This window comes from Paraglaciecola sp. 20A4 (genome assembly GCF_011378905.1).
GTDB lineage: Bacteria > Pseudomonadota > Gammaproteobacteria > Enterobacterales > Alteromonadaceae > Paraglaciecola.
Genome location: NZ_WTPY01000004.1, coordinates 1 through 57,671, shown reverse-complemented (window position 1 = coordinate 57,671; position 57,671 = coordinate 1). Strand labels below are relative to the sequence as shown.

Sequence of the window (57,671 nt, the reverse complement as noted above, 5' to 3'; positions counted from 1 at the left end):
GTGTCGCATTGATTGGTTTTGTTTGGTACATAGTTAATCGAGTACGTCTAGTATTTCTCAAGAAGTCTAATTAATGAATCCAGAAATGTTACTTAAGTCGATGACCCCTGAGGTCTATCAAAAATTATTGCAGGCAGTGGAAACCGGAAAGTGGTTAGACGGCAACCCTTTAACGGATAGTCAAAAAGATACTACCATGCAAGTCGTGATGCTGTATCAAGCCAAAGTACTCAAATCAGATCAGCATATGACGATTGGGGAAGGTGGCGAAATCGTGCAAAAGAGTCGTCAGCAATTCAAGCAAGAGCTTAATGAAAAAAACACAATAGCGCGGTTCACTGAAAATGATATTTAAAAAACTGTTTCGACCTAAGTACCAAGATCCTAAGCCTCAGGTTAGAATTTCAGCAATAGCCTCTCTGTCTGCTGATATCCCTGAGCAAAAATCAATTTTACACGAACTCGCTTTTAACGATGAAGACGTAAATGTAAGTCTCGCTGCGTTAAATAAGCTTAATAGTTTTGTACTGTGGTACAAAATGGCTGAAATTGCTAAAAATGAACGTATCGCCAAGCGTGCTCAGCAGGTCGTTGAGAATACATTGTTTAGTGACGATGAAAGTATTATGGCGCTAGACGAAAAGCGTGCGTTCGTTTTTGAGTGTAAAAATAATAAGTTATTGGAACGGTTATTAAAACAAACATGGGTACAAAAAGAGCCTGAATTAGTACTTCATATTTTAGCTATTTTAAACAAACCTCAATTGGCATTACCTATTCTGCTTTCCAGTAATGATGATACGCTACAAAGTGCATTATTAGTTTATGCTGATAATGAGAGTAGCTTGCTGAAAGTCATTAAAAAAACAAGTTCTCAGACGATAAAAAAACAAGCTCAAGACAAGCTCGCGAAAATTCAGTTTAGTAAAACACAACATATTGAAGTTGAAAAAGGCACTCGTTTAGTGCTTTCGCGTTTAATGGCCCTAAAAGACCAGCGGGATTATCGCAAGTTAGTCGATATTCGGGCAGAACTTGACGAAAAATTCAGTCAATTTTCAGCCCAGTTTGACTGTTTGTCTAGCGATAAGCGCGACGAATTTAATACTAAGTATACGGATCTAAGTAGCAAGCTAGCTATTTTGGATGCCGAGCTTGCCCCCTTACATCATGCTGAACAGCATAAACGTGAATTAATGATTAGCGTTACGCAAGTTACGGCGGATACGCAGGCGTTGTTGGTCTGGCTATCAGATATGCTCTCTGGTGATATTTCGGCGGTGACGTTAGCGCAAACAGAACAGGCGCAAACAGAGATACAAAATCGCACTGTACGTATTGAGGCCTTGTTACAAGAAACTAAAGATGTAGGACTATTCAGTGCACAAAAAGAACTGGAAGCGCTACGTGACGCTTTATTAAAGCGTCAACATACCTACAATCATCTTCCAGCGTTTCAAGATGCACTAAAGCAAGCTAGCGCCCTCATTGTTGATTTTACTGCACACGCTTTGCCGGTACAGGTATCTGATATTGAAAGTGCTAAACCGCTGTTGCACCAGATGAAAGGACAGTGGCGCGCACTGCGAGAGCCTTATCAAGACAGTTGGCCCAAGGCCCTTGATATTCAATTTTCAACATTGCAACGAACGTGGCAGGATACATTAAAAACCCTTTCTTCTGGTGTGGCACAAGACATCAATAGATTCCGCAGCAAAGCGAAAGCAGTTGATGCATTGATTGAGCAAGGTAAATATAAAGCAGCGATGGGCTTGTTTACTAAAGTCAGCAAATGGTTTTATGCGCTACCAGAGGTCGAGCAAAGTCGAAATGCTCGCGTATTCGCGCAATCTAGCGATAAAATTGAAGAAATAAAATCATTGCAAGCCTATATCGCTTTGCCTCGTAAGCCTGCTCTACTGGATGAAGTTAACGCGTTAATCACAGCTAATATATCTGTTTCCCTGCGTTCATCTCAGGTAAAGGACATGCGCAGTCGCTGGAGCAGCCTCGGTGTACTGAATACGCCAGAAGATGATGCGATTAATGCACAATTTGATGTGCTTATCGAGCAGGCATTTGCACCATGTCGAGAGCATTTTGAAAAGCAGCAACAAAAACGAGTTGATAATTTAGCGCAAAAACAGACGTTGTTGAATGATATTTCTACTTTGGCTGAGCAAGATATAGCCGATGATGCCGTTGTGAAAAAAGTGCAACAAATTCAACAAAAGTGGCAGGCCATAGGGGACATTGATTTCACCCTTAAAACTGAATTGAATAATGAGTACCGTGACGCGTTAGCGCCATTTAAAAAACGAATTGAAAATTATTTTAATGACAATGCTGCGCTAAAACTTGGGTTAATTAAACAAGCACATGACTTATCGTACACCGACGATATTCTCAATGCCGTCGAGCAGGCGAAAACCTTGCAAGAAAAATGGAAGCAGATAGGACCGGTTCAACGTAAACAAGAAAACCCGTTATGGAACCAGTTCCGCGAAGCCAACGACTTAGTTTTTGCTAAGCGAAAAGAACATAATCAACAGCAGAAGTCTGTTCATACTGAACAGGCAAATGTTGCACATGCGTTATTTTCGGATATGCAGCAGTCAGTAAAATCAGCTAAAACAGTCAGTGAGCTTGATGATGCTATAGCCAAGCAGGGCGAGTTTGATAGCTTACTTACGTCCTTACCTAACGTACAAAGTGCTAGCCTAAGAAAGCAGTTGCTTGCGCTACTTGACGAACGGGAAGCTAAACTTGAGGCACTAAAGTACCGCGCTAAGCAGCAAAGTTTCGACGAATTATTTTCCATATTGAAACGCTGGGAGACGCCGGAGATACCACAAGATATTGAGGCGTTGCCTAATCACTGGCAACAATCGTTTAAAGGACAAAATGAAAGTGGAATGCCCCGTCATAAACTGACCCTGATGCTTGAATTGCTTTGTGATGTGCCATCGCCTGAATCAGATGAAACCCTGCGTAAGGAAGTTCAATTGCAGCTAATGGCTGATAAACTACAACAAGGTGTTGAGTATGATAAATCTGTTCTGCTTAAACAGTGGATCCAGCATGGTCCAGTGGCTCAGCGAGAGCAGATATTGTTGCAGCGCACTCAGCGATGTTTTATACAATAGGTTTATTTTTCAACTGACATTAGACGACGATAGTTCCTAACATTAGTGAGCGCGTAATTTTATGCACGGGGCGGTTTCCCGTGCCATTTCATACAGACTGAGTAGCAATTAATTTGAATACATCTAATTCTGCCGTATCCAGTATTCGTTTAAATAAATTTATCAGTGATTCTGGCTTTTGCTCACGTCGAGAGGCAGACAAATTAATCGAAAGTGATCGGGTTTCCATAAACGGTGTTGTACCAGAGCTTGGTACTAAAGTGTTGCCCGGCGATGAAGTGCGTGTTGATGGCCAACTGATTAAAGCTAGCGCTAAGAATAAATCTGACAGGGTTTATTTGGCTTATCATAAACCGGTAGGGATCACGTGCACCACTGAACGGCATATTAAAGGCAATATTATAGATGCGATCGGCCACAGTGAACGCATTTTCCCTATCGGTCGTTTAGATAAACCATCAGAAGGGCTAATATTTCTGACCAGTGATGGGGATATCGTTAATAAAATTTTGCGCGCTGAGAATGCTCACGACAAAGAATATATTGTAACGGTCGATAGACCCCTGACAGAGCGCTTTATTCACGCTATGGGAGCGGGTGTGCCGATACTCGACACAATTACCAAGCCTTGCACGGTCATTATGCAAAGTAAGTTTGTATTTCGTATCATTTTGACCCAAGGCTTGAATCGACAAATTCGGCGAATGTGTGAATATTTGGGATACAAGGTTACAAAGTTAAAACGCAGCCGGATTATGTCTATCCGCTTGGCTGGACTAAAAGTAGGGCAGTGGCGGGACTTAACGCCTGACGAAATGAATGAGATAAATAGCGCGGTGGCCGATTCTAAAAAGACTGCTTTACCTGAACCATTAGAAAAGTCGACTGAAAAACGGTTGCCTAAACGGAGCTCGTCAAGAGGAGTTAAATCTCGGGCATCGCTTAATAAGGGTTGAGTGACTAAGTTTAAGTGAATTGAATTATTACGTAGAGGACGAATGTGCTGCCACACTCGTCCTTTTTTTTGGCAGAAAATCGGGACGCTATTATTAATCTCTACCCAAGCTTATGAGTAGCCAACCTTTAGATCATTAAAGTTGATAACTATATTTAAGTAGCGTTAACACAATACTTGAATAGCAAATGGATATGGGTAATCCAAACTTCACAAAATGCTTAAACTTATAGTTACTTGCACTGAATACCAGCAAGTTAGTTTGGTATCCATAAGGTGAAATAAAGCTCGCACTAGCAGCAAAAGCGACAGCTAATGCGAATGGCATCAGCGGTACGCCTAACGTTTCTACTAGCCCATATGCAAAAGGAAACATTAATGCAGCTGCCGCGTTATTTGTCACTACTTCCGTTAATAGCAAGGTTGCTAAGTAAACGACGACCAATGCCATAAATGGGCTTGAGCTTGCCATAGTAGGCTCTAGATAATGTGTTAGCGTACTTATTACCCCTGCACTTTCAAGGGCGCTAGCAAGGCTTAGGGCTCCGACTATGACAATAATCAACTCAAGAGGAAGATGGCGCTTAATCTCATTGGTTGACGTTACACCTGTAGCAACCAGTATAGCCAAAAAGAATACTAAGCCTGTCGCCAAAGAGATAACTGATGTGGCCGCTAAGCCGATTGTAATGGCAAACCCACCTAACGTTATCCATTCTTGTTTATCAAGTAATTTAGTGGCGACTTTTTTCTCAGACAAGATAAAAAAGTTTTTCGTTAAATTTTGCCGTTTAACGAAATCTGGACCTGTGGCGAGCAGTAAAAAATCACCTGATTGCAGCTTAATTTCGCCTAATTTACCCGATAAAGTTTCACCATCTCGGCGAATAGCCACTACAGCGGCATCAAACAGGGCTCGAAAACCGACGCTCTTAAGCGTTTTACCGATGATTTGTGCGCGATTGGAAATAATAACTTCGGTGAGATTTTCTCTAAGTAAACCATTAGATTCAGCAAATAATTTTAATCCTTTGATATGGCTTAGATTATCTACTTTATGTATGTCACCAGAGAAAATCAATTTGTCATTCTCTTGGATCACTAACTCTGGGTTGACTGGGCTAATAAGTTTACCATTTCTGACAACCTCAACTAAGAATAGCTCAGGAAGGTTTCGTAAGTGATTTTTTTCAACACTTTTGCCAACTAGTTCGGAACCTGATTCCACTTTAGCTTCAATAAAATAGCTGTTGTATTGACGATTCTTATTTTCAATCACTGGTAAAATTGGGGTTAGAAGGAACATGAGTAATCCGCAACTTAGTCCTGCTACCAATCCATATAAGGTGAAATCCCAAAAATTGAACCCCGGATGTCCATGCTCACGCATAAAGCTATCAACGATAAGGTTTGTTGACGTACCGATAAGGGTGACGGTTCCTCCTAATATCGCCGCGTAAGACAGAGGAATAAGTAAACGTGAAGCGGGATGATACTGATTTTGTTTAGTTGGGCCAATTAAACTCGCCACGACTGCGGTGTTGTTTAACAAGGCCGATGACGCAAATGCCAAGCCGAACAAGCGCCAAAAACTGCGCTTAAAACTGGCGACAATCAATGTGCGCCCTAAGCGCTTTACCAGTGAGGTTTTATCTACCGCAGTGCTGACGATAAGCAACAGTATTAACGTGATCAAACCTTGATTGGTAAAGTTGTTAACAACATTAGCGACGGTTAATTGCTGGCACAGAATAAGTGCCAATAATGAGCCTGCAAAAATAGAAGAAGGGCGCTTATTCGTAAGAATAAGCGCCATTAATGTGCCGGCAAATATTGCTATTACCAGTAACTGGTTTATGTCCATATAGTATCGACGATGCGCCTAGAGTTTTGTAATATCTGTGGCATTCCAATGAGGGAAATGCTTTCTAACCAGCGTGTTAAATTCAAGTTCGAACTCTGAAAACTCAGTTTTCGCAGCAGAATCTTGAATCGCGTCAATGACCATGCCTGCACCAACCGTACCATTGGATAGGCGATCAATTATGATGAACGCACCGGTTTCACGGTTTTTAGTATAGGGATCACAGGCAACTGATTGAGTTAACTTGATTTTCCCCACACCAATTTCATTTAAGTTAAGACGCACGGCATCTTTGTGTTCCATGGTATTAACGTCAATTTGATATTCAATATCAGTCACGCTACCGGGCACGAATTTGGTGGCAAATTTGAACCCATATTGTTTATTTGGCATTAACGGCGTTTCATCCATCCACACTAAATTAACTTCGTAAGCGTTGCTTTGCAGCGGCAAGTTATCTGATTTTACAATCATATCACCACGTGAAATATCAATTTCATCTTCCAGGGTGATAGTGGTCGTCAGCGGCGTGTAAGCCACGTCTTGCTCACCTTCGAAACCAACGATAGAGCGAACTGTAGATTGCTTACCTGACGGTAGGGCAGTAATTTTATCGCCTTTTTTGATTTGCCCAGAAACCACTGTGCCGGCAAACCCGCGAAAGTTTAGATTCGGGCGGTTAACATACTGAACAGGAAAGCGGAAGTCATCAATATTGGCATCATTAGCAATTTCGATATTTTCCAACATTTTCATCAATGTCGTGCCTTCAAACCAAGGGGTATTTTCACTCTTGTTAACAACGTTATCGCCGTCTAATGCTGAAATCGGGATAAATTGGATATCTGGGATTTCTAGCTGTTCAGAAAAAGTTAAATAGTCTTTCTTAATGTTCTCAAATACATCTTCACTGAAGCCCATTAAATCCATTTTATTGATCGCTACAATGACGTGCTTAATGCCCAGTAATGAAACTAAGAATGAGTGACGGCGAGTTTGGGTTTTAACACCTGCACGGGCATCCACCAGTATAATGGCTAAATCACAGGTTGATGCTCCCGTAACCATGTTACGCGTATATTGCTCGTGCCCTGGCGTATCAGCGATAATGAATTTGCGTTTGTCGGTTGAAAAGTAACGATAAGCCACGTCAATGGTAATGCCTTGTTCACGTTCTGAGGCTAAACCATCTACTAATAGGGCTAAATCAACTTTATCACCTGTGGTTCCAGACTTTTTACTGTCTTTCGTAATAGCGGCAAGCTGATCCTCATAGATCATTTTTGAGTCGTGAAGTAAACGACCAATAAGGGTGCTTTTTCCATCATCTACACTACCGCAAGTCAAAAAACGCAACATGTCTTTTTGTTCATGTTGCTCTAAGTAAGCAAGGATATCGGATTGTAATAAGGCGTTTTCGCTATTCATGATCAGCAACTCACAAGAAAATAAGGGTTTAAAACGGATTCTTTTTGATTATAACTAAGAGGCTTGGCGTTTTCGTCAAACATATCGGCAACACTTTCGACAACAGTAACCTTGCCGCCAGCAGCTCTAACAACTGCGTCGGCTGCCCCAGTGTCCCACTCAGAAGTTGGACCTAGACGAGGGTATAAGTGCGCAGCTCCCTCAGCAACCAAACATAATTTCAATGAACTTCCCATGGCGACAAGTTCAGGTTTACCACCCAGTTTAGTGAGTAATGCTTGAATGTCAGGGCTTTGATGCGAACGACTACCTACAACGCGCCATTCTTCGCTATCAGTTTTTGCTTTTGGAGTTATCGCAATGCGATGCCCATCACCTTCGAGCTTATAAGCGCCTTCACCCACAATTCCCACATAGGTTTGTTTTAAGACTGGTGCATAGACAACACCAAACACGGGCTGACCATTATCGATAAGAGCAATATTAACAGTGAATTCGCCATTCTTTTTAATGAACTCTTTTGTGCCATCTAGGGGATCAACTAGCCAGTATTGCGTCCACGTTTGGCGTTCTGACCAAGGAATATCTGCGGATTCTTCTGATAAAATCGGTAAGTCAGAAACGGCTTTCAAACCATCTACAATGCAATTGTGAGCGGCTAAATCTGCTTCTGTTAACGGACTTTTATCTGACTTTTCATAGATGGCAAAATCACGCTGGTATATGCTCATAATAGCATCACCCGCTTTATGAGCGATGACCGTGATGCTCTCTACTAATTTTCTATCTAGCATTAGTCAATTAGTCCTTTTTGTTTCAATTGAGTGAACAACTGCTCAGCTGATTCTTGCGCACTTTGACCAGTGAAATCGAGAGATATTTCTGCAGACTCCGGCGCCTCGTAAGGCGAACTGATTCCAGTGAAGTCACTAATTTCTCCCGCTCGCGCTTTTTGGTACAAGCCTTTTGGATCGCGTTTTTCACACTCTTCCAGAGGTGTGTTTACAAACACCTCTACGAACTCATTGTCTTGCAATAACTTACGACAATAATCGCGCTCACCTTTAAACGGTGAAATAAAAGCGGTTATCACAATCAAACCTGAATCAACAAAAAGCTTAGCTAGCTCACTGATACGACGAATATTTTCTACCCGGTCCTTATCACTGAACGTTAAATCGCCATTCAGACCGTGACGAACATTATCACCGTCAAGTAAGTAAGTATGTTTACCGCTATCCGCTAATTTTTTTTCTAGTAAATTAGCAATTGTGGACTTCCCTGAGCCACTTAACCCGGTCAGCCAAATTACACATGGCTTTTGCCCTTTGGCCTCTGCACGGCGAGCTTTGTTGACTTCATGTTGATGCCAAACAATATTGTTTTTCATTAGAAATAACCTTCCATCTTTTTCTTCTCCATAGAGCCAGAAGAGTCATTATCGATCATTCGTCCTTGGCGTTCAGATGTTTTCGTTAGCAACATCTCTTGGATAACTTCAGGTAGATTATTCGCCGTTGATTCAACCGCTCCCGTTAGGGGGTAACAACCGAGTGTTCTGAAACGTACAGAACGCATTTCAGGTACTTCACCTTCTCTCATTGGCATGCGATCATCGTCTACCATGATCAGCAATCCGTCGCGTTCAACAACTGGGCGAGGTTTGGCTAAATATAATGAAGGTATTTCGATGCCTTCCATATAAATATACTGCCAGATATCCAACTCAGTCCAATTCGACATAGGGAACACACGGATGCTTTCGCCTTTATTGATTTGTGAGTTATAGATGTTCCATAATTCGGGACGTTGATTTTTTGGATCCCAGCGATGATTTTCATCCCGAAAAGAATAAACCCGTTCTTTTGCGCGAGACTTTTCTTCATCACGACGGGCACCACCGAAAGCCGCATCAAATTTATATTTATTTAATGCCTGCTTCAAACCAACGGTTTTCATAATATCGGTGTGTTTGGCGCTACCATGAACAAATGGGCTAATATCCATGTCTACACCGTCTTGATTGATATGTACGAGTAAATCTAAATCGTGCTTTTTGGCCATTTTATCGCGAAACTCAATCATTTCCTGGAATTTCCACGTGGTATCCACATGTAATAATGGAAATGGAATTTTGCCAGGAGCAAATGCCTTGCGGGCTAAATGCAGCAGTACCGATGAATCTTTACCTACCGAGTAAAGCATAACGGGGTTGTCAAACTCGGCAGCCACTTCACGAAAAATGTGAATACTTTCCGCTTCTAGCTGTTTCAGATGGGTAACGGTTGGAATCGACGAAGTCATATAGTTTCTCGTGCTAAGTTAAAAGGATATACTAAAATATTATATGCATAGAACCTTATCATAGATGTGTGACGCCATGATATATTTTTTATAAATATATCATGGCAAAATAACGCTATTTTCAATGGATTTAACTGAGAGCTTGCAAGCGCTCTTTGGCCCAGAGTTGAGATTGTTGAAACATGGAAAATGCTGAATCAAAATCTACTGCTAAATTTTCGCAAAGTTTCCTCACTTCACTCCACTGTCCATTTTCAAAAAATTCACTCAACATCAGGTACTGCGCGTGTGCCCCACAACGTAAAACAATACTGTCTTTAATCGCTTGAGAAATTGGGAGTTTATCCATGAGCTGAGCAATATCTGCATCAAGCATGGCATCAAGTAACGACAATAGCCCCACTAAAAACGCCGACGCTATACCGTCTTTTTGGTTAGTATATTCGGTAAGTAATTCGCAGTAATGTGCCCTTGATAAAGACATCACTGTTAGCTCAGCAGGCTTACCTTCGCTAAATTGTGCAGTAAACAATAAAGAAACGAGACGCCTCAGCTCATTTTGCCCTAAAACCACTATGGCCTGTTTAATGGTTTCAATTTTTTTTGTGCGCTTAAAAATTGGAGACTGTGCATAACGCAGTAATTTAAAAGAAAGACTGACGTCAGATTCAAACGCTTGGGTGATAGAATTAATATCAGGGTCGTCTTTCGCCATCTCGCCCATGAGTTTGGCGATAGACATTTGCGAAGGCGTTAAAGCTGCATTTTTAATCAATTCGGGCCGACTGAAAAAGTACCCCTGAAAATAACAGCATCCGTACTGCAACGCCTGCAAATACTCTTGTTGCGTTTCAATTTTTTCTGCTAATAATTTGATTTTAGGAAAGGGTTTGATGGCATCAATTATTTGAAAAATTTGCTTTTCAGATGTTTCTTGGTAGTCAATTTTAATAATATCTACATAAGGGTAAAAATGCACCCAAACACTTTGGTGTATATAGTCATCAAGGGCAATGATATAGCCTTTTTCTTTTAAGTCGATGCAAGCATTAAGTAATTTTTTACCCGGTTTAACCGTCTCTAATATTTCTACCACTATTTTCTCTTTAGGTAACATCAATGGGTAACCTTCGAGTAATGAATTATGGGTGAAATTGATAAAGGCTAAGGTGCTAGGCAGCAAGCTGTCTAGCCCTAAGTTAAACTGCAATCCAGCCACCATTTTTGCGGTAGCTTCATCTTCATTTATATTTGGAAAGCTATTTTCCAAACTATCCCGAAATAACAACTCATAAGCGAATAGCGTTTTGTCAGCATGCAAAATGGGTTGCCTAGCGGCATAAAAATTCATTTAGATTCCCTGTTAAAACGTCACGATAGATTTTTGCCATTAGCCATTGATTCACTTAATGAATGTTGTACTTTTTCAAAAACCGTAAGTACTTTGCTGTCGCGTTGTTCTGACATTAAGCTGAGCGTTACGATGGTCAAACTGGATAATATAAAACCTGGTACAAGCTCGTATAACCAAGCGCTTAAGGATTGACCATTAACGCTAATCGGTAAGTAAATCCATAGTAGCACTGTTAACGCACCCACTAACATGCCACTTATGGCTGAGAGAAGAGTCATACGTTTCCAAAAAAGGCTGAACAGTATTAAGGGACCAAATGCTGCCCCAAATCCCGCCCAAGCATTACTCACCAATGATAAAATACTGCTGTCTCTGTCGTAAGCAAGGTAAATGGAAACCAAGGCTACTAATACAACTGATAACCGGCCGACGATAATTAACTCATGTTGGCTTGCATCACGGCGGAAAAAGACTTGGTAAAAATCACTGGTTAACGAACTCGAAGTAACCAACAGTTGCGATGAAATAGTACTCATTATAGCCGCTAATATAGCGGCTAATAAAAAGCCGCCAATCAAGGGGTGAAAAAGGAGTTGCGATAAGTAGATGAAAATAGTTTCAGGATCACTAAGTTGAGTGCCGTTTTTCGTCACATAGGCTAACCCTAATAAGCCCGTAGCCAAAGCACCTGTAATGGCAACAACCATCCAAGAGATCCCAATGGTTTGTGCCGTTTTAATGTCATTTACACTACGTATCGCCATAAATCGTACAATGATATGTGGTTGACCGAAATATCCAAAACCCCAAGACAGCATTGATATAATGGCAATGGTCGATACGGCCTGCCCATTTGAGGCATTAACAAACATATCAAGATATTGTCCATCCAATGTGCCTAGAGATTGGGTCACCCCTTGCCATCCACCAAGATCGACAAGCACCACAACAGGCACTAAAACCAAGGCGATAAACATGATACAACCTTGAACAAAATCAGTAATACTGACCGCCATAAAACCGCCGAAGAGGGTATAGGCGACGACAACTCCAGCTGTAATATAAAGTCCTAGTTCATAGTTTAAACCGAATGATGTCTCGAATAACTTTCCGCCTGCCACCACGCCTGAAGAGGTGTACAAAGTGAAAAACAACACAATAACGATGGAAGACAAGATGCGTAAGATATGTTTTTTGTCGTTGAAGCGGTTTTCAAAGTAATCAGGAATAGTGATTGCGTTGTTAGCTACCTCGGTGTAAACCCTCAATCGCGGAGCAACTAGTACATAATTTAGATAAGCGCCTATGACTAATCCAATCGCAATCCACGCGCTAGAGAGACCAGTTAAATACATGGCGCCGGGTAAACCCATTAACATCCAACCACTCATGTCTGATGCCCCCGCAGACAGGGCGGTTACTTTCGGGCTCAAATTACGTCCGCCGAGCATATAGCCCTCAACATCAGTGTTTGCTTGCTTGAACGAGTAAACACCAATACCTAACATGGCAATGAAGTATAGTCCTAGGGATATAAAAGTAGCTGTTTCCATGATTTCCTTCAATTATTATGGGAAAATATCAGTATTAATAGGAGGCAGTTTGAAATTTGCGTCTATTTTTTTAACCATGCTAACAAGCAACCTAGGAATACTCTAGTGTCAGAACTATATAAAATCCGCGTGCTGTCGTTTGAACAAATGATGTTGATTGATTTATACGCAATTTTACGATTACGCCAGCAAGTTTTCGTAATTGAACAACAGAGTATTTATGAAGATATCGACAATTGTGATCAAGTGAGTATGCATGTTGGTGTATATCAAGAGGATGAATTAGTGGGTTACGCACGAGTGAGAGAGGCAGAAGCGGGCCATCTTGCTAAAATCGAACGTGTCCTTTGCTGTGCTAGTCATAGAGGCGTTGGATTGGGAAAGATTTTGATAAAGCAATCGATTGACGTTATACAACAGCGCTATAGTGTGGAAAATATTATGTTGTCCGCACAAATCGATGCCAGTGATTTTTATGTAAAGCTTGGTTTTCAATGCCAAGGTTTATCTTATGACGACGGAGGCATTGAGCATATTGATATGTATCTGGTAAATAATTAAATGTTAGATAAAAAAAAAGGAGCTAAGCTCCTTTTGAATAAATATTAATAAATGTGTTCTATGCCGAAAAGGTCATTCGTTTCATTAATTTGTCTTTAGTTTGTTCTACGTCATGGACGTTTTCACTGACGACTATTAAGCTAGCGCTTTGCAATTCTACTGCTTCAGCCGTTAAATAACCGTCGCTTACTTTATCTTTGGCTTTATAGCCTTCCTTGTGAGGTACAACGAAAACGGTCACTTTACCATTATCGGCCTGCATGACTAAGTGCAAACTTTTCACACCTTTGTAATCACAATGATTGGCATAATAAATTTGACCTACTTCTTCATTCAAATGACCACCATATTGGACTAACTTCGCGTTCACCTGCTGCAATGAGAAATCTTCATTGGCGTCCAGAGCATGTGGGCCCTCGTGATACACATGTGCTAGCGACTGTTGTGACATATCGATATAGTTCTGTTGCTGCCACAGAGTAAAACTTACGCCAACGACAAAAGCGAGTGATGCAGCCAATGCTAAGTGAACCCGTGCGCGTTTTTTGTCATGACTATGGGTTTGCATCGTTTGACGTAAAATTAGTTTATGCGCCAGATCGTCTGGTACATCTATCTTCATAGCAGCTTGCATGCTGGCATCAATTCTCTTTTGCTCAGACCAGAATTCTTGTTTTGCAGGATCTTGTGCTGCCGCTTCTTTGACACGAATGTCATCGCAATTGGGATCAGCATAAATGGTTCTGCGAAATTCTAAATCATCCATTTTTCCGTTCTCGATTGTCATTTGATTTCTCTAGTGCCTCTTTAATTTGGCTTCGTGCCCGAAATAGACGGGTCATCACGGTATTTTTGTTCAAATCCAATTGTGCAGCAATTTCTTCGCCGCTGAATCCAAACATAATCTGTAACATTAACGGCTCTCGATATTCTTCACTTAAGGAAGCCATTATTGCACGTAACTCTCGATGCTCAATTTCGACCTCGTGAGTCAACTGGTCGTCAGAGATAGATACATCATCGATATCAACCAAATCAAATTGCTTACGTTCAAACCGCCTAGCGTTCTCGCGCCGCAGGATCGTAATCAACCAAGACTTAGCAGCCTTTTCGTCCTTAAGTGAATCTAGCGACTTCCAAGCGCGCAGGAATGTCTCTTGCACAATGTCTTCAGCAACTGCTTTATCTCTAACCAGCCAATATGCATAGCGGAATATATCGCCATGTAGGGCATAGACTAGGGTTTCATATCGTTTTTGTTTATCTAGCATGTCACTAGAGACCGAGGCTTTTTTAAAATGCTTTCGCAAATTCATTATTTAATTTCCGCCTGTATTATTGCTTCTTATTATTCGTTAATGCTCAGTATAGTGCAAATGAGGCAGGGACTCGATTAAACACAAGTATAAGTAATATCGATTTATAGCGTAAGCCTATGAAAAATAGGGGAATACGCTATGCTGGGCAACTTTGTAGTCGTTACTTTTACCGATACAAGGGGGCTAATGTGTTGGCACTTTTTTGTTTAACGAGTATTTGTTGACGTAATGCTGTTACGGCGGCTATAAACGGATCACATTGCCATTGGTGGGCGTTTTGGCTGAATTTACTGGCGTAGAGCTTACTAATTTCATTGTCCAATGGTTCATGGTGTAAATCGCTCTGTAGCTGAGATAGTGAATGGTTCGTCTGATTACACAGTGCGTTCAACCAATTGGTTAATGCTGGCATGATAATATCGCTATCTCGCTTTGTTGAGGCGCTTAACAATATTTTCCACGCTTTTTTTTCAGACAAATTAGCGGACAAAGTCGGTGATTTTTTACTAATAGGACGCGAGCCTCGATTGACATGAATTGACCATCCCGCGAGTGTGATTAGCCAGAGAAAAAGTAACACCCAACTGCTCCAAGACCACCATTGTGTATTTGCTTCACCTTGAGAAGTCCCTGCATTCAATTCAACCTTAGAAGTCGGCACAGACATATTATCTGTCTGAGTAGGTATTTGAGGTATTGTCATATTGGACGAGGACGTATCCACTTTACTGGGTAACACAGTGACCGAGTGTTCAGGCAAGGTTGCATATTCAATTTGCCCACTAACGATGTTGAACCAAGGAACCTTAACTTCATCAAACGTCAATTTACCTGCTTGACTGGGGATAATAGCAATGGTTTCTGTACGTTGGGCAATTAAAGTGTTGTCCTTTTCTATGGTCGTAGTATTTGCTTGGTTTGGGTAGACCTTAACGCTTTGTGGATACTGACTATTGATTTCAGGAAGTTGAGCCTCGTCAACACCTACCGCGGTTAGGGTAAGAGTGCGTGTGATGGGTTCACCCACGGTAAACTGATCGTCACCAGGTTGCCATTCTTCATGTAATTCAACGTAGTCGCTGGGCAACCACGTACCTGAATAATTCTGCGGAATGGGTTTAACGGTTATCTCTTGCGGTGGACCAACTCGACTGATGGTTTTGCTGCGGCTAAAAAAACCAAAGCTTTGTTGTTTGTCTTGTACAACTTCTCCTTCAAATACGGGACCTTGGATAGTGAAAGTACCACTTTTTTGTGGAATGACTGCAAAGGTACGCTCGATAACTCGGTAGCGTTTTCCGTCAACAATATCATTGTATTCAGCGTCTTTGCCAATTTGTTTAATTTCACCGCTTTCAAGGGTAGGTGCAGATAAACTACCGCGTTGTAAATCCCGGGCGAGTAAAAGTTTGACCGTGTAACGTATCTGTTGCTGTAAGAACGTTTCTTTAGTATCAATAGACGTCGTCACATATACGTCTCGTCCCTGCGTACCTTGGCGAGCGGTAACTGGCAGAACCATCATATTGATAGGCGCTGAACTTTTACCCTCTACCGTGAAAGCTGGAATAATAAAACGCCCAGGTTTACGTGGGATTAAGGTCGTTGTCCAAACAGTGGTATGAGTGGTATCAAAATTTATCATCTTCGTTTGTGAACTAACGGAGGTTCTACCTACGATAAAATCTTCATTTAACGCTGTAGGATCGAATGCATCTCTGGATGTGTCTCCGACCGCTACTACACTCAAGGTAATGGACTCATCAGCTAAAACGGGATTTTTATCAACCGTGGCAGATAACTCGTCCACCTGAGCAAAGACTAGGCTAGTGAGCGCCACAAAAAGTAAAAGTGAACGAAATAAATAGGTGTAAAACTTCATTTTTGTTACCAGTTCCTTTGTCGTTGAGTCGGTGTGCGTTGTTGTCTGCGTTGTTGATTTTCTATCTGCATTTTGCGCTTAAGCAAAAAAGCGGGATCGTCTGGAACGCGATTTAATAGTGTCTGCATACGTTGCATTTGTTCCTTTTGCTCGTCGGTTAGCTCTTCAGGTGCTTTTTCACCGATTGGCGTTGCTTGCTGTTGCTCTTGTTGTGCTTCAGTTTCATTCTCCATTGAGTCAGCGCCTGAGGTTTGTGCCGCTTGATTTTGCTCGGTTTCATCTTGGTTGGCATCTTGTTGCTCGGGCGAAGCTTCTTGTTCTTCATCAGTATCAGAGGCTTCGTCTTTGTCTTCGTCTTTGTTGGGGGGCGGCTGGTCTTGTGCTGATGAGCTTTCAGATTGTGATTGATCCTCTTGGTTTTCGTTGTTTTGCGATTGATCTTGCTCAGAATCCTGATTGTCTTGCTGCTGAGGATTGCCTTGTTGATCTTGCGACGAATTTTGCTCACCGTTTGGTTCGTCATCTTGCTCTGACTTATCTTGATCTTTTGATTGTTCAGATCCTTCTTTTTGATCGTCTTTTTGCTGCTCTTGTTGCTGCTTCTGTTTTTCCAGAATGGCTTTGTTGGCAAGGGCATCTTGGTGATGAGGATCAATCGTTAATGCCTCTTTATAGGCTTTAATCGCATCATCAATTTTACCTAGCTGAGCAAGCGCGTTGCCTTCGTTGTACCTAGCTTGTGCGCCGTCAGCCTGTTTGAACGCGTCTAGCGCTGTTTCGTAGTCTTGGGCTTTGTACGCTGCCGCGCCGCGCCACATGGGATCGCCAAATTGCGCTACTGCTGTATCAAAATCGCCTTGCTTAAACGCATGTTGACCTTGCTGATCCTTGGTTTGCCACATATCGTCCCACCAGTTGGCGCTTGCGGTTGGTGTATAGCCAGGAAATAACAAAAATAACGTAAACACACCTAATAGTCCCCGGCGGAAACCGTAGGCGGCAAGAGGGACTAATAAAAGTAAGAGATAAGGGCCCATTTCCTGCCATTTATCACCAAATTTTTCATCAGCTTCATCATCCTTTTCTTGCTCTGTAGATAACAGAGTTTGGTTTTTTAAGTATTCAATATCGCTGTCGTCGGCACGCATGGAGACATACCTTCCGCCTCCTTTTCTGGCAAGGGTTTGTAAATTGCTAGCGCGCAGTCTCGGTACCACTACTGCACCAGTACCGTCCTTAAGAAAATCACCGTTTAATAGCTGTATTGGTGCACCGTCGGGTGTGCCGACGGATAAAACGGATAAACGATATGGTGAGCTAGCAAACAACTTACTGACCTCAGCAACTTGATTATTTTCAATGCCATCTGTGATCCAAAAAATCTCTCCTTGTTGGTAACCAGCGTTGTGCAGTAATTCAATCGCAGATTGCAGACCAAGGAAAGGCTCACTGCCTGCTACAGGCATAATTTCTGGCGTTAGACTGGGGATCAAGGTCGTTAGATTTTGTCCATCGGAACTTAATGGACTAATCGTAAAAGCGTCACCTGCATATGCGACTAGTCCTGTTTCTCCTTCAGCAATAGCTTTAACTAAATCAATGGCTTTGTATTTTGCTCTGGTTAAACGGTTAGGTTTTATATCTGTGGCACGCATGGAGAGCGACATATCCAATACCACTACTTTACCGCTGTTGAGCTGATAGACCGGCTGGGGCAGGCGTTGCCATGTAGGTCCTGCCAATGCTAGTGAGGTTAAAATCCAAGCAATGGTTAACAGATATAAAGGCGGCTTTGACGATTTAACACCGTTTTGGGTAACCAAATGTTGATAGAGATGATTAGGTAAAACAGATTGCCAACCAGAACGCTGGTGATGAATTCGGCGCAAAAATACAATTAAAAGTAGTAGTGGTATCAGTACCAAAAGCCAAAGAGGGCGTATAAAATGAAAATCGGAAATATTAAAGTCGATCATCAATTCGCTCCTGGATTATGTTTAAGCTTGGTACTGGATATCCAACTTGAAACCAGCGGTTTAAGACTCAGCAGGAAGGTGAGCAGTAACGCTACCCCTAAAGGATAAAAATAAAGAGCTTGTAAGGGCCGCATTTGTCTACTCTCACGGGCGATAGGCTCTAATTCATCTAGTTTTCCGTATATTTCCTGCAGACTTTGCGCATCCCTGGCGCGAAAATAACGCCCACCGGTAGACTCGGCCAGCTTCGTTAACATATCTTCATCGAGTTCTTGTGAGGGGTTGACTCGACGATTTCCAAATACACTTTGGACAATCATTTGGTCGGCACCCACACCAATAGTGTATAACGTTACACCATTTGCGACGGCTAATTCGTTGGCCTGTTCTGGTGTTATATTACCTGCTGTATTTTGTCCATCAGTCAGTAACACTAATACTTTGTTTGATTCTTTTTTGCTTTGAAAGCGCTTTATTGCCAAGCCTATAGCATCTCCTATCGCCGTTTGTTCACCCACAAGCCCGATCAATGACTCGTCAAGTAATTGTGCTACCGTTTCCCTATCGTACGTTAAAGGCGCTTGCAAATATGCGGTGTCGGCAAAGAATATTAGACCCAAACGATCGCCCACCCGACGCTGTATAAAGTCACTCAATACTGATTTTATCATTTGTAAACGGTCGACCTGCCGACCGTTTACTTGCATGTCATCTATTTTCATGCTGCCTGATAAGTCTACTGCAATCATAAGATCTCGCCCTTGCGCTGGGATGCTAACCGGCTCACCTAACCACTGAGGACGCGCGGCTGCTGAAATGAGTGCAATCCAAGCGATGGTTGCGATCGTAAGGAATATGCGCTTACTTGTTGGTGGCTGAGACACACTTTGTAAACCGGTGGGTAAATAGGGGATCCTAAGCGCTGCTGATTGAATTGGGGCCTTAGCTGGCAGGAAATACACTAATAAAGGTAAGGGCAGAGCAAACCACATCCACCACCAAGCAAACTCAAACATGTTCAGCTCCTATTACCGAGGGGGAATCAGTCGCTGAGAATTTTGCGCGCTTTATCCACAACCCAACCTGCTTGTGTATCAGCTCAAAATTTTCATTGTTTGGATTACTAGCCTTATACAGTAAGCTTTGAAGTTCAGTTATGGCTTTTGCAAAGTCGTTACGTTGGGATTTAGCTAACTGACTGATTAACAATTCAGACCAAGACTGGCCATACAAGTTAGCAGTCTTGTACGCTGGCATATAATTCAAACACACTCGTTTTAGTAGCGCATTAGTTTTGCTTGGCCAGTCGGGCTGTTGGTTACTTATGAGTGCGAGTTCTTGCAAAGCATTTCGCCGAGCGGCGTTATAGCGATAGCGTTTGTATACAGTCAATGCGATAGCGCTAAGTGCCAGTAAAATAAATACTGCCACTAACCACCAGCCATAGGCGGGTGGCCAAGTGCTAATTTCAGGGGGAATGTGAATGTCTTTTAATTCGTCTAACGGGTTCATACGTTTTTTTCGCTACTGCGTTTAGCTAATTGTTGTTCCAAGGAAATCGCACAACTTATGGGGACAACGTTGGCACGACATTGCTTTAACTTATTTAAAATGTCGTTAAAGTGTTGCTCGTGTTCAGTTTGGTATTGAGTGGCGATGCGTTCTTCACCAATCAATATTTGTTGTTCATTTTGACCATCTGTTAAATTCAACATTTGTTGATATTTACTTTTTGGAAGAGCATGTTCAAAAGGGTCGCTAATAGGATAGGCAACGACTTCACAATGACGGCTCAAGTGCGCCAGATGCTGTTGTGCTGCATCGTCAAAATGGGCAAAATCACTCAACACATAGACGAGACTCCCAGGATGGGCTAGTCGTCTTAGGCGAGCACATGCGTCAGAAAAAGGGACTTGATTAGCCTGCAAATCATGGGGGTTATGCAGTTTCACCAAACCATTTAACAATGACAATACGGCCTTTTGTCGAGAGAAAGGCTTAAACTCTTTGTGTTCGGTTTGGTTAAATACAAGGCCACCAATGCGGTCCCCGCGTTTATGGGCTGCCCATGCGATGAGTGCGGTTAAGTGTGCTACCTGAGCAGACTTAAAAAGAAGTTGCGTACCAAAATGCATCGAGCTTGAGAGGTCTGCTAATACAAACACCGGGCGTTCTTTTTCTTCGCGATATATTTTGGTATGGGTTTTCCCAGTTCGTGCTGTGACTCGCCAATCGATGGCACGTATGTCGTCACCCGCTTGATAATGCCTAGCTTCATCAAACTCCATTCCGCGGCCTTTAGTTTTGGCCAAATATCCCCCAGCGAGCTTAGCTTGAGCGGGGCGACGTAAACTTAAATTAAGCAAGCTAGCCTTCGTGCGGTAATAGAGCAGCTCTTTTATCTGCAAATTTACCCCATCGCTATGATGATTTACTAACCATTGAGTTACATCCTGAGTACCGTACATAAACTATCGCCCTAAGGAACTGGAACAAGTTGCAATATGCTGTCTAGCACTTGATTGCTTGTGACACCCTCGGCTTCCGCTTCATAACTTAAGAGTAAACGATGACGTAAAACATTATGGAACACCGCTTGAATATTGTCGGGCCCCACGAAATCTCTGCCCATTAACCAAGCATGTGCTCGAGCACATTTATCCAGGGCAATGGTAGCTCGTGGGCTCGCGCCAAACTCAATCCAACTAGTTAATTGGTCACTGTATTTCTGCGGCTGACGTGTCGCGATGATTAATTCAACCAAGTAACGCTCTAGAGCTTCGTCTAAATGTATTTCTAGCACCGCTTTACGAGCGCTGAAAATATCTCGTTGTGACAAGTTTGGCGGAGCAACAGGCGTGCTGTTTAACGCTTCTTTTCTGGTTAATTTTAGTACTTCGAGTTCAGTTTCCGCGCCGGGATAATCGATCTCAATATGCATCAAAAATCGATCAAGTTGCGCTTCGGGCAAGGGATAAGTCCCTTCTTGTTCAATCGGATTTTGTGTCGCCATAACCAAAAATAGCTCAGGTAACGGATAGGTTTTATTGCCAACAGTGATTTGCCGCTCTGCCATTGCTTCTAGCAAAGCTGACTGTACTTTTGCAGGGGCACGATTTATTTCGTCAGCAAGCACTAAGTTGTGAAAAAGAGGGCCTTTTTGAAAATCAAACTGACCTGTTTCGGGTCGATAGATATCTGTCCCTGTTAAATCTGCGGGTAGGAGATCAGGGGTAAACTGTACGCGATGAAAATCTCCTTCAACACCTTTGGCCAAAGAATTAACCGCCCTAGTTTTGGCAAGGCCTGGTGGCCCCTCAACTAATAAGTGTCCGTCTGCGAGCAAAGCCACTAAAAGATTTTGGGTTAAAGTCGTTTGACCAATAACTTGTGAATCCAAATACGCTTGTAACTGGGAGAATTGAGCTGAAGGCATATGGTTTTATTATTCCTACGTTGAATTGCGTACTAATGTGTACAGTGAAATAAACTGTGTAAACAGACAATGCTAGTGATATAGGGTTCAGTCGATGAAAAACAATGTTACAAATAACAGCACTTTTTCTATTTATAATAAATTTTTGTGAGCCTAACTGATTGTATCTTAAATTAAATAGCAATTTTTAAGACGATTACGCAGATATCATCAGTATGCTAACAGGAATTCTTTATTAACGTGCAATAACTCTGTGGTCTTATCCTTTAGCTCCGCCGCTATTGTAAAGACGTTCAAATGGCGCAATGTTAACTACACTTTCAAAATTATTATTCTCCCTGTACAATTCACACAAATTACAGGTCAGACCACTTTATTTCTGACTTAACATAAAGGGTAAATCATGACGGCAAAGCAAACAGTTACTACTCGAGACGGCGAACGAATCGCAATTGTTGCGGGTTTGAGAACACCATTCGCTAAAATGGCGACTAATTTCCACGGGGTACCCGCGGTAGATTTGGGTAAAATGGTAGTCAATGAGATGCTTGTGAAGCACAACGTCGACCCATTACTAATTGAACAATTGGTGTATGGTCAAGTCGTCCAAATGCCAGAAGCGCCTAATATTGCGCGTGAAATAGTCTTGGGCACAGGTATGAGTGTGCATACAGATGCATACAGCGTATCCAGAGCCTGTGCTACAAGTTTCCAATCAACAGTTAATATTGCTGAGTCAATGATGTTAGGTAACATCACTGTAGGTATTGCTGGTGGAGCGGATTCTACCTCAGTGTCTCCAATAGGTGTTTCAAAAAACCTCGCACGCGCATTAACTGATTTGCAAAAGACTAAAACCTTAGGCCAGAAATGGTCTGTACTGAAAAAGCTTGGGGTTAAAGATTTACTCCCTGTGCCTCCTGCCGTAGCGGAATATTCAACGGGATTGTCTATGGGACAAACTGCCGAGCAAATGGCTAAGAGCCATAATATTAGCCGAGTAGATCAAGACAAACTTGCTCATCGCTCGCATTCGTTAGCCGCGCAAAGCTGGAATGAAGGCAAGTTAGCTAATGAAGTCATGACGGCTTATCCGGCACCCTATAAAAGCGCTTTTGAAAAAGACAATAACGTACGTTTTGATTCTAAACTGGAAGGGTACGCTAAGTTACGTCCGGTGTTTGATAAGAAACACGGCACAGTTACAGCGGCAAATGCAACGCCGCTAACTGACGGTGCTTCAGCTGTATTGATGATGACTGAGAGCCGAGCAAAGGCACTTGGATATAAACCTCTTGGTTATATTAAAAGCTACGCCTTTGCCGCAATTGATGTGAAGGAAGATATGCTGATGGGGCCGTCTTATGCTACGCCTATGGCGCTTGATAGAGCTGGTATGACGTTAAACGATTTAACGTTAATAGAAATGCATGAAGCTTTTTCAGCACAAACATTGGCTAATATTAAAATGTTTGCCAGTGACAAATTTGCCCAACAGAAACTTGGCCGCAGTAAGGCTACTGGCGAAATTGATATGGACAAATTCAATGTTATGGGAAGCTCATTAGCGTATGGGCACCCGTTTGCTGCAACGGGTACACGTATGATCACTCAGATGCTCAATGAGTTGAATCGCCGAGGTGGAGGTACTGGACTGTTGACCGCTTGTGCCGCAGGCGGATTAGCCGCTGCAATGATCGTTGAAACTGAATAAAGGCAAAATTATGACAAATGAAAATTCCCCACAACAAATTGCCCAGAGCGCATTTACATTAACTAAACGTGACGACGGTATTGCGATTCTAAGTATGGATGTTCCTGGCGAAACCATGAATACCCTTAAAGTCGAATTTGGTCAGCAGGTCAACGATATGCTTGATCAAATTCAAAGCGATAGCAGTATCAAAGGGGTTGTTGTTATCAGTGGTAAAGATAACTCTTTTGTTGCTGGAGCTGATATCAGTATGCTGGCCAGCTGCCAAAATGCAGAAGATGCGGAAACGATTGGTAAGGGTGGCCAAGCAGTCTTTCAACGTATCGAAGATATGCCAATCCCCTTCGTCGCCGCTATTCATGGCCCTGCATTAGGCGGCGGATTAGAGCTTGCTTTAGCCTGCCATGCTCGAGTATGTAGTGATGATAACAAAACGCAAATAGGCTTGCCTGAAGTGCAACTGGGCCTATTGCCCGGTAGTGGGGGGACTCAAAGATTACCGCGTTTGATCAGTGTGCAGCAAGCGATGAAAATGATGTTAACGGGGGCATCTGTGCGTCCCAAACAAGCGCTAAAATATGGCATTGTTGATGATATGGTGCCACGTTCAATTCTACTTGACGTAGCAATTGAAATGGCTAAAAAGCCTAAATTTAAGCGCAAGCCGGTAAAACTCGATCTGATGGGACAATTTCTTGAGCGCACGCCAATGGGGCGTAAAGTAATGTTTAATCAAGCCCGTAAACAAACTAAAGCGAAGACACAAGGCAATTATCCTTCCCCCGAGCGCATTATTGACTGTATCGAAATAGGCTTAGAAAAAGGGATACATCAAGGCATGGCTATTGAAGCCAAGCATTTTGGTCATCTCGTTATGACACCTGAGTCAGCGGCGCTGCGCAGTATATTCTTTGCTACAACTGAAATGAAAAGAGAGAACGGTGTTGAAGGTATTGCGCCTAAGAAGCTGAAAAAAATCGGCGTCTTGGGTGGTGGTTTGATGGGCGGCGGTATTGCTTTTGTTACGGCAACTAAAGCTAATTTACCTGCACGAATCAAAGATATACGCAGCGATGGCATTGCTCATGCGATGAAATATTCTTACGACATCTTAAACAAGAAAGTGAAGCGCCGGTTTATGTTGCATTCTGATATGCAAAAGCAACTTTCGCGTTTAACTGGCTCTGTTGATTATACCGGTTTTGATAATACTGATGTCGTGATCGAAGCCGTATTCGAAGATTTAGCTTTAAAGCAAAACATGGTTGCCGATGTGGAAGAACATTGTGCAACTCAGACGATTTTTGCATCTAACACGTCCTCTATTCCTATTGGTCAAATAGCAGCTAATGCCGCTCGACCTGAAAATGTGATTGGGCTGCATTACTTTTCGCCGGTAGATAAGATGCCGTTAGCTGAGGTTATTCCTCATGACGGAACATCAGACCAAACCATTTCAACCACCGTTGAATTGGCTAAAAGGCAGGGGAAAACGCCTATAGTAGTGAAAGACGGTGCCGGCTTTTATGTCAATAGGATACTTGCTCCTTATATGAATGAGGCTGCTGAAATCTTATTGGCCGCAGAGCCAATTGAACAAATAGATTTAGCGTTGGTTAAATTTGGCTTTCCAGTTGGTCCCATTAAATTACTAGACGAAGTCGGCATCGACGTAGGAACAAAAATAAGCCCTATTTTAGTTGCCCAATTTGGTGAACGTTTCAATTCAGCGCCTGGATTCGACAAATTATTGGCGGATGATCGTAAAGGGAAAAAGAATCAGCGTGGTTTTTATAACTACGTTGGTAACAAACCAGGTAAAGATGTAGATGAAAGCGTTTACGACCTACTTGGTATTACACCAAACAGCCGCTTAAGCGAAAATACGATCTCTGAACGTTGCGTATTACTGATGCTAAATGAAGCCGCCATGTGTTTAGATGAAGGTGTCATTCGTAGCCCTAGAGATGGCGATATAGGCGCGATTTTTGGTATTGGGTTCCCACCTTTCTTAGGTGGCCCTTTCCGTTATATGGATACGTTAGGTATAAAACATGTTGTTGAACGTTTAGCGTATTATCAGCAGCAACTAGGTGATAAGTTTACACCAGCGGCATGCTTAACGAAGATGGTAGAGCAGAACCAAAGCTTTTATCGTTAAATACGGGCATGTCTTGAAAAGTAGAAAGCCGAGCTATTGAAGCTCGGCTTTTTTTGTATTGAGTCGATGTCTTATTTACCATCTTTTAGACCTGTGGCTGAATCTAACTTAAATCATCGTGCTCTTGAATTACAGATATAAAAAAAGAGAGTTCCTCTCTCTTTACCTGACCGAATTAAATTAATTCAGCGGATTTTAAAGCCGTATTTTAGAATCGAATAGAACCGATTTTAAGCGCTTTAGTTTGGGTAGTTGTTGTGGCTGCTTTAGCTTCTGGGACTTGGGCACTTTCAACCGATTGAGTGGCGATAGGAGCAGCAGTAGTAAGGGCTAGAGCGATTGCGTAAGCTTTTAACATTGGATATTCCTCTTTATTTATTATTTTATTATTGACGTTTCGCTGACTATTATTTGTCAGTCAAAAGTATTAATGCTTATAGTGTGCCAATACTAAAGTATAAGGAAAAAGCCTGTGTTTTAATTCAGCATTACAATCATTTTATTTTGCTAATATATTTTTTGACGCCAAAAAAGATTGGTCAAAAAGAAGGTCTTGAAGCAATAGTAATTAGTACAAGCTGACGGGAACAAAACAGATAATTAACAACTTTATTTGCGAACGGCATAGCCCTAAGCTACGTAGTATAGGGTTGTTATACTATTTTAAGGATAAAGTAATCTTTAAAAGAAAAAGCCAGCCCTTGATAAATTAGAGTGGAAATCTCTGTTAGCTATCTTGTAGTAAGCGGTTAAGTTGGTGGTTTTCTTTAAGTAGTCTTTCAAAGCGAGCTGAACTTAATGGTTTACTATAAAGATAACCTTGCAGCATCTCACAATCATAGCGACGTAAAATTGACATCTGTTCTTCGTGTTCCACTCCTTCGGCAACGACTTTGAGGCCAAGATTGTGCGCTATATTAATAATAGCGGCAGTCATATGCCGGTCTACACTGCTGGTGGCAATGTCGTCAATAAAGGCCTTATCAATTTTGAGTGTATTGAGAGGGAAGCGCTTTAAATAGGCGAGTGAAGAATAACCGGTACCGAAATCATCTAAAGCTAAGTGAATACCGCGTTCACGTAAGCGGTTCATCATATGCAAGGCATTTTCGGGGTCTTGCATTAATGTGCCTTCAGTAATCTCGCACTCTAGATGCAACGGCGACAGGTCAGCCTTTTGCAAAATACGCTCGATTGTTTCATCAAGATCAGGCAGCTCAAATTGGCGAGCTGATATATTAACCGCAACACGTCCCGTGAATAAACCTGCGCTCACCCAACGTTTGGTATCTTCACAGGCTTTGCGTAATACGACTTCTCCGATATCAATAACTTGACCAGTTTGTTCGGCCAGAGGAATAAATTGCGCAGGGCTCACAATACCTTTCTCCGGGTGTTCGAAACGTACTAAGGCTTCCATGCTAACGAGTTTACCTGAGGCAATGTCTATTTTCGGTTGATAATAAACATTGAACAGATCTTCTTTTAAACCGAGGCGGATCAAGTTTTCGATTTGTAACTGACGGACGGCATTTTGATTCATCTCTCCACTGAAAAATTGATACTTATTACCCCCTGCATTTTTGGCAAAGTACATGGCAGTATCTGCGTTTTTCAATAACTCTTGGGGAGAGCTACCATCTTCAGGGTAAAAGGCTATACCTATACTTGCACCTAACACAAATTCTTGGTGGTTGATTAAAAATGGTCGGGCTAAATCATCCAAGATAGATTGCGTAAAATGGCTGACACTATGCACATCAGTGTCTTTATCGAGCAATATGCTGAATTCATCTCCGCCGAGACGGTAACAAGTTGCGCGTTTTCCTGCCAATTTTTGTAAACGCTTAGCAATCTGTTTGATAAGCAAATCACCGGTTTGGTGGCCTAATGAGTCGTTGATTTTTTTAAAATTGTCCATGTCCAAACAAACCAGAGCATGTTGCGTGCCGCGGCGGACAATATTGTTATGGCTAGCTTGAAAAAATGAGCGATTGGGTAAATCAGTTAACGGATCAGTATTGGATAATTTAAGTAACTCTTTCTCAGTGCTTTTACGAGACGTAATATCGGAAAAAACGCCTACATAATGACCTATACGCCCGTCTTCATCATTGATGGCATCTATATTCAACTCCATCTCATATTTTTCGCCATTTATGCGACGCGATTCCACTTCACCATTCCAGTTGCCTTTCTGACGCAGTGATTTTTTCACCTCCTCGGTAAATGCACCTGGATATTGATGAAAGGCAAAATAACTGGCCAGTGCTTGTTCACGTGTTTCGCCGGTATATTTACAATAGGCATTGTTGACCGATATGTACCTAAAGCTGGTATCGGCGATAAATACACCATCAGAAATAGTTTCAATTGAGCGTTTAAATAATTTTAGTTGTTCTTCAGCAACCTTTAAATGACTAATGTTTTTAAACGTGCCTGTCATTCGTAGCGGTTGGTTATTGCTGTCTCGGCTTACGACCTTGCCGCGGTCGAGAACCCATAACCACTCGCCTTTAAAGGTACTTGCGCGGTAAGTCACTTCAAAGTGTTCGCTCTTATCTTGCAAATGTTCGTTAAGGGCATCTTGTACCCGTTTCAGATCGTTTTGATGAATGTTGGCTTGGTAAGCACTATTTACTCGAATATCATCTTGGGGAAAGTCCATTATGCCCCAGGTATTTGAGCGGAAGACTTGTCCTTGATAAATATCCCAGTCCCATAACTCGTCACCGCTACTCCAAAGAGTTAATTTTAAACGTTCTTCACTCTCAGTAATAGCGAGCCTTGCAAGGCGTTTGGAACGGTATTGTTTTACCATCATTAGTGCAATGAAAAGGGATAAAATGCAATATAGTACCAACGCGTTTCGATGCAACCAAATAGGGGGCTCAATATTGAGGATTAATTTTGTCGACTCAGACCAAGGGTCTAAATTATGGCGGCTTTGCACTGCAAAAAGATACTTACCGAAATCTAGATTAGTGAAGGTGGCTTCTCTGGTCCTTATATCTGCATCTAACCACTTTTCGGAATACCCATCTAATTTATATCTATAGGTGTAACCGTCAGCGTCGAGCGGGTTTAATTGTCCGAATGTTAAACTCACATGATTAGAATTATTAGGTAAAGTGAGTTCTTTAGTTAGATAAATGGGCTGTAGGAGAGGGCTGCCATTACTGTGGACTGTGACTTTGCGGTTGAAAAGTCGAAGATGGGTAATTAAGGGAGGCGATTTTTTATTAAACTTATCACCGAGCTCAGAGGTATCATTGTTAAGTGTTACTTGTTCATGCGCAAATAAGTGGATGCCCTTAGCGCCTCCAAATAAAACATCTTTGTCAGTCGTTACTAACCCTGAACCTTCGTTAAAATCGTTGAAATTTAGACGCTCGGGTGATATCTGTTGCATGACTGTGCCGGAAGAGATAGACAGTTCTTCTATACCTCCCGCCATAGTTGTTAACCAAATACTATTGTCCACACGCAGGGCTTTTGTTATCTGATTATCATATAGGCCTGAATCGACGTTAATTTTCTGAATAACTTGATAATCTTGTTTATCTAATTCAATCAAACCAAATTCAATAGAGGCCAGCCAAAAACTTTTTTCGGTTTCTATGATAGAGCTAAAATTATTACCGTTTACCATAGGATCAGTTGAAGGACGGCTGATTTTCTGTGTTTTTAAATCGTAATGTATCAGCCCATTATTGCCTCTTAACCATAGTTTTTGTTTACTATCTATGTACAGCGGGATTAGTGTCTTGATGCTGGTGTCTGGTAATTGAATATCATGCTCAGAAAAGTCAGTTGTACTTATCCAACGCAAAATATTGTCCGAACACTTTATCCACACTCGACCTGTCGAGAATAAAACGCGATCATAAAAGCTACCCTTAGAAATTAAATGAACTAGTATTAAATCGTTATCTTTATCTTTATCTTTATCTTTATTCTTTCGATAAATATAGATCCCACCACTAGTCGCTAACCAAAGTCTATCTTGCTCATCAATGGCGATATCCCAAATACTGTATTCAAACCCTTTGAGCCATGGGGTAAATTGTTCAGTATCAAGATCGAATTCTGACAATCCACCTGACTGAGTAGCGATCCAAACTTTACCTTTGCTATCTTGCTTCATAGACCATACAACATTGCCAGAAAGAGCATTTTGACTAAGGGGATCGGCTTCATAATGTCTAAACAAGGCTGAATCTTGATTATATCTATATATGCCGCCAGTATGAGAGCCTAGCCACAATGTATTATTACTGTCACGGTAAATGTTGAGTAAAAATATACCTCCATCATGTTGAGAAGATGTGCTTCTAATTCCGCTATCAAGTGAGATATGTTTAGTGGAATTTAATTCTCCATCCACGATTGTTAATCCCACTGATGTGCCTAACCAAATATTGCCGCTGTTACTCAACTGAATGCTACGGACTTCATTGCCAAGTAAGTCTGGGAACGAGTCAGTGTTAAACTGGCGTAATTCCTGAGTGTTTGAGTTCCATACATAGGCGCCTAACTCCGTGGCTAACCAATAATTTTCGCCGTAATGTTTTACATCGAACAAATATTCAGCGGAAATTAGCACGTTCAGAGGATTGTCTTTTTTGAGGTTATAAAGGATTTTAGTTTGGTTATCTAAAACGTAGATACCATGCCCATATGTACCTATCCAAGTGAATTTATCTTCAGCTAACACCGATTTAATTTCAGGTGGAAGTCGGTCAATCGTAATTTCTACCGGGGTGAAGTCATTAGTTTTAGGTGAATAAGTGTATAAATTAGCCTCGTTGGCGACTAGTAGGTCACCGAATTGGGAAACGCTAAGCGCATTAATAATATTATTATTTAGACTACTGTTTTGCTGATTATAGCGAACAAAATTGTCAGTTAACGGGTTATATCGAGCTAATCCGTTTTGTGTTCCTACCCACAATGCGCCGTCATTATCAATAATCAACGCCCTGATAAAATCATGGGGTAATGATTTTATATCGTTAGGGTTGTGTTGGTAGTTGGTAAAATCGTAGCCGTCAAAACGACTGAGCCCATTAGCTGTGGCAAACCACATAAAACCGCGCCGATCCTCAATGATATCTGTAATTGTATTTTGAGTGAGACCATCGGCTTTGGTTAAGTTGTCGAACGAAAAGGATTGAGCGTGGGCAAATTTTGAAAAACTTATAATGATAATTATAAGCATCAAGCAGCAAAAAAATGAACGATTAGTTAAAATACGCAATTAGCACCTGTCAGCAGTTTTTCTGCTTTGTTATTATTAGATTTGAGGTACCAATCCTTTGAACCCAGTAGGGTAAATATGCCTAATTAACGGAACCTTAACAAGTGTTTATCTTTACTTTATGCTGCTTTGAGCAAGATTTATTCTCAATTGGTCTTTCGGAGTACTCAATCAACCTATAAGGTGAGTTTATTTCACTAAATGTGTGAGTTTATTTCACTAACGGTGTGTGTTTTTTGAACGCAGCAATATCGTCTAATAATATACTGCCTAGATCGCCAGGAACAATATGATGCTTTTGATCGCTATACAGAATTAATTCACCAATATTTTTGCCTAACGCCAAACCATTGACGAATGTCATCAGATCCGGAAACTCCAAATTTGAAAGCTCATCAAAGGTATTTTGCTTTTGCATAAATGAATAGTCTTGGTTGCCTATAGCTGACCATAAACGCTGACTTTTCATACCCAAATTAGCATCTTTTCCACATAGTTGTTTGATTACGCCACGCTTCATATCTTGCCAATTTTTTTGGTATGGTTGTAAGTTTATGGCGAGTTTCTGTAAAAAATTTCGAATTGTGATGATCAGATATTGAGCAGAATATTGCGGTGACTGCACGTAAAAAGCGATACCAGGATGCTGATTAAAAGGCACATAACCACTGCCAACTAGGTAACCTAATTGGGCTTGTTGACGAGCAAAGTTAAAAAATATTGGGGAAACAAGTTGCTCCAAAAGTATTGTCAATAATGTATCGCGCAGATTAGCATGGGGGGCTTGATAATAGATTACAACGGCTGCATCAGGATGATCGCATGGTAGTGGATGGAGTAAAACATCCTGCTCGCACAGATTAGATACACTGCGAGATAATTTTTCATGTCCTATATAGTCGGCATTTTTTTGTTGTAGTTCTTTGGCAAAGTGATTCGCTTCGTTAGCACGCCAGTTGCCATAGACAAGAGATTCAATATGGCGTTTGCCTAAAAGCGCATGCTTGGCTTCATGAACCTGTTCAATTGTCGTTTTTTGCATAATATTGACCATACTCAACGGGGTATGGGTATTTTGTTGCATGAGTGCAGAAAGACGATTGAATAAACGGTTGATTGGTTTATTTAACAAATTGTTATGCAAACTTTGCCATTGCTGTTGCTTAACTTGTTCAAAATGCTTTGTGAAGTCATCGAAGGAATGTATTTTTTCGATTAGGTCTTGGTTAAATCTTAGTTGCTTAGTACTAAAACCACTGGTATGCAGTGAGAAACCGCATTGATGAGAATATAAATGGTAATTCAAGCCGGCTACATTAGCTTGATAATACAGCTGTTGAAAGTGGCTATTTAAAAGGGCAATCCACAATTTTTTTATAGTCGCGATTTCCACACCCTGCATAGCTTCTGCACAATCAAATGAAACGTAACAATCACCACGAGGCAGACCAAACTGATCGTCTTGCCCAAACCATAGATTAAAATCTTTGCTCTTAATTGTCTGTTGTAACGTTGTAAAGGATGCCTCATGGTTTACAAGGCTATGGTCCAGGCTTAAAAAAGGGTTTTTATCAGGTAATATTAAGCTCAACTCACCTTTTGGACGCAGTAACTTTTCGATAAGGGTGGGGGTAATAGGCGAAAATGCGTAAGGCGTTTTGTACCAGTGACTCACTCTGTCGGTCTTTGCATTAGGTGATACCACTTTTACGCGCATATTTATGGGTGAAAAATAGCGTAGCAATTCATCGATAACTGAATCATCAGGTTTGTCTAGTAAATATTCTGAAGCAACAATGTGTTCCTCTGGATAGCTGAAAATTGCGCTGGCTAAACCGATCGCTTCATCTGTTGCTTTTACCGAATCTGCAAATTTCCACTCTTGTAGTAATAGTGCTTTTTTTTCACTAAAAAAACGTTTTTTAGAGTGATTTTTAATAAGGTGAATATAGTGAAATAATGATTCAAGCATGGCGTCAATTTCTGTTAAACCTAGGTCCGTAAGCTGTAAATTGACGTTAAAATCCTTAAACGTGCTGCCTTCTATCCCGCCTCCTACACTTATATTGGTTGCCAAGCCGCGTGCTTTAAAATATCCCAACAAACCATTTGATCCTTCATCAGCTAGTAATTCGCTGATAATACTGAGCGGCTTAGTTCTGTAGTGTTTAATGACGCTTGGTAAGGCAAATGTGACGATTAAGCGCTTAGCTGCTCTTAGTGGGGTAATATTTATTCTTATGCCAAGCTGTTCTGGTAAATATAAAAGGGGAAGAGGGGCTGAAACAGGCGGTGTAATATCAGTGATATCATCAAAGTTTTGTTTGATTAGCTCGAGGCATGCTTGATTATCAAGGGTACTAATAACGCACAATGTGATATTGCGTGACACATATTTTTTTTGATGGAGCACTTCTAAAAGTCGCTGTACCTCTTTATTCGAACGTTGATTTAGGGTGGTTTTGTTTCCTACCGAAAACTGACTAAAGGGGTGTTCAGGATTAGACGTCTCTTTATGCACTTCGTATAAACGACGCAAATCATCGTTCATCTTCAACGAGAATTCCGCATCAATTGCTTGAATTTCTTTTTCTATAGCGGTGATTTCAAAGAGTGGTTGGGTGAGTAAATGCGCAAAGTGATCAAGACTTGGGGCCAGATATTTATCCGTTATCGAAAAGTAATAATGACTATATTCTGATCCCGTAGCAGCGTTAACATACCCTCCGTGCAAAGATAAAAAGCTGTCAAATGCGTCAACAGTTGGATACTTCTTATTTCCTTGGAACAACATGTGCTCCAACAAATGGCTAAGTCCTAAGCAGTCTGCCGGATCACTAAAATGGCCGTTGGCAACGGTTGCTGCAACTGCACTAGCTTCAGCGCTTGGATCTTGAACAACTAATACTCTCAAGCCATTATTGAGCTGACGGAATTGATATCGACGATTGTCTAGGCTATGAGTAAGCAAAGTGGTAGATCCTATAGTCATATAGCGCGCATAATCAGCATAACGTAAAAAAATTCAACTCTCGGATTTTTAAACATTTATTTGCTATATTAAGCGTAACAAAGTTTGTTAACCATTCAGCAGTAATTTATGCATATTATTATCATGCGTCATGGTGACGCAGAGCCGCTCAAATATGACGACCGCTCTCGTGAGTTGACTTCATTTGGACAAGAGCAAGCAGCGACTGCTGGCACTTGGTTAAGCAAGTATTATAAGGCCAACAAAATAGAATTGGGTATGGTGAGTCCTTATACAAGGGCTCGGCAGACTATGGATATAGTCAGTCAAAAAATTGATATTATGCAGCAAAGGGTGTCAACTGATATCACTCCTGAAGGGAATATTTGGCTTACCCATGATTACATTGATTATTTATTAGAAGAAAAAGAAGTGTCAAAATCACTTTTGTTAGTAAGCCATATGCCATTTGTGAGTTATTTTTTAGATGAATTAATAGGCGAGCAACACTCATTATTTTTTGATACATCGAGTATTGTTATTGTCGATTATCAACCCACCACTCATTCAGGGAGGGTGCTGGAGGTTTATCACCCACTATAAAAACGGTGATATAGAAATTTTCACTTTAGATCCGAGTATGACAGCCGATAACTCGAGAGAGAGGTCATATTCATGTCAGTCAAAAGTTTACCTGCATATTTACAGCAGGTTTTAGAACATCATGTATCAAATGCGCAACTGACTCACGATGCTGAGCTTCAGGGCATTTTTGATCGCCTGACTAATCTGAATGCAAAAGTAGAGTTGGCCAAGGCGAAAATTCGTCAAAATCGACAAGTCAAAGATCTTCCTACCTAATTTCCGTAAACTTCCCAATCTACGACGCATATTTTTGCTAATCAGATTTATTATTTTCTGGTGCAGCATAAAGTTGCGGCATAATACGTACGGTTTTAACCATATTGTCTTTCATTTCGATAATTTCAAGAGGGTAACCGGCTAACCGCAAACTGATGTTTGCTTCTGGAATATCTTCAATGTATTCCAAAATAATTCCATTAAGTGTTTTTGGCCCCTCAGTAGGGAATTGCCAATCCATTTCTTTGTTCAATTCACGAACGTTCGCACTACCATCAACGAGCACGCTACCATCTTGCTGAGTATCCGCTTCTTTACTGTGATCAGGTACCATGCTGGTCGTAAAGTCACCGATGATTTCTTCTAGGATATCTTCTAATGTCACTAATCCTTGAATATCACCATATTCGTCAACCACTAGGCCGATGCGCTCTTTTACGGCTTGAAATTTATACATCAAAGTATGTAAAGGTGTTGATTCAGGGGTAAAGTAAATCTCTCTTACTGCACGCAATAAGCTCGCTTTAGTAAATTCGTCTTTTGATAATAAACGTAGAGCATCACGTACATGAACAAAACCAACAGCATCATCAATGCTGTCACGATAAAGTAAAACACGCGTGTGCTGAGAGTTGACTAGCTGTTTCTGAATGTCTTTCCATTCATGGTTGATGTCGATAGCAACGATTTCGCTTCGTGGCACCATGATGTCTTCTGCGGTCACTTTTTCTAAATCCAAAATGCCGACCAACATATCTTGGTGCTTCTTGGGGATCATAGCACCAGCTTCGTGTACAACGGTGCGCAATTCTTCTCTACTGAGGCTACTACTGGCACTGTCTTCAGTACTAATGCGTAATAATTTCAGAAGAAAGTTAGTGATGCCATTAACCAAGAATACCAGTGGATAAAGTACTTTGAGCATGGGGAGAAGCAAAAATGAAGCTGGAAACGAAATTTTTTCTGGATAAAGTGCTGCCACAGTTTTTGGGGTCACTTCAGAAAAAATTAGTATAACGAGGGTCAATATCACTGTTGCTATGGCAATACCCATATCACCATATAGCCGCAACCCTAAAACGGTAGCAACCGCTGAGGCTGCAATGTTGACCAGGTTGTTGCCAATTAAGATAAGACCGATAAGGCGGTCTGGGCGCTCAAGTAACTTCTGAACACGCAGTGCACCTTTATTACCTTCATTCCCTAAATGTTTTAGGCGATAGCGGTTAATCGACATCATGCTGGTTTCAGAGCTAGAAAAATAAGCAGAAAGTAATACTAAAATACCAAGTAGAATAAATAAGCTACTTGTTGATATATCGTCCAACTATGGGATCCCTAAAGGTTATTAAAGCGAAACTTTAAGGGCAAATCACCCATGTTTCAAGCAAAGTTGGCTTATTTTACTATACATGAAGTCTAAAAACAGGCTTAGCTCAAAATTATTTCTTTTACAAATCGACTGCCAAAATAGGCCAAACTCAGTAAAACAGAGCCTAATATTGTGGCGAAAATAATCGGTTTTCCCCTCCAGCCAAATCTGAAATGTCCAATCAGTTCAGCACTAAAAACTAACCATGCCATAATTGATAAGATAGTTTTGTGCGCTTGACCTTGGGCAAACATGTTTTCTAAAAATACAAAACCGCTTATTAAAGACAAGGTGAGCAGTATTGTTCCGACGGTCAGTAATTTAAACAGTATGCCTTCAACCATCATTAGAGGAGGTAAAGAAGAATGCAGAAGCGAGGCCTTCTTTTCTTTTAAGCGCATATTGATGTAAGCCAATTGTAGAGCGTACAACAACGCGATCCCCAAACAAGCGTAGGCAAATAGTGCTAAGCCGATGTGAATCATCAGTTCGGGTTGAACGCCGACCTGCATGATGTGTGCATCAGGAATAAATAAATCCAAAAGTATAATAACGCCAGTAAATAAATAGACCACTGGCAACAATATGGTATTGGGCATGGTGAACGCAGCTATTAACATGGTTAAACTAATCAACCATCCAATTAGAGATGCCACATTCAGCATACTTAAATTTTCGCCTAAACTGACAAAAATATCATTATTTAACAGCCAAGCATGTAACGCCAGAGCAACAATCGCCAGCACATAAGACAACTTTAGATTGGGACCTTTATGGTCGAAAAATTTCAACAGTATTACGCCGGCGGCGCCAGCATATAGGCAAAAACAGACTAAGCCTAACAACATGATCTAACCTCGATTTACATATGATTGGAGCGATTTCACGACCGGAGTCGAAGGGCAAAAAATGCAGATAACACTCACTTTAAGACGAATGAGTATAACCATATTGCCGCGTCATACCTAGTGTTTAACAATAATTCTCATTAACTTTATTTGTTGTGCTGCTTTGGTTCTTATCTGCTTTGATTTTAGGTATAATTGATTTATCTAAAATTAATATCGTATCGATTTGCTATGTTTGAAAATTTAACGGAACGCTTAGGGAAAACTCTCAAAGATATCAGTGGCCGAGGCCGACTCTCTGAAGACAATATAAAAGATACATTGCGTGAAGTACGCATGGCGCTTCTCGAGGCTGACGTTGCGTTACCTGTAGTGAAAAGTTTTATTACTCAGGTCAAAGATCGTGCAGTGGGCACCGAAGTATCGAAAAGTCTAAATCCTGGCCAAGTATTTATTAAAATTGTACAGGGTGAGTTGGAATCTGTCATGGGACAGGCCAATGAAGGCTTAAATCTGGCTGCTCAACCACCTGCGGTCGTCTTGATGGCTGGCTTACAAGGTGCAGGTAAAACCACCAGTGTAGGTAAGCTAGCGCTATATTTAACCCAGCGCGAGAAAAAGAAAGTGTTGGTTGTCAGCGCTGACGTTTATCGTCCTGCTGCTATTAAACAGCTTGAAACACTGGCTGATGAAGTCGGTGTGGAATGTTTCCCATCGACGATTGAACAAAAACCGATTGATATTGTAAATAATGCTGTTGATTACGCTCGCAAGCAGTTTTTTGATGTGTTGTTAGTGGATACCGCGGGTCGTTTGCATATAGATTCTGAAATGATGGGTGAAATTCAAGCCCTTCATAAGGCGATCAAGCCTGTTGAAACCCTGTTTGTTGTGGATGCGATGACAGGGCAAGATGCCGCTAATACAGCAAAAGCATTTAACGAAGCTTTGCCATTGACCGGTGTTATTCTGACCAAGACTGATGGTGATGCTCGCGGCGGGGCAGCTTTATCGGTTCGTCATATTACTGGCAAACCAATTAAGTTCTTAGGTATGGGAGAGAAGGTTGATGCGTTAGAACCGTTTCACCCTGAACGAGTAGCCTCTCGTATTCTAGGAATGGGCGACGTTTTAAGCCTTATCGAGGAAGTTGAACGTAAAGTTGATAAAGACAAAGCTCAGCGACTTGCCAAAAAAGTACAAAAAGGTAAAGGCTTCGACCTTCAGGATTTTAAAGAGCAGTTAGAACAGATGCGCAACATGGGCGGAATGATGTCCATGATGGATAAGTTACCGGGGATGGGTAATATGACTGCTCAGGTGAAGGATAAAGCGAACGACAAATCGTTTAATCAAATGGAAGCTATCATTAATTCCATGACGCCCCTAGAACGAAGCAAGCCAGATACTATTAAAGGATCTCGAAAACGCCGCATTGCCATGGGATCTGGTACGCAAATTCAAGATGTAAACCGTTTATTAAAACAGTTTATGCAGATGCAGAAAATGATGAAAAAAATGTCAGGCGGCGGGATGAAAAAAATGATGCGTAATATGAAAGGCATGATGCCCCCAGGCGGACCGGGTGGCATGTTTCCACCCCGCTAAATATAATGTTTTTTTGAGCGTAAAAATTTTCTTGATGGCCCATTATAATGGGTCATTTTTTTGCTTTATTATTGAATCAAGTTAGTTGATATCGCTAAGGTTTAACGTACCTTATATCGAGGTTAAAGACATGAAATGTGCACAACAAGATTATATTGAAATAGCCTGCCTTTATCATTTACCTATTACGTTAACGCTTAAAGACGATCAATACGTAACGGGTGTTGCCATAAACACAGGTTATAACGCACTACGCCAAGAGTGCGTTCTCATCGATACCGTCGACGGCAACATTTCTATAACCCTTGATACAATTCAAACCATGCATGCTCTTGTGACTAATCCTCATTTTACACTGGTCAATTTTTCTGACTGAATTTTCTCATCTATTGACGATATAAAGTTGGGTAAATAAAAACACTCTAGCGTTGGAAAATACGTTGTTACTTGGATTTTTTGTACGAAGGTGTAATCTAACCCTTATAATAATAATATTTTTTCAGGGTAATAATACAATATGAGTATGCAGATCAATGCGCGTTAAACCGTATGCGCAATCACAAATGCAGCCTCAGCTCCAGAAGCTAGACGCGTTAGGGCACGAGTCACTGCGAGGTAAAAAACTTTTATTCTTTAGTGGGGGCAGTGCATTACGCACTTTTTGTCAGCCGCTGTTAAAGGCTACGCAGAATTCTATTCATCTTGTTACCCCATTTGACTCAGGAGGAAGTTCAGCAAAGATCCGTGAGCATTTTTCGTTACCTGCAGTAGGAGATTTACGCAATCGATTGTTGGCCTTAAGTCACAACCAAACGAGCGAACAAAAAATTATTGCTCGATTACTGAGTTATCGGCTTTGTTCTAATGTTTCACAATATTCTCTTCGCGACCATCTGCAATCGATGGCCGATGGACTCGATCCGCTCGTGGCTTTACTCAGTCAAAAGCATAGGGAACTTTTTTGTCATGAAATAGGCAGAATTTTACAGTCTTTGCCTGTTGGTTTTGATTTAGAGGGGGCGTGTATTGGAAATCTATTATTTATTGATAGCAAACACTTAGGTAAAAGCTCATTACAATCAGGTATCGAACTATTTCATCAGATGCTCGATATTCAAGGTGTTGTTAGGCCGATAGTGGAAGACAACCTGCATATCGCAGCATATTTGCAAAATGGTCAGACAATCATTGGGCAGCATTTATTAACGGCTAAAGAAACGCCTGCATTGAGTAGTGCGATCACAAAGCTATACTTGTGCGAAAAAGCCAGTAATCCAAGCGCCGTTGATTGTCTATTACAACCAACTAATCGAGCCTACATTGAGCAAGCCGATATTATTTGTTATCCCCCTGGCAGTTTTTTTACGAGTATTGTGGCCAACCTTTTACCCGTGGGTGTTGGTGATGCGGTTGGTAAAAATCCAAATCAAAAAGTGTATATTCCAAACTTGGGAAATGACCCTGAGCAAATAGGCATGAGCTTAGAAGACTGCGTATTAACGTTATTAAGCTATTTACGCAAAAATACCCAACAGGCCTTGCCGGCTTCGCAATATATCAGCACTATTTTACTAGACGTCAATGACAAATATTATCCTGGCGGTATCCCGTTTGAGCGCTTAAGAGAATTAGGGATTACTGTTATTCAACGTGACTTGGTTACTATGCGCAGTGCGCCTTTCTATAATGATGAATTATTACTCAAAGCATTACTGGAAATATCTGCAGGTTAATGATTTCAATAATGCGCATTTTTTATGCGTGCAACTAAGAAGTCGACAGCGGCTTTTACTTTGGGTACCAAATAACGTTGTTTTTGATACAGCAGATATATTCCTAAATCATTTCCAGAAGTAATATTTATTTGTGGGGTTAACGTCAACTCTTTTAACTCACCCGATCCGATGTAATCTTTCAGCAACCATTTTGGAGCCATCATAATGCCTTGCCCTGAAAGCACTTTACGTAACAACCATTTACCATTATTTGAAATAGCCACCTGAGGTGCTGATACATCTTGCCACTGCCCATTGATTTCGCTTGTCCAGCGAAGTGGGCCATTTGGTGTACGGTAGTACAAGCCACTGTGATGTTTTAAATCTAGTGGTGATTTCGGCATACCGTTTTGTGTCAGGTATTGCTGCGTTGCCACTGCTACAAATTCGTTTGCCATCAATTTAATGGCTACCACTCTCTCATTTGGAGCGTAACCTCCGCGTATGGCTATATCCACATCATCTCGTGAGAGGGCTGTTAATTCGTCGCTCAGTCGTATATCGAGAATAATCTGTGGATAACGCTGACTAAACTCATCCAATAATGGAAATAAAATTGGCTCACCAAATTCAACCATTGCACTGATTCTCAATTGCCCTGTCGGGATAGTTTGATAGCTACGCACGGTGTCATTACTAGATTCTAGTTGACGTAAAATGTCACTTACTTGCGCGTAATAGGTGTGACCAATTTCAGTTAATTTGACTACACGGGTCGAACGCCTTAATAAGCTAGCGCCGAGAATGCGTTCTAAATCCGCTACTCGACGAGACAGCGATGAAGGTGGAACGTGGAACGACAGGGCCGCTTGAGTAAAACTGCCTGTTTCCGCTACCTTACAAAAGTAACGGATGGCTCTTAGTTGATCCATAAAACTCCAGTGATTGACCTATTATTGCTTTTTAAGCAATAAAGATTGTTCTTTATAGGGGGTTATATTAACAAAATTAGGTGTAATATTATAATCAGTACGTAAAAAAGTCGTCAAAAATGAAATAGATTAAAGTAATAAGGAGATATAAATGACTACATATACCGCAATAAATTTAAAACAACGTCCTGAACCAGGTCCTATACCCGCTTCGACATTTGAGGTGGTGCAAAAAGCCCTCCCTAGCGCAGGCCCAGGTGAAATTGTCGTAAAACAAACTTATATGTCGCTTGATCCTGCAATGATTGGTTGGATGAGTTCAGATACCAAAAGTTATATTCCACCCGTTGCGTTAGGTGATGTAATGCGTTCTTCAGGAACAGGTGAAGTGATTGAAAGTAATCACCCTGACTTTGCGATTGGTGAGCGTGTGATGGGAATGACCGGCTGGACTGAATATTTCGTTAGCAATGGTCAAGGTTTGAATAAGTTACCCGCTGGTGTAAATGAAGAGCAGGCACTGTCAGTTTTTGCTCTACCTGGGCTGACTGCTACTCAGGGGTTATATGAGGTAGCAAAACCAAAATCGGGTGAAACCATCGTTGTTAGTGGCGCTGCGGGCTCTGTTGGTTCAATTGTAGGCCAACTTGCAAAAGCAGATGGTTTACACGTTATTGGTGTCGCAGGCACTGATGATAAATGCCAGTGGTTGGTTAATGAATTGGGTTTCGATGGCGCCATTAATTATAAGACGGACGATGTAAACGCTAAACTTGCTGAACTTGCGCCAAATGGCGTAGACATTTTCTTTGAAAACACCGGCGGTGTGATTCAGCAACATATTTTTGAGCATATGAATGCGCATGGCCGTGTGGCAGTCTGCGGTATGATTTCAGATTATGCCACTTCAGAGCCTAGTGCTGGCCCGAATTGGATCCCCATTATTAAAAAGCGCTTAACCATTCAGGGGTTCACTATGCCTGATCACTACGCACAAGTGCCTGATTTACTCGCTAAATTGACTCCATACGTAATGAAGGGACAGATAAAATATCGGGCGCATGTCCTTGACGGATTAGCTTCTGCTGTGGACGGTTTAAATATGCTGTTAACAGGTGCCAATAATGGGAAGTTGATGGTTAAGCTTTAAGCTAACCTTATGTGCTAACAGGGAGCTAATACTCCCTGTTATTCTGTTTTATGGGCTTACTTCTCTCATATCAATAGTTGGTATATAGAGGTATTTAACATCAAATCCATTGCTGTTGACTGATCCTTTCCCAAAACCATTGAGTGGCTTTTCCGGTTTTTGATTTTTCTTTCGCAGAATAAATAGGAATAGGTGGACGTGGCAACGACGTTGCTTTTGCTACTAAAGTACCATTATCTAAAAACGGTTGAGCAATGTGCAAAGGTAGAAAACCAATGCCGATCCCTGCAGCTTGTGCCCTGGCTTTACTTTGCATATTACTGACTCGAATGAGCTGCTTATTGTCAAACACGCCGCTTGAACGACCCGGTAATGTTCGGGAACTATCGGCGACAACTATGTATGGATACTTGCGGATATGATGGCCCTCAATCAAACCGATAAAATCGGCTAGTGGATGAGAAGCACTAACGGCGAATACAAATTCTAAATTACCCAACTGTGAAACTTGATATTGTCCTTTCGGTAACTCTCCCGTTACGCCCAATGCGATATCAGCCCGTTTGGTTTGTAACGCATCCCAACCACCTCCTAGTGCCTCCTCGATAATGGTGATTTCAACATGTTTGTCTAACGCACAAAATTGTGCAATTAATGCGAGAAGGGGCGCGTCCGGTATGACGGTGTCTTTGGCGATAATCAATTTTGACTCCCAACCTGACTCTAATTGCCGGACACGCGCTTCTAACTCGTTCGTTGCTTGAAGAAGCTCTACGCCTTCATCCAGTACTAATTTTCCGGCAGGTGTTAATGTTGCTCGTTGTCCTTTTCTATCGAAAAGGGCGACTCCCAAATCGGCCTCTAATTTACTGATGGTATAAGTTAACGCAGAAGGAACTTTGAATAAACTGTCTGCTGCGGCAGCAAAACTGCCCTTGGTCTGTATTGCTTCTAATACGCGAAGTGCATCTAGCGTGACAGCATGGCGCATAAAATCTCCTTCTGTAAAAAATAAGCCGCACTGAACGAGTATTCAGTGCGGCAGTAACATAGATGTTAACCTTAAGGGAGGTCAAATATTAAAGCGATAACTGTCTCAGTGCTGTCGTTAGATAACGTGATCGTATTCAAGCGATTGATCTTAGCACCATCACCTTGTTTTAGTTGCTGTTGATTAATACTCAACTGACCCGCAACCTGATGCACATAAGTGTTGCGGCTTTCGTTTATATCCATTTCTAGCTTTGTTCCAGCGGCGAGTATTAATTGACTCATCGTGGCATCCTGATTGATTTGTAAGGTGTCATCAATTCCCGTTGACGTGATTATCTGAGTCAATCCTTGGGCTCTACCAAAATATTTTTGTTGATATCTTGGCGCACCACCGGTGTTTTTAGGCACAATCCATATCTGTAAAAACGTCAGAATATCGCTATCTGAAGCGTTGTATTCGCTATGCGTCACTCCCGTACCGGCGGACATCAATTGAAATTCACCAGCAGGTAAATGTTTGATGTTGCCCATGCTATCTTTATGCGCAATAACGCCTTGGGTAACATAGCTTAGAATTTCCATATCTTTATGACCATGCGTACCGAAACCTGCTCCAGCTTCCACTTTGTCGTCGTTAATGACTCTTAAAGCGGAATACCCCATATGTTTTGGATCATGGTAGGAGCCAAATGAAAAGGTATGTTTACTTTCTAACCAACCGAAGTTCGCAGTTCCCCTGTCGCTGGCTAAACGAATATCAATCATGTTCTTTCTCCTGAATGAATTTGCGCTATTTAGCAAGACGAGCGGCTAAATGAGAATCAACAGATAATTTACCTGCACCTGAAAATAATAATGAGACCGTTACCGCAAGTAATGCTAAAGCAAACTCATAACCGTTATTCGCCATAAATAACCCGTTTGTTATGTGAACAGTGAAAATAGCCATCGCCATAGTGAACGCCAATATGGCTGCCGCAGGACGAGTTAATAGGCCTAAGAGCAGAGCAACTCCCCCGAAAAATTCTGCGCTACCCGTTAGGAAAGCAAGTGTGTAGCCAGGTTCTAAGCCAATTGAAGCCATCCATTGTCCTGTACCTTCTAGTCCGTATCCGCCAAACGCGCCAAACAGTTTTTGCGCGCCGTGAGCGATAAAAGTAATGCCAACGGGAACGCGCAACGCCAAGGCTGAAAATCCACTTTTTGTTGCGAATATTTTAGCTAATATTGTATTTTTCATAGTTTAATCCTCAATTTATTTGATTGTGTTAAGCATACTATGCTTCTTAATTTTTCAGCGTTTGGCTGTTGAGGTAAATATAGAATTTAATGAATGGATAGAAAATTGGAATGTTTTGAGGTTTTAGTTCAAAAAAATTGAACTCATTGTATCTTAGCGTTATTTTCCGAGATATACATTTATGATTAAAGTGAAATAGGGCGCAGCAGCGAACAATAAAGACACTGGATTAATCAGTGTCTTCTTTTGTTTATTTGTTTATTTATTCGCCGAATGCACCTGCAGCGCCTGGGAAAACAACCGGACTTTCTGCCCCGTCTTTACTGACGCTAGCGACACCAAAGAAATAATTATCAATTACGACATTTTCCAAGGTGTATTTATCCACATTGCCCACGTAGCGGCTAAACTGCCATTGCGGGGCATCAGTGTAACGCCAGTAAATTTTATACCCCTTCAGTTGCGGGTTCTGCGCTGGATCCAATGCATCCCAATTTAGGGTTGTGCTAGGTTGAACAGCGCCTTGAATCTGCACATTAGCGGGAGGGGAAGGCGCCCACGCCATACCAGCAAGCGATACTGCGTTTAGCGAGGTTAATTTAGCTGCATAATCGAAATTTACGCCTTCGATGGTATCACCGTACTCAATACCATTTTCAGTGCGAAGATCTTGATGCTGGCGTTGATAATTCTCATTGGTCTCCATGATGCGTACTCCTGGGTAACCAAGATCATTAAAAGGGCGATGGTGACCTCCACGGCCAAATCTGTCTAAGCGGTAAATCACCATAGTGTCTAAATTAGGAATGTAACGATCTGCCATCCAATCAATGTAACGCGCCAAATTGCGGCTCGGTGAATCTACTTCACCACCCGTAAAGCGTCTAGTACGTGCTTCTTCTGGGGTTTCCGTTTGGCGTGTACCTTCGGCGAATATGCGAGCGGTAGTATTGTTAATCACGCCATTTATGCCTTCAATATTACCGATCATGTCATTATTGAGCACCGCTTTTATTCGCCAACCGTCTTTTTGAGCTTGTTGAGCCAATATTTTTCCGCCAAAAAGACCTTGCTCTTCACCCGCCAGAGCAGCATAAACTATGCTCCCTGAAAATTGATACTGACTCAGTACACGTGCTGCCTCTAGCGTACCGGCAATGCCCGATGCATTATCATTCGCACCTGGCGAAATTGATGTGGTATCCATTACGTCAGATACGCGAGAGTCAATGTCTCCAGACATCATGACATAGCGATCAGGATCGTGGCTGCCCCGCTGAATTGCTATTACACTGACAACTTCTGACGGGTTAGGTATGCGTGTTTCGCCGCTAATGGTTTCAGATTGATAATAAACGTCTAAACAGTTTCCGCATGCTTTTGAAATAGCGTCAAATTCGCTTTTTATCCAACGGCGAGCTGCACCAATACCTTGTGAGGTCGAATTGGTATCAGACAACGTATGGCGCGTGCCAAATCCTACTAGCGTGCGTATATCTTGTTCAATGCGTTGGGACGATATAGCTTTGGCTATATCGTGTAATTTTTCTTGGTCTTGATAGCTAGGGGCGGTTTGTCCATAACTATGAGAGCTTAAAAAGCATAATGCCAAGCTCATGCTGGCAAGATGGAGATGTTTCATTTTTTACCTCTTCTTATTATATTAACGGTTTATGGCTCGAGCGATGTTATCTAAATTTCATTGCCGCGATGCGATGAATGCGATAAACGCAGCAGAATTAAAGTTGAGTGTTAGATTAACACGTTAGCTTATTCATCTATCGCCTATGAAATCAGCACTCAACGTTCAAAATGTTATTACCTTAAGTAAGTATTCGTATTTACCCGTGCTGACATGTCACTTAGCACGATATAACGTAATACGTGCATTAAAAAAGGGGGATAAGACAACATGACCTCATGTTGAGAGAGTAGATAGGGCTGAATGTCCTTAGTTTATAGTAAATAAATTTACAAAATAGGCTAAGACTTAACGGTGCTATATCGATATTATTGCAGTCTTAAAAATTTCCATTTAAAAGGCTAGCGTTAAAAAAGACAACACCTGTGATTGATATACTAAGAGCGAATTAATACTGGTCAACGCACTAAGCAAGCTTAGTACCCTATATTAAAAGTAAATCGGCGCACCATAAAATGTTACCCTTATTCAGAAAATATATGGCAATATACTGTTTTTGATAGGCTTTATTCACGTTCCCGCCAAAAGGAATCCAATGCTTTCTAAAGACCAAAAACAGAGTTTTACATCCTCCGGTTATGTTGTTTTACATGAGTTTTTCAATGCATCAGAAATGGCGGAGCTTAAAAAAGAAGCCCAGAGCATTGTTGAGCAGTTTGATCCGCGTTCAACGCGGTCAGTATTTTCTACCCAAGACCAAAGTAAAACGCGCGATGATTACTTCCTGCAATCTGGGGACAAAGTTCGCTGTTTTTTCGAGGAAGAAGCGTTTGATCACAGCGGCGAGTTAAAGCAAGCGAAAGCCGTTAGTATCAATAAGATTGGTCATGCACTTCACGCACTAAATCCCGTGTTTAAGAAATTTAGCAACGACGAACGTATTGGCCAAGTCGCCAGAGATGTAGGCTTGATAAAACCACAAATACATCAGTCGATGTATATTTTTAAACAGCCTAAAATAGGCGGTGTAATTAGATGGCACCAAGACGGTACCTACTTTTTAAGTGAGCCACTCTCCGTGGTTACATTTTGGTTTGCAGTCGAAGATGCCACTATAGAAAACGGCTGTTTACAGATTAAAGCCGACGGCAGCGACACGCCACTGCGTGAACAATTTGTGCGTTACGCAGATAATAGCACTGACTTGAAGGTACTTGATTCAACACCTTGGCCTAAGGATGAAGAAGCACAGCCATTGGCGGTAAAGAAAGGATCGCTCGTGGTATTTGATGGTTTGTTACCACACTTCAGTGCGCCAAACCGCTCAGACAAATCTCGTCACGCGTATACCTTGCATATGACCTGTGCGACAACCCAATACGACCCGCTTAATTGGTTACAAGCGAAACCGACTCCTGTGTAATTTCGATTGGACGTTGTTTATTTTAATTTCGATAGAGGGTTTTAATTAGATGAAAGCCGAATTGAGTTTTCACTGGTCCATGGACTGTTAACACCTCTTTTTTGAAAACCACATTGTCAAAAGCCTTCACCATGGTTCCTGGACTAAATTCGCCTAGGTCTCCGCCTTTTTTCCCCGACGGACAAAGTGAGTGCTTTTTAGCTAGTTGCGAAAAATTGCCCCCCTTGTCTAGTTGTGTTTTAAGTTGTAGAGCTTCTTTTTCGGTTTTTACCAATATGTGGCATGCGCCTGCTTTCATTTCGGTTAGCCTATTAACGATAGTGAGAATGAATAAATACCTGCCGTTGGTTAGGTAAACGAACGATGGGTACGGAAAATAAACTTATTTTATGTAGTTTATCATTGTCATAGCATGCTGGGTCAGCAATAAAAGTAATTAGTTAGCAGCAACGCTCTGTACACTCTGGGGATCCTAAGGGCAAAGGCAGTGCAAAATTCAGAGGGTGTGTTTTTACTAACCGCGTAGTTAGGCTTATATGCAAAAACCCATAAGGTAATGCCCATTAGTATCAGATATTATATGTTACTCGTTTAGATTTAGCATTGTACGGTTACCTGAAGCATTTTATAAAAAGTCTTTCTATGAGGTTAGTGTTCCTCTGTTAAGTTTGATCCAACGATGTTTTAATTAAATGTAATGCATAAAAGATAAGGAACAATGGTGTTTGCGTTAACAAATATAAGTTTAAAAGGCAAAGTCTCAGCACCAGAGTGGCAGACTCGAATAGATTTAGCCGCATGTTATCGGTTAGTCGCTGACTTTCGCTGGGGGGATTTAATTTACACCCATATTTCGGCTCGTATTCCAGGGACGGATGAATACCTTATAAACCCCTTTGGTCTAACGTTTGAGGAAGTCACCGCGTCGAATTTAGTTAAGGTTGATTTAGACGGCAACATTCTTGATAGCTCTCCTTATTCAATTAACCCTGCAGGGTTCACTATTCATAGCGCTATTCATGCAGTGCGTCATGACGCTCAGTGTGTCATTCATCTACATACAAAAGCGACCATCAGCGTAGGGAGCCTACAAGGTGGACTTAAACCATGGAGTCAGTATGCCATGTTTTCGCTGTCATCTATGAGCTATCACGCCTATGAAGGGTTAGCGGTAAATGTAGATGAGAAGAAACGATTGCAAGATGATTTAGCTAACAACAACCATATGCTGTTACATAACCATGGCGGTCTTACATTAGGCCCAACCGTCGGCGATGCTTTTATGCGTTTTTACGATTTGCAACGAGCTTGTGAAATTCAAATGGATTTACTGCAAGCCAATCAAGCTGTGATTGAAATACCTCAGTCAATAGTGGATGGCATATATGCGCAGGCAAATGTTGTACATGATGGCGAAACAGGTGGACAAAAAGCTTGGCCTGCGATGTTGCGTAAGGTGTATAAACTCGACCCAACATTTTGTGAATAGGGTCCTTATTGTGACAACCAGTGCAAATTTCAAATTTACTTTTCAGGAACACATTAAATGAAGATTACCCGAGTCGAAATTTTTGATATCGAATGCCCCAAACGTCCAGTTTGGAATCCTGTCTTTGTGCGCATCCATACGGATGAAGGTATCAGTGGAGTAGGTGAGGCGGGTCTTGCGTATGATTTAGGGCACAGTGCCGCAGCGCACATGATAAAAGAGATTGCTGAAGCAATGTTAATTGGTTTTAACCCAGTTAATACTGAACTTCTGTGGAGCAGAATGTTGCGCGAAAGCTTTTGGGGATTGGGCGGCGGCCCGATTATTTATGCTGCAATGAGTGCAATCGATACAGCACTTTGGGATATAAAAGCCAAGGCACTGAACGTTCCGTTGTATCAATTATTGGGCGGAAAAACTAACGAAAAATTGCGCACTTACGCCAGCCAGTTACAGTTCGATTGGGACAGCGAAGTCACGCGTTTAAATGATCCAATTGACTACGGCCGAGCCGCCGAAAAAGCGGTAGCCCAAGGTTATGACGCAGTAAAGGTTGACCCGATTGTTTATGATAAAACAGGCGCAGGACATTTCGACCGCACTAAATTGTTTAGCCAACCGGAAATGCGTTTATTTAGAGCGCGCTTACAAGCTATTCGTGATGCAGTGGGTGAAGATGTCGATATCATATTTGAATGCCACAGTTTACTCGGCGTATCGACAGCTATTCAATTGGGTGAGATGGTTGAAGATATAGGCTGTTTGTTTTACGAAGAGCCGGTTAATTATTTAAATTCAAAACTGCATGACAAAGTAGCAAAACGGGTAAATGTGCCTATTGCGGGTGGTGAGCGTTTGTATAATCGTTGGGGTGTAAGACCTTATCTAGAAGATCAAAGCCTAGATGTGTTGCAACCTGATATAGGGCTGTGCGGCGGTTTCACTGAAGCTAAAAAAGTTTGTGATTATGCTGATATATACGACGTGCGTATCCAAGCTCACGTGTGCGGAGGCCCAGTGGCAACAGCTGCTAGCTTACATTTAGAAACAGCTATTCCTAATTTTTTGATTCATGAACATCACACCTATGCCATAAAAGACTGGAACCGGGAGTTGTGTATCCAAGATCCACAACCGGTCAATGGCTTTTTTGAGGTCAGCGAAGCGCCGGGTATCGGTATAGACCTGAATGATAAAATCGTTTATCGCTCACCACATATGGAGGTGAAATAGTCTATTGGTGTTACCTAAAGTGTAGAAACTGCAAAATAAAAAAAGGGGGATGATAATTTATCATCCCCCTTTTTGCTTCCCCTGCCTAGTGTTATGCGGCGTTGTTGTGCGGCTGTGATTCACCTTTGACTAACTGCTGATTTGCATCGAGCAATTCCATATCAAACGTGTATTCATCAACACGCACGGCTAATTGACGCTTATTGTTATAATCGATAACGCGAGCGAAATCGTCTGCGCTTAGTTCACCGTTTTCATGCAGTTTAGTCACTGCATTTTCAAAGGAAACAAAAGGAACCACTGGCGTTTTACGCAGTGCTTTTTGAACAACTTTAAGGATTGGCATTACGGCATGCTTGGCAGAAAATGCTTCTTGGTTGATGTGATTAGCATCGCCAGGAATTATCTGAACCAGATGGGTTAAATCAGCCATGATTGAGCTTTGTACCATAGTTGCATTAGATAGCTGACGTTTTAGCTCGTCTGATATTGCAGGCACAGAGCGGGTGTAAGTGTTGGTTAATAAACGCATCAAGCCACGTGTCGCCGTATTCGGGAAGTTGCTGATAAATTCATTAAGGGCTTGTTCACCTTGTTGTAAGCACCATTGTATGGCGTACTCAAAGAAAGGTTTAGCTTCAACACGGTTAGTCACGCGCTGCTCGTAAAAACGTACCACTGCCATAGACGCATAAAGGTAGCTCATCACATCACCTAGGCGCGCAGATAGCATTTCTGCTTTCTTTAAATCTCCGCCTAGTACCAGTAAAGATAAATCCGCTAGTGGTGCCAGTTTAGCTGAAAGCGCGTTCATACGTTTTTCATATGGTTTTACTTCAGGCAATGCTGATTGAGCGCCCCGTGTGAACGTCAAATAGCTTTTAGAAAAACTGCGAAATGAATTCTTAACACTGAAGCTAATGGTTTTGCCCAACACTTTATTGAACGCTTTGTCCGCGGAGTCATCTTCGCTGTGAATTAAATCAACCATTTCTTTCATATGTGGGTGACAGCGCATCGCGCCTTGGCCAAATATCATTAAGCTACGCGTCAGAATATTTGCCCCTTCAACCGTAATAGCAATGGGCTGCGCCGCATAACTATTAGCTAAGGTGTTTTGCGGACCACGTTGAATGGCTTTACCTGCTTGAATATCCATCGCAGTGTTGGTCACGTCACGACCTAATTCTGTCATATGGTATTTGGCAATAGCAGTCACTACCGATGGTTTAAGTCCTAGGCCTAGTCCTTCGGTGGTTAAAACACGCATCGCTTCTAAAACAAATGTTTTGCCTGCAATGTCTGCTAATTTTTCTTGAATACCTTCGAAGCGGCCGATAGGAACACCAAACTGTTCACGCACAAAAGAGTATTCGGCTGTTGACTTAAGAGCTGATTGCGCAGATGCAACACCCATAGCTGGAAGCGATATACCGCGTCCAGCGCCTAAGCAACTGACCAGCATTTGCCATCCACGTCCGATATTTTTCTGGCCACCGATAATAAAATCCATTGGGATAAATACATTATTACCGCGAGTCGTACCGTTGTAAAAACGGATACCCATGGGATCGTGACGATTGCCTAATTCAACGCCTGAATGAGACTTGGGAATTAGCGCACATGTGATACCTAATTCGACTTTACCCCCCAGCAATCCGTCTGGGTCGAATACTTTAAAGGCTAAGCCGAGCACAGTTGCAATGGGGGCAAGGGTAATGTAACGCTTATCCCATGTGAGTGATAAGCCAAGCACTTCTTCACCATTGTGCATGCCTTTAGTGACGATGCCCGTATCAGGGATCGCACCTGCATCAGAACCTGCTTCAGGGCTGGTCAGGGCAAAACACGGAATGTCTTTGCCAACGGCTAAGTTCGGTAGCCATTGCTCTTGTTGGGCCGTCGTACCATAATGCATAAGCAATTCGCCAGGGCCTAACGAGTTAGGCACCATAACGGTAACCGCTACTGCGCTGCTTTTAACTGCAATAGTGGCAACAATAGTAGAGTTTGCGTAAGCAGAAAATTCTAATCCGCCAAATTTTTTCGGAATGATTAACGCAAAAAATTTATTAACGCATAGGAAATCCAACACATTTTGCGGCAGATGTTTGCTGTTCTGTAATTCGTAATCGTCAACCATTGCTAGTAATTGTTGAACAGGTCCGTTTAGAAAGGCTTGCTCATCAGCGCTCAATGTCGCTTTAGGAATAGCACGCAATGCCTCCATATCAGGCTTACCCCGATAAATAGAAGACTCAATCCACACATCACCAGCGTCCAACGCTTCTTGCTCTGTTAGAGAAATAGGGGGTAATACTTTTTTAAGATTTGTTCTGATACTCATAATTTTTACTCATCCGCTCATCTGACCAGTTGTAATTAATACTACGCACTTCTGAAAATAGATCAAATTTTCTCATCATTGTGAATACATATTTACCTGTAAACGATGTAAAGCTATTGCAACAGTACGCGGCTTATTTTTGTGAATTTGCTATGCACAACTGTTGAAAAAGCGTATGACGTTCTCGTGCATGTCAAATGCCTAGAATATGGCAACAAAGGCCTATTGCTGCTTAGTAATAAGCCATGAATTAATGAATGTTGGTTCGTAAGCGAGAGAATACCCAATGGTGAATGATAATTTATTTCAAAGCGCAATCATTACTCAAATTTAATGGGCACGGATTGGTATCTCCCGTGGCTTCTGGCTTGGTATACGGCAAAATGTAGATGGGGAAGTGACGAAAAGCCGGTATTACCAGAATAGCCCAGCAACTGTCGTCGCTTGATATGGTCGCCTAAACTGACTGCAACGCCGTTTTTTTTCAAATGATAATAATCACCCGTGGTGCCATCATCATGTAGTAATGTCACGAAATTAGCATATTTCGCATACTGTCGACTGGCTCCACCTTTATTATGACTTTCTTGTAAATCTATAACTTGTCCATCTCTAGCCGCGTACACGGCCGTACCTTCAGGCATGGCGTAATCGAAAGCATAACGAGATGCGCCTTGATGGCTAAAACCACCATTAACCCCTTGAACGAGTCGAACCGAATTATTTTGAGCGTAGGGCAAAGCGTAGCGGTAAGCATTGTTATGAACCGAATTTTGAATGCCAGGTGTCCAAAAAAAATCTTCGCTGGTGCGCACGGGACGGTTTTGCCTAATAACACTTAATGAAAGTACTTTGATACGTGCTAATGGTCCTAGGACGCGGGTTTCGCTGTACTGTGAGTGAGCACTAATATTACTTTTTAAATTCTTTGTCGTTACTTCCAATGTCGATGTAATGGGATAAGGCTTTTTATTAATTAGCCAGTATTCTATTTTTTGATTGGTATTAATTTTTTCGAAACATGCCCAGTTATCGATACAGTAGGCTTCGGCAAAAAAAGACATACAACTTAATACACCTAGACTGAGCCACTTTTTTTGCATTTTTACCTCAGTATACGCATCACCTAAATTCTAAAATAAAGACCGTGTGCAAGCATAATAATTTCAAGTTTGAGATAAGTTAGCGTTTTATTACGTCCTAAACTTACACTTTGACAAATATATCGAATGTGAATATTTATTATTCTTCAGCGTTATTTTGCCGTTTACAGCAGATTTATACATCTAAATAAATTTAGGTGAGTTGTCACCTGTAGAGCGACAGTGCTAGCGTTTAATATCACGAATAATACTTTTAAGGAGCCACAAATGGCTAAAGATCTGTTACAAGTTGCAGTAGGTGAACAATTAGAACCAAGCGCTTGGTTAAAGGTAGACCAAGCACGGATTAATCTATTTGCAGATGCCACAGGGGATCACCAATGGATACATGTGGATGTTGAACGATGCAAAAAAGAAAGCCCGTTTAAAACCACTATTGCCCATGGCTATTTAAGCGTTACTCTCATGCCTGAAGCGTTCTACAACATGGTGGCGCTTGATCCAAGTACACAAACTGTTTTAAATTATGGGGTCGATAAAATTCGCTTCTTAGAGCCGGTTAGAGTGAATGATGAAATACGGTTTGTGTCTACACTCGCTAGAAAAGAAAGCAAAGAAATGGGGACGCTGTTTTGTTTCGATACGCAAATTGAAATTAACGGCCGAACGAAACCTGCAGTCGTCGGTTCATTTTTAATGATGCTACTGGCTTAAACTTTAGTATGAGCAGTCTTTTTACCCAAAGATTGCTTGATTCCCTTGCTACTGGTCTGACCATGATTTAAGCGAATGTTTACATATAAATAACATTGCATTTACATATGTCGATTCCCCCCCTACTATCACTGTGTCGCTTTTGTTTAGCGCCTGAGAATCAGTCACTTACTGATAAGAATTATAACTATTAGACAATATTGATGCGCGGTCTGAGTGGTTGGTAAGTCCGTTGTTTACCTGCTCGATTTGTTTCTAATAATTACCTCGAGAACCTATAATGAAGATAAACACACGAGTCAGTGCTTTAGCAGCGGCTATTTCCGCTCAATTTTTATTTGCTACCCCTTCAGTATTGGCTCAAGAAGCCGACGTTAAGAAAAAAGAAGATATTGAAATGATTATGGTGACAGGGAGTTTCGTTCGTCGCAGCGAAAACTTCGAGTCTCCTTCACCTCTATCCGTGGTTGATAGCGTAGCTATTGATGCCTTAGGTGCGAAAAACATTGCCGATATCACCCAGACGTTGACGATCAATACTGGAGCAGAGAACAATCCAGATGCATTTACGCAAAATGCGACTGCTGGTACGTCTAATATAAACCTTCGTGGTTTAGGTGTGGCATCTACCTTGGTGCTGCTGAACAATAAACGTCAAGTCGTTAACGCACAGCCTACCAACAATGGACTTAATTTTGTTGATACCAGTTCGTTAGTACCTATGATAGCCATCGACAGGGTTGAAATTATTAAAGATGGTGCTTCTGCTCTTTATGGCTCAGATGCGGTAGCAGGTGTAGTTAACTTTATTACTAAAAGTAATTACGAGGGCGTAAAGCTCAGTGCTGATTACCAAGATGGTGCTCACGGCGATAATAAAGAATATGTATTGCAAGGTTTATGGGGAACAAGTAACGAAAAAAGTAGCATTATAGCTGCGGTAAGTTATACCAATCGTTCACCACTGTTTGTGTCAGATAATCGTATTGGCCGTCCAGAAGATGATAGTAGTGCGTTGGGTAACCCTGGCTCATATTTCATCGGTGCAACACCTTTTATCGACCCCTACGGTTGTGAAGAATACGGCGGTGCATCGAATTTACTTGCGCCAGCAGGTACCGTGCCGGGCTTGGATGTGGGACTGTGTATGTTCGATTTTGGTAAAGATTACTCTTTCGTTCCGGATGAATCTCGCCTAAATGCGTATGTTAAAGCTGAATATGAAGTGTCTGATACGATGAGTTGGACGACAGAAGTGAGCTTCGCCCGCAACAGAGCGACACGGGGCGGCGCACCAAGTTTCCCTATATTAACTGGTCCAGTTGTACCGGCTGATCACCCTGAGAATCCGTTTGGTCAAGCCGTAACCTTTTTCGGTCGAGCTGAAGGTAATGGTAAAGCGCCTGATTTTGCGAATACAGAATCAGATACGTTTAGATTTAACACGTCATTACAAGGTGAGTTAGAACATGGTTTTTGGGAAGTTAGCTACACCAATGCCACCAATGACTTTTTCTTCAGTGTAGCTGACGTACTCGATACAGAATTTAATCTTGCCCTAAACGGTCTAGGCGGTGGGCAATGTAATCCAATAACTGGGACTCCGGGTGAAGGTGATTGTGAATACTTTAATCCGTTTGCCACTTCATATACCACATCACCTAACTCTCAATATGTAATAGATTCGTTTACAGGGCTTGAAACCATAGACTCTAAAGCCGATTTACAAGTGTATGAAGGTTTTATGTCGTTCGATGTGTTCGATATGGATGGTGGAGCGGCTGGTCTAGCGTTTGGTATGCAATATCGTGATGAATCATTAAGCCAAGACTATGACGCATTGGCCAATCAAGATAGTTTTACGTTCGTTATCGGTAACCCGGACTTTGATGGTTCACTAGATGTTTGGGCTGTTTTCGCTGAAATGGCCTTGCCTGTTTCTAATGATTTGGATATCCAGTTGGCTGTACGTTATGAGGATTACGGCGGTACAATTGGTGACACTATCGACCCTAAAGTTGCTTTCTCTTACCGAGCAAGTGAAGAGTTGTCGTTACGAGGTTCTATATCCACATCATTTAGAGCGCCTACGGTATTCTTGCGAAATGGTGGCGGTACGTCACTGCAACAGTTGGTTGATCCTCTTATTGGTGCCAACGCTTTTGCAGCGGTGCGCACATTGGGGAATGAAGATCTAAAACCAGAAGAGTCAACCGCGTATAATTTGGGTGTGTCATTTGAACCAATCAGTGATGTATCCATTGAGATTGATTATTGGAATTTTGAGTTTGAAGATCTAATCATTCAAGAAAATCCACAAGCAGTCTTGAACTTAGACCCAAGTGATACAGACCGTGTTGTGCGCGCTGGCGACCCTCTAACAGGACCATTAACACAAGTTAATAATACTTATGTAAATGCGAGCTCTCTTGAAACCTCTGGATTAGATTTTGTCACCAGTTACAAGATGGATACAGATGCAGGGTTGTTTGTCCCGTCAATTAATGCGACCTACATTCTAAAATATGATCTAGACGACCCACAAGCAGGGAAAGTAGATGGGGCCGGAAGTAGAAACTTCACCAATATAGGTACGTCGTCGCCTGAGTTACGTATGAACCTTGGCTTAAATTGGTCATCTGGTGCGCACTCAGCTAATTTATTCGCTCGTTACATCAGCAGTTATGACGATGATCAGAACTGTTCCGATGGAACGGTCAATATAGGTAGTTGTGATACTTCTGGTGGCTTTAAAGAGGTTGATAATCAGGTGACCTATGATATTCAATACAATGTGAATTTAGGTACGATCTTCGATACCCAGAATAACTATGTGCTGTCTGTTGGTGGTATTAACATCACGGATGAAATGCCACCCCAGGTATTCACCAATGGTGGTTTCGATAGTAAGGTACACGACCCAAGAGGGCGTCAAATCTACGCGCGCTTTGCAGTCGAATTTTAAACTACCTGATTGCGTTTAAAAAAAACCTGCTTCGGCAGGTTTTTTTGTAAATAAAAGTTCCCGTTTTTATTCATATGGCAGATTCAACTTTGAAGTGCATAACAGCTAAGCAGCTATTGCTACCATGTGTTCAGCCATTAACTTGGCTGGCG

General features: G+C 41.7%; 46 protein-coding genes (1 of these 46 running past the window's edge). 18 read left to right on the top strand and 28 right to left on the bottom strand.

The window, feature by feature from the left end; all coding sequences use genetic code 11:
* The 4 genes from GQS54_RS06105 to rluF all read left to right on the top strand — a co-directional run.
* A protein-coding gene (locus tag GQS54_RS06105) for a hypothetical protein (protein ID WP_166423134.1) crosses the window boundary here: on the top strand, window positions 1–74 show its 3' portion. 253 nt of this gene lie to the left of the window's left edge; only the last 74 of its 327 coding nucleotides appear in the window; the start codon falls outside the window, past its left edge; the stop codon is at window positions 72–74.
* Window positions 74–355: a DUF1315 family protein gene (locus GQS54_RS06100; protein ID WP_166423133.1), complete on the top strand. Its 282-nt coding sequence runs from the start codon at window positions 74–76 to the stop codon at window positions 353–355. Before GQS54_RS06105 ends, GQS54_RS06100 begins: the two co-directional genes overlap by 1 nt.
* Window positions 345–3,146: a DUF349 domain-containing protein gene (locus tag GQS54_RS06095; protein ID WP_166423132.1), complete on the top strand. Its 2,802-nt coding sequence runs from the start codon at window positions 345–347 to the stop codon at window positions 3,144–3,146. Before GQS54_RS06100 ends, GQS54_RS06095 begins: the two co-directional genes overlap by 11 nt.
* 113 nt (window positions 3,147–3,259) lie before the next feature.
* Complete coding sequence (rluF, locus tag GQS54_RS06090) at window positions 3,260–4,102, top strand: 23S rRNA pseudouridine(2604) synthase RluF (RefSeq protein WP_205967648.1); 843 nt, start codon at window positions 3,260–3,262, stop codon at window positions 4,100–4,102.
* A gap of 135 nt (window positions 4,103–4,237) precedes the next feature.
* Here rluF and GQS54_RS06085 read toward each other — a convergent pair whose 3' ends face one another.
* From GQS54_RS06085 to putP, 7 genes are all read right to left on the bottom strand, one after another.
* A complete protein-coding gene (locus GQS54_RS06085; RefSeq protein WP_166423131.1) occupies window positions 4,238–5,965 on the bottom strand; it encodes an SLC13 family permease in 1,728 nt (575 codons plus the stop codon).
* An 18-nt stretch (window positions 5,966–5,983) separates the two neighbouring features.
* Window positions 5,984–7,393, bottom strand: a complete 1,410-nt coding sequence (gene cysN / locus GQS54_RS06080; RefSeq protein WP_166423130.1) for a sulfate adenylyltransferase subunit CysN — start codon at window positions 7,391–7,393, stop codon at window positions 5,984–5,986.
* A gap of 2 nt (window positions 7,394–7,395) precedes the next feature.
* Complete coding sequence (gene cysQ / locus GQS54_RS06075; protein WP_166423129.1) at window positions 7,396–8,187, bottom strand: 3'(2'),5'-bisphosphate nucleotidase CysQ; 792 nt, start codon at window positions 8,185–8,187, stop codon at window positions 7,396–7,398.
* A complete protein-coding gene (gene cysC / locus GQS54_RS06070) occupies window positions 8,187–8,783 on the bottom strand; it encodes an adenylyl-sulfate kinase (protein WP_166423128.1) in 597 nt (198 codons plus the stop codon). The genes cysQ and cysC overlap by 1 nt, the downstream gene beginning before the upstream one ends.
* Window positions 8,783–9,697 (bottom strand): sulfate adenylyltransferase subunit CysD, encoded by a 915-nt coding sequence (cysD, locus tag GQS54_RS06065; protein ID WP_166423127.1) that lies wholly within the window; start codon window positions 9,695–9,697, stop codon window positions 8,783–8,785. The genes cysC and cysD overlap by 1 nt, the downstream gene beginning before the upstream one ends.
* A 130-nt stretch (window positions 9,698–9,827) precedes the next feature.
* Complete coding sequence (locus GQS54_RS06060; RefSeq protein WP_166423126.1) at window positions 9,828–11,048, bottom strand: HDOD domain-containing protein; 1,221 nt, start codon at window positions 11,046–11,048, stop codon at window positions 9,828–9,830.
* 20 nt (window positions 11,049–11,068) lie between these two features.
* Window positions 11,069–12,604: a sodium/proline symporter PutP gene (gene putP / locus GQS54_RS06055; protein ID WP_166423125.1), complete on the bottom strand. Its 1,536-nt coding sequence runs from the start codon at window positions 12,602–12,604 to the stop codon at window positions 11,069–11,071.
* Window positions 12,605–12,709: 105 nt separating this feature from the next.
* Here putP and GQS54_RS06050 point away from each other — a divergent pair, with 105 nt between their 5' ends.
* Window positions 12,710–13,165 (top strand): GNAT family N-acetyltransferase, encoded by a 456-nt coding sequence (locus GQS54_RS06050; RefSeq protein WP_166423124.1) that lies wholly within the window; start codon window positions 12,710–12,712, stop codon window positions 13,163–13,165.
* Window positions 13,166–13,223: 58 nt separating this feature from the next.
* Here the strand turns inward: GQS54_RS06050 and GQS54_RS06045 are convergent, their stop codons facing one another.
* The 8 genes from GQS54_RS06045 to GQS54_RS06010 all read right to left on the bottom strand — a co-directional run bounded on the left by GQS54_RS06045 (window position 13,224) and on the right by GQS54_RS06010 (window position 21,778).
* Window positions 13,224–13,931 (bottom strand): DUF3379 domain-containing protein, encoded by a 708-nt coding sequence (locus tag GQS54_RS06045; protein ID WP_166423318.1) that lies wholly within the window; start codon window positions 13,929–13,931, stop codon window positions 13,224–13,226.
* Complete coding sequence (locus GQS54_RS06040; RefSeq protein ID WP_166423123.1) at window positions 13,924–14,481, bottom strand: sigma-70 family RNA polymerase sigma factor; 558 nt, start codon at window positions 14,479–14,481, stop codon at window positions 13,924–13,926. The genes GQS54_RS06045 and GQS54_RS06040 overlap by 8 nt, the downstream gene beginning before the upstream one ends.
* Window positions 14,482–14,650: 169 nt before the next feature.
* On the bottom strand, window positions 14,651–16,366 hold the full coding sequence (locus GQS54_RS06035; RefSeq protein ID WP_166423122.1) for a BatD family protein: 1,716 nt from the start codon (window positions 16,364–16,366) through the stop codon (window positions 14,651–14,653).
* Window positions 16,367–16,371: 5 nt separating this feature from the next.
* Window positions 16,372–18,342, bottom strand: coding sequence for a VWA domain-containing protein (locus tag GQS54_RS06030; RefSeq protein ID WP_166423121.1), 1,971 nt, complete (start codon window positions 18,340–18,342; stop codon window positions 16,372–16,374).
* The gene (locus GQS54_RS06025) at window positions 18,342–19,358 is read right to left on the bottom strand and encodes a VWA domain-containing protein (protein WP_166423120.1); all 1,017 of its coding nucleotides are present in this window, start codon (window positions 19,356–19,358) and stop codon (window positions 18,342–18,344) included. The genes GQS54_RS06030 and GQS54_RS06025 overlap by 1 nt, the downstream gene beginning before the upstream one ends.
* A complete protein-coding gene (locus GQS54_RS06020) occupies window positions 19,351–19,854 on the bottom strand; it encodes a DUF4381 domain-containing protein (RefSeq protein ID WP_166423119.1) in 504 nt (167 codons plus the stop codon). Before GQS54_RS06020 ends, GQS54_RS06025 begins: the two co-directional genes overlap by 8 nt.
* Window positions 19,851–20,810 carry a DUF58 domain-containing protein gene (locus GQS54_RS06015; RefSeq protein ID WP_166423118.1) on the bottom strand — a complete coding sequence of 320 codons (960 nt, stop codon included), beginning with the start codon at window positions 20,808–20,810 and terminating at the stop codon, window positions 19,851–19,853. The genes GQS54_RS06020 and GQS54_RS06015 overlap by 4 nt, the downstream gene beginning before the upstream one ends.
* Window positions 20,811–20,821: 11 nt before the next feature.
* Complete coding sequence (locus tag GQS54_RS06010; protein ID WP_166423117.1) at window positions 20,822–21,778, bottom strand: MoxR family ATPase; 957 nt, start codon at window positions 21,776–21,778, stop codon at window positions 20,822–20,824.
* Between the two features lie 403 nt (window positions 21,779–22,181).
* Between GQS54_RS06010 and fadI the strand changes: the two genes are divergently transcribed.
* Both fadI and fadJ read left to right on the top strand, forming a co-directional pair.
* Window positions 22,182–23,492, top strand: a complete 1,311-nt coding sequence (fadI, locus tag GQS54_RS06005; protein ID WP_166423116.1) for an acetyl-CoA C-acyltransferase FadI — start codon at window positions 22,182–22,184, stop codon at window positions 23,490–23,492.
* Between the two features lie 10 nt (window positions 23,493–23,502).
* Window positions 23,503–25,653, top strand: a complete 2,151-nt coding sequence (gene fadJ / locus GQS54_RS06000; protein ID WP_166423115.1) for a fatty acid oxidation complex subunit alpha FadJ — start codon at window positions 23,503–23,505, stop codon at window positions 25,651–25,653.
* Between the two features lie 208 nt (window positions 25,654–25,861).
* Here fadJ and GQS54_RS05995 read toward each other — a convergent pair whose 3' ends face one another.
* The 3 genes from GQS54_RS05995 to GQS54_RS05985 all read right to left on the bottom strand — a co-directional run bounded on the left by GQS54_RS05995 (window position 25,862) and on the right by GQS54_RS05985 (window position 33,905).
* Window positions 25,862–26,011, bottom strand: a complete 150-nt coding sequence (locus GQS54_RS05995; protein WP_166423114.1) for a hypothetical protein — start codon at window positions 26,009–26,011, stop codon at window positions 25,862–25,864.
* 369 nt (window positions 26,012–26,380) lie between these two features.
* Window positions 26,381–30,874 (bottom strand): EAL domain-containing protein, encoded by a 4,494-nt coding sequence (locus tag GQS54_RS05990; RefSeq protein WP_166423113.1) that lies wholly within the window; start codon window positions 30,872–30,874, stop codon window positions 26,381–26,383.
* 250 nt (window positions 30,875–31,124) lie between these two features.
* Window positions 31,125–33,905, bottom strand: a complete 2,781-nt coding sequence (locus tag GQS54_RS05985; RefSeq protein WP_205967647.1) for an insulinase family protein — start codon at window positions 33,903–33,905, stop codon at window positions 31,125–31,127.
* Window positions 33,906–34,013: 108 nt separating this feature from the next.
* On the opposite strand from GQS54_RS05985, the gene sixA reads away from it, so the two are divergent.
* Both sixA and GQS54_RS05975 read left to right on the top strand, forming a co-directional pair.
* On the top strand, window positions 34,014–34,487 hold the full coding sequence (sixA, locus tag GQS54_RS05980; protein ID WP_240919844.1) for a phosphohistidine phosphatase SixA: 474 nt from the start codon (window positions 34,014–34,016) through the stop codon (window positions 34,485–34,487).
* Between the two features lie 72 nt (window positions 34,488–34,559).
* A complete protein-coding gene (locus GQS54_RS05975; RefSeq protein ID WP_166423112.1) occupies window positions 34,560–34,745 on the top strand; it encodes a hypothetical protein in 186 nt (61 codons plus the stop codon).
* Between the two features lie 37 nt (window positions 34,746–34,782).
* Here the strand turns inward: GQS54_RS05975 and GQS54_RS05970 are convergent, their stop codons facing one another.
* Window positions 34,783–36,072, bottom strand: coding sequence for a CNNM domain-containing protein (locus GQS54_RS05970; protein WP_166423111.1), 1,290 nt, complete (start codon window positions 36,070–36,072; stop codon window positions 34,783–34,785).
* A gap of 104 nt (window positions 36,073–36,176) precedes the next feature.
* The gene (gene ccsA / locus GQS54_RS05965) at window positions 36,177–36,965 is read right to left on the bottom strand and encodes a cytochrome c biogenesis protein CcsA (RefSeq protein ID WP_166423110.1); all 789 of its coding nucleotides are present in this window, start codon (window positions 36,963–36,965) and stop codon (window positions 36,177–36,179) included.
* 231 nt (window positions 36,966–37,196) lie between these two features.
* Between ccsA and ffh the strand changes: the two genes are divergently transcribed.
* The 3 genes from ffh to GQS54_RS05950 all read left to right on the top strand — a co-directional run bounded on the left by ffh (window position 37,197) and on the right by GQS54_RS05950 (window position 40,306).
* A complete protein-coding gene (gene ffh / locus GQS54_RS05960; protein ID WP_166423109.1) occupies window positions 37,197–38,573 on the top strand; it encodes a signal recognition particle protein in 1,377 nt (458 codons plus the stop codon).
* Between the two features lie 130 nt (window positions 38,574–38,703).
* Window positions 38,704–38,949 (top strand): Rho-binding antiterminator, encoded by a 246-nt coding sequence (locus GQS54_RS05955; RefSeq protein WP_166423108.1) that lies wholly within the window; start codon window positions 38,704–38,706, stop codon window positions 38,947–38,949.
* A 157-nt stretch (window positions 38,950–39,106) separates the two neighbouring features.
* Window positions 39,107–40,306 (top strand): GAK system CofD-like protein, encoded by a 1,200-nt coding sequence (locus GQS54_RS05950; protein ID WP_166423107.1) that lies wholly within the window; start codon window positions 39,107–39,109, stop codon window positions 40,304–40,306.
* A gap of 5 nt (window positions 40,307–40,311) precedes the next feature.
* Here GQS54_RS05950 and GQS54_RS05945 read toward each other — a convergent pair whose 3' ends face one another.
* Entirely contained in the window at window positions 40,312–41,220 is a 909-nt protein-coding gene (locus GQS54_RS05945; RefSeq protein ID WP_166423106.1) for a LysR family transcriptional regulator, read from the bottom strand.
* A 151-nt stretch (window positions 41,221–41,371) separates the two neighbouring features.
* Here GQS54_RS05945 and GQS54_RS05940 point away from each other — a divergent pair, with 151 nt between their 5' ends.
* Window positions 41,372–42,370 (top strand): NADP-dependent oxidoreductase, encoded by a 999-nt coding sequence (locus GQS54_RS05940; RefSeq protein WP_166423105.1) that lies wholly within the window; start codon window positions 41,372–41,374, stop codon window positions 42,368–42,370.
* Window positions 42,371–42,470: 100 nt separating this feature from the next.
* Here GQS54_RS05940 and GQS54_RS05935 read toward each other — a convergent pair whose 3' ends face one another.
* The 4 genes from GQS54_RS05935 to GQS54_RS05920 all read right to left on the bottom strand — a co-directional run bounded on the left by GQS54_RS05935 (window position 42,471) and on the right by GQS54_RS05920 (window position 46,221).
* On the bottom strand, window positions 42,471–43,361 hold the full coding sequence (locus GQS54_RS05935; RefSeq protein ID WP_166423104.1) for a LysR family transcriptional regulator: 891 nt from the start codon (window positions 43,359–43,361) through the stop codon (window positions 42,471–42,473).
* Between the two features lie 71 nt (window positions 43,362–43,432).
* The gene (locus GQS54_RS05930) at window positions 43,433–44,128 is read right to left on the bottom strand and encodes a pirin family protein (protein WP_166423103.1); all 696 of its coding nucleotides are present in this window, start codon (window positions 44,126–44,128) and stop codon (window positions 43,433–43,435) included.
* 25 nt (window positions 44,129–44,153) lie between these two features.
* Window positions 44,154–44,603 carry a DoxX family protein gene (locus GQS54_RS05925; RefSeq protein ID WP_166423102.1) on the bottom strand — a complete coding sequence of 150 codons (450 nt, stop codon included), beginning with the start codon at window positions 44,601–44,603 and terminating at the stop codon, window positions 44,154–44,156.
* Between the two features lie 262 nt (window positions 44,604–44,865).
* The gene (locus tag GQS54_RS05920; protein WP_240919849.1) at window positions 44,866–46,221 is read right to left on the bottom strand and encodes a M28 family metallopeptidase; all 1,356 of its coding nucleotides are present in this window, start codon (window positions 46,219–46,221) and stop codon (window positions 44,866–44,868) included.
* A gap of 619 nt (window positions 46,222–46,840) precedes the next feature.
* Here GQS54_RS05920 and GQS54_RS05915 point away from each other — a divergent pair.
* Entirely contained in the window at window positions 46,841–47,668 is an 828-nt protein-coding gene (locus GQS54_RS05915; RefSeq protein WP_166423100.1) for a phytanoyl-CoA dioxygenase family protein, read from the top strand.
* Window positions 47,669–47,690: 22 nt separating this feature from the next.
* On the opposite strand, the gene GQS54_RS05910 is transcribed toward GQS54_RS05915, so the two are convergent.
* The gene (locus tag GQS54_RS05910) at window positions 47,691–47,966 is read right to left on the bottom strand and encodes a peptidylprolyl isomerase (protein WP_166423099.1); all 276 of its coding nucleotides are present in this window, start codon (window positions 47,964–47,966) and stop codon (window positions 47,691–47,693) included.
* A 423-nt stretch (window positions 47,967–48,389) separates the two neighbouring features.
* Between GQS54_RS05910 and GQS54_RS05905 the strand changes: the two genes are divergently transcribed.
* Both GQS54_RS05905 and GQS54_RS05900 read left to right on the top strand, forming a co-directional pair.
* Window positions 48,390–49,157: a class II aldolase/adducin family protein gene (locus tag GQS54_RS05905; RefSeq protein WP_166423098.1), complete on the top strand. Its 768-nt coding sequence runs from the start codon at window positions 48,390–48,392 to the stop codon at window positions 49,155–49,157.
* 57 nt (window positions 49,158–49,214) lie between these two features.
* Window positions 49,215–50,390: a mandelate racemase/muconate lactonizing enzyme family protein gene (locus GQS54_RS05900; protein ID WP_166423097.1), complete on the top strand. Its 1,176-nt coding sequence runs from the start codon at window positions 49,215–49,217 to the stop codon at window positions 50,388–50,390.
* Between the two features lie 91 nt (window positions 50,391–50,481).
* Here GQS54_RS05900 and GQS54_RS05895 read toward each other — a convergent pair whose 3' ends face one another.
* Entirely contained in the window at window positions 50,482–52,737 is a 2,256-nt protein-coding gene (locus GQS54_RS05895) for an acyl-CoA dehydrogenase (protein WP_166423096.1), read from the bottom strand.
* Between the two features lie 320 nt (window positions 52,738–53,057).
* Window positions 53,058–53,840, bottom strand: a complete 783-nt coding sequence (locus GQS54_RS05890; protein ID WP_166423095.1) for a M23 family metallopeptidase — start codon at window positions 53,838–53,840, stop codon at window positions 53,058–53,060.
* A gap of 267 nt (window positions 53,841–54,107) precedes the next feature.
* On the opposite strand from GQS54_RS05890, the gene GQS54_RS05885 reads away from it, so the two are divergent.
* Window positions 54,108–54,554, top strand: coding sequence for a MaoC family dehydratase (locus GQS54_RS05885; protein WP_166423094.1), 447 nt, complete (start codon window positions 54,108–54,110; stop codon window positions 54,552–54,554).
* A 280-nt stretch (window positions 54,555–54,834) separates the two neighbouring features.
* Complete coding sequence (locus tag GQS54_RS05880; RefSeq protein WP_166423093.1) at window positions 54,835–57,519, top strand: TonB-dependent receptor; 2,685 nt, start codon at window positions 54,835–54,837, stop codon at window positions 57,517–57,519.
* Window positions 57,520–57,671: the final 152 nt, after the last annotated feature.

Bases quoted from the DNA above. Each gene is read 5' to 3' on its own strand.
- ccsA (WP_166423110.1), bottom strand. From the start codon at position 36,965: ATGTTGTTAGGCTTAGTCTGTTTTTGCCTATATGCTGGCGCCGCCGGC.
- GQS54_RS06035 (WP_166423122.1), bottom strand. From the start codon at position 16,366: ATGAAGTTTTACACCTATTTATTTCGTTCACTTTTACTTTTTGTGGCG.
- GQS54_RS05950 (WP_166423107.1), top strand. From the start codon at position 39,107: ATGCGCGTTAAACCGTATGCGCAATCACAAATGCAGCCTCAGCTCCAG.
- GQS54_RS06020 (WP_166423119.1), bottom strand. From the start codon at position 19,854: ATGAACCCGTTAGACGAATTAAAAGACATTCACATTCCCCCTGAAATT.
- fadI (WP_166423116.1), top strand. From the start codon at position 22,182: ATGACGGCAAAGCAAACAGTTACTACTCGAGACGGCGAACGAATCGCA.
- GQS54_RS05880 (WP_166423093.1), top strand. From the start codon at position 54,835: ATGAAGATAAACACACGAGTCAGTGCTTTAGCAGCGGCTATTTCCGCT.
- GQS54_RS05945 (WP_166423106.1), bottom strand. From the start codon at position 41,220: ATGGATCAACTAAGAGCCATCCGTTACTTTTGTAAGGTAGCGGAAACA.
- GQS54_RS05900 (WP_166423097.1), top strand. From the start codon at position 49,215: ATGAAGATTACCCGAGTCGAAATTTTTGATATCGAATGCCCCAAACGT.
- GQS54_RS06045 (WP_166423318.1), bottom strand. From the start codon at position 13,931: ATGGATGATTTAGAATTTCGCAGAACCATTTATGCTGATCCCAATTGC.
- GQS54_RS05930 (WP_166423103.1), bottom strand. From the start codon at position 44,128: ATGATTGATATTCGTTTAGCCAGCGACAGGGGAACTGCGAACTTCGGT.
- GQS54_RS05975 (WP_166423112.1), top strand. From the start codon at position 34,560: ATGTCAGTCAAAAGTTTACCTGCATATTTACAGCAGGTTTTAGAACAT.
- GQS54_RS05925 (WP_166423102.1), bottom strand. From the start codon at position 44,603: ATGAAAAATACAATATTAGCTAAAATATTCGCAACAAAAAGTGGATTT.
- GQS54_RS06015 (WP_166423118.1), bottom strand. From the start codon at position 20,810: ATGTACGGTACTCAGGATGTAACTCAATGGTTAGTAAATCATCATAGC.
- GQS54_RS05935 (WP_166423104.1), bottom strand. From the start codon at position 43,361: ATGCGCCATGCTGTCACGCTAGATGCACTTCGCGTATTAGAAGCAATA.
- GQS54_RS06100 (WP_166423133.1), top strand. From the start codon at position 74: ATGAATCCAGAAATGTTACTTAAGTCGATGACCCCTGAGGTCTATCAA.
- GQS54_RS06025 (WP_166423120.1), bottom strand. From the start codon at position 19,358: ATGTTTGAGTTTGCTTGGTGGTGGATGTGGTTTGCTCTGCCCTTACCT.
- cysC (WP_166423128.1), bottom strand. From the start codon at position 8,783: ATGAAAAACAATATTGTTTGGCATCAACATGAAGTCAACAAAGCTCGC.
- GQS54_RS05910 (WP_166423099.1), bottom strand. From the start codon at position 47,966: ATGAAAGCAGGCGCATGCCACATATTGGTAAAAACCGAAAAAGAAGCT.
- GQS54_RS05955 (WP_166423108.1), top strand. From the start codon at position 38,704: ATGAAATGTGCACAACAAGATTATATTGAAATAGCCTGCCTTTATCAT.
- GQS54_RS06040 (WP_166423123.1), bottom strand. From the start codon at position 14,481: ATGAATTTGCGAAAGCATTTTAAAAAAGCCTCGGTCTCTAGTGACATG.
- GQS54_RS05990 (WP_166423113.1), bottom strand. From the start codon at position 30,874: ATGCTTATAATTATCATTATAAGTTTTTCAAAATTTGCCCACGCTCAA.
- cysQ (WP_166423129.1), bottom strand. From the start codon at position 8,187: ATGCTAGATAGAAAATTAGTAGAGAGCATCACGGTCATCGCTCATAAA.
- cysD (WP_166423127.1), bottom strand. From the start codon at position 9,697: ATGACTTCGTCGATTCCAACCGTTACCCATCTGAAACAGCTAGAAGCG.
- GQS54_RS06060 (WP_166423126.1), bottom strand. From the start codon at position 11,048: ATGAATTTTTATGCCGCTAGGCAACCCATTTTGCATGCTGACAAAACG.
- ffh (WP_166423109.1), top strand. From the start codon at position 37,197: ATGTTTGAAAATTTAACGGAACGCTTAGGGAAAACTCTCAAAGATATC.
- GQS54_RS06030 (WP_166423121.1), bottom strand. From the start codon at position 18,342: ATGATCGACTTTAATATTTCCGATTTTCATTTTATACGCCCTCTTTGG.
- GQS54_RS06095 (WP_166423132.1), top strand. From the start codon at position 345: ATGATATTTAAAAAACTGTTTCGACCTAAGTACCAAGATCCTAAGCCT.
- putP (WP_166423125.1), bottom strand. From the start codon at position 12,604: ATGGAAACAGCTACTTTTATATCCCTAGGACTATACTTCATTGCCATG.
- GQS54_RS06085 (WP_166423131.1), bottom strand. From the start codon at position 5,965: ATGGACATAAACCAGTTACTGGTAATAGCAATATTTGCCGGCACATTA.
- GQS54_RS05920 (WP_240919849.1), bottom strand. From the start codon at position 46,221: ATGAGCTTGGCATTATGCTTTTTAAGCTCTCATAGTTATGGACAAACC.
- GQS54_RS05885 (WP_166423094.1), top strand. From the start codon at position 54,108: ATGGCTAAAGATCTGTTACAAGTTGCAGTAGGTGAACAATTAGAACCA.
- GQS54_RS05995 (WP_166423114.1), bottom strand. From the start codon at position 26,011: ATGTTAAAAGCTTACGCAATCGCTCTAGCCCTTACTACTGCTGCTCCT.
- sixA (WP_240919844.1), top strand. From the start codon at position 34,014: ATGCATATTATTATCATGCGTCATGGTGACGCAGAGCCGCTCAAATAT.
- GQS54_RS05915 (WP_166423100.1), top strand. From the start codon at position 46,841: ATGCTTTCTAAAGACCAAAAACAGAGTTTTACATCCTCCGGTTATGTT.
- GQS54_RS05890 (WP_166423095.1), bottom strand. From the start codon at position 53,840: ATGCAAAAAAAGTGGCTCAGTCTAGGTGTATTAAGTTGTATGTCTTTT.
- GQS54_RS06010 (WP_166423117.1), bottom strand. From the start codon at position 21,778: ATGCCTTCAGCTCAATTCTCCCAGTTACAAGCGTATTTGGATTCACAA.
- GQS54_RS05940 (WP_166423105.1), top strand. From the start codon at position 41,372: ATGACTACATATACCGCAATAAATTTAAAACAACGTCCTGAACCAGGT.
- GQS54_RS05895 (WP_166423096.1), bottom strand. From the start codon at position 52,737: ATGAGTATCAGAACAAATCTTAAAAAAGTATTACCCCCTATTTCTCTA.
- GQS54_RS05985 (WP_205967647.1), bottom strand. From the start codon at position 33,905: ATGACTATAGGATCTACCACTTTGCTTACTCATAGCCTAGACAATCGT.
- fadJ (WP_166423115.1), top strand. From the start codon at position 23,503: ATGACAAATGAAAATTCCCCACAACAAATTGCCCAGAGCGCATTTACA.
- cysN (WP_166423130.1), bottom strand. From the start codon at position 7,393: ATGAATAGCGAAAACGCCTTATTACAATCCGATATCCTTGCTTACTTA.